Genomic DNA, 55,235 nt, shown 5'->3' with positions numbered 1-55,235 from the left:
GCCAGGCGACTGTTCGTCTTCATCGAAGGCGGCCAGGCCCGAACGCATGGTCAGCAAGTCGTCGAGGATGACCTTGCCTGCCGCGCTGCCGGCGACATCGGGCCAGTAGTCGCCCACCGTTTTTGTCGTGGCCAGCTGGCCGCGCGCCACGGCCGCGCCCACCAGCAGGGCGGTGATGCTCTTGCCGGCCGAGCGGATGTCGTGCAGGGTATCGACCGTCTCGCCGTTGTAATAGCGTTCGGCCACGACGGCGCCATCGCGCAACACGACGACGGCGCGCAAATCGCCATGGCTGTCGCGGTCCTGGGCTTGCAGGACTTGCTCCAGGGTGGCGGGGATATCTTGCGCATTGGCGGCGCAAGGCAGATACAGGGCGGTAGTCAGGATGAGGGGCAGGTGGCGCATGGGATAGGCTTCGCGGCGATGGTGGAAGTGCCAGTGTCCTCCATGTGCACCGCTTTGTCGCGCGCAAGCTGGCCGGTTCGATGAAGTTTGCATGAAGGCGCGCAGGAAGCCATGGCATTTGGCGCCGCGCCATGCAAAAAGGACAGCCGAAGCTGTCCCTGGTAATCGGCGTGGTCACGCAAGCGCAGACCCGGCGGACGCGCTTGCGTGACGTCGTTCGCGCTTACTTCGCTGGCGCTGCCGGCACTGCGGGAACGGCTTCCGCCGCTTTGGCCGCATCCGCTTTCACTTTGGCTTTGCTGGCCTTGTGATGGGCTTTGGCCTTGGTGGCTTTGGCGTCGGCCTTGGCGCTGGCCACATCGGCTTTCGCATCGGCGACGACGACCGCTTCCTTGGCATTGGCTTTCACGACGGCCTTGGTTTCCTTGGCTTCAGCCTTGGCCACGGCTTTCGTGTGGGCCGCTTCCGCCTTGGCTGGAACCGATGCTGCTGGAGCGGCAGGGGTTTGGGCGAAGGCTGCGGTAGCGAACAGGCCGGCGATGAGGGTAGCGATAACTTTTTTCATTTTATTTTCCTGGCGAATGGTGAGCGATGGTATGTCGATGATTACTTGGCTGCTGCTGGTGCGGCTTCCGCGGTGGCCGATGCCAGTTTCTCGTCAGCCTTGGCCTTGGTTTTCTTGGCCTTGTGATGCGCCTTGGCCTTGGTGGCCGTTGCTTCCGTTTTTGCGCTGGCGACTTCCGTTTTTGCGGCCACGACGGCTTTCGCTTCTTTTGCGTCCGCTTTCACGACGGCTTGCGCTTCCTTGGCATCGGCTTTCACGACGGCCTTGGTGTGAGCCGCTTCCACTTTGGCGGGCACTGCCGGGGCGGCAGGGGTTTGGGCGAAGGCTGCGGTAGCGAACAGGCCGGCGATCAGGGTAATAATTGCTTTTTTCATGGTGCAGTCCTCGGTGGTGGTTTGTCTGGTGTGCCGGGATGATTCCCGTATCACTGAGCAGAAAACGCGGCCCGGAAGGTAATGGTTGACCTGGTTTACACTTTCTTACAATCAGGTGATTTGAGCGACGTTAATTGAAGAAGAAGGTGTGAAAATGCAAAAAGACAGCCGAAGCTGTCTTTTTGCATGGTGCCTCCCGCCATGGCGGGATGGCGATCACTTCGCTGCTGCGGTCGCTTCAGCTTTGTCTTCGGCGGCTTTTGCCTTGGCCTTGGTGGCTTTGTGATGGGCTTTGGCCTTGGTGGCTTTGGCATCGGCCTTGGCGCTGGCCACATCGGCTTTCGCATCGGCGGCGACAACGGCTTCCTTGGCATCGGCTTTGACTACGGCCTTGGTTTCTTTGGCTTCTGCTTTTGCCACTTCCTTGGTGTGCTTGGCTTCGGCCTTGGCAGGCACGGCTGGCGTTTGAGCAAAGGCTGCGGTAGCGAACAAGCCGGCGATCAGAGTAGCGATTACTTTTTTCATGGTGCAGTTCCTCGAGAAGTGGGGTTGTAGTTCAGGAGATGCATTTCCCCTGTCACTGAGGCAAAAACGCGCCGTACGGCAATAGCGTTGACAGCGATTCGGGCTAATTACAAACACTTACATTTGCCGGGGCAGGTACTCTGTTAGCTGGCGTACGGCGCCAGGGACGGCAGCGGCCTAGACTCGATGCCATCGTCACCGCATGGGTCCGCCATGAAAGCCGCCTTGAAAACCTATCAAGCCAAGCGCAATTTCGCCGCCACGCCCGAGCCTGCGGATGGCGGCGAGGAAGCGGGCGAGGCGCTCACCTTCGTCATCCAGAAGCACTGGGCCAGCCGTTTGCACTATGACTTTCGCCTGGAACTGGACGGCACGATGAAAAGCTGGGCCGTGCCGAAAGGGCCCAGCTACGACCCGCGCGACAAGCGCATGGCGGTGCAGGTGGAAGACCATCCCATTGCGTATGCCGGTTTTGAAGGCACGATCCCCGAAAAGCAGTATGGCGCGGGCAAGGTCATCATCTGGGACAAGGGGACGTGGCAAGCCCAGCCGGCCACGCCTGATGCGCGCAAGGCGCTGGCGGCCGGCGAACTGAAATTGACCCTGCATGGCCACAAGATGCATGGCAACTGGGTGCTGGTGCGCATGAAAGGCAAGGGCGATAAACGCAGCGCAAAGCAGCCTGCCTGGCTGCTGATCAAGGAAAAGGACGCATTTGCCCGGCCGGCACTGGAATTTTCTGTCGTGGACGAGTTTCCCGATAGCGTCAAGAACAAGGCCATGCCCAAGCGCAAGAAGAGCGCGGACGGCTCCGCAGCGCCGGATGCCGATTTGCCCGCCATCCTGTCGCCGCAGCTGGCTACCCTCGTCGATGCGCCGCCGCCAGACGCGCAGCAGTGGCTTTTCGAAGTGAAATTCGACGGTTACCGCATCCTCGCGCGATGCGATGGCGAGCGGATCAATTTGATCACGCGCAATGGCAATGACTGGACGGAAAAACTGCCGAAGCTGCGGCAGGCGCTGGAACAGTTGAGTTTGCCGCCGGGCTGGTATGACGGTGAAATCGTCGTCAACGACGCCAGCGGCCACCCGGATTTTGGCGCATTGCAGCGCGCGTTCGATGCGGAAACGACCAGCGAGATCGTGTATTACCTGTTCGACGTGGCGTTTTTCGATGGCCACGATCTGCGGGGCCAGCCTGTCGAGGCGCGCAGGGCGTTGCTGGAACAGTTGCTGCAGAGCTTGCCAGCGTCGCCCCTGGTGCGCTTCAGCGCCGCGCTCGACGCGACGCCGCAGCAGATACTGGCCCACGCCTGCCGGCTGGGGCTGGAAGGCGTGATCGGCAAGCGGCGCGGTTCGCCCTACGTCACGCGGCGCTCGGGCGACTGGATCAAGCTCAAATGCGGGCTGCGCCAGGAATTCGTCATCGGCGGCTATACGGCGCCGCAGGGCGCGCGCGAAGGCATCGGTTCTTTGTTGCTGGGCGTGCATGATGACCAGGGCAGGCTGCTCTATGCGGGCAATGTGGGCAGCGGCTTCGACGATGCCAGCCTGCGCGAATTGCGGCGTCGGCTTGACGTCCTGGCAGCCGGGACGAGTCCGTTCGCGGGCAAGGCGGGTGGCGTGCGCCAGCCCATCTGGGTCAAGCCGCAACTGGTGGCCGAAGTGAGCTTTGCGCAATGGACCAGCGGTGGCGCCGTGCGCCATGCCGTGTTTCACGGCTTGCGCGAGGATAAACAGCCAGCCGCCATCGTGCGCGAGCGCGCGCAGCGAATCGACAGGGAGAAGACGATGCAGAGCAAATCCACGCCGGACGGCGTCTTGCCGGCCAGTTTCAAGGTCAGCCATGCGGACCGGGTGATCGACCGGGACAGTGGCGCGACGAAGATCGACCTGGTGCGCTACTACGCCCTGGTGGGCAAGCTGATGCTCGTGCACTTGCGCGGGCGGCCCGTGTCGCTGGTGCGCGCGCCGGCCGGCGTGGGTGGCGAGCTGTTTTTCCAGAAGCATGCGGACACGTCCAGCATGCCCGGCGTCAAACAGCTCGATCCCGGCCTCGATCCGGAGCATGCCGCCATGCTGGAAGTGGCCAGCACACAGGGCTTATTGTCTGCGGCGCAGTGGAATGTGGTGGAATTTCACACGCAAAACGCCCTGGCCAGCGCCTACGACACGCCGAATCGCCTGGTGTTCGACCTGGATCCGGGCAAGGGCGTGGCCTGGCCCGCCATCCGCGAGGCGGCCGTATTGCTGCGTGCCTTCCTGACGGAGCTGGGACTGCCCGCCTGGCTGAAAACCAGCGGCGGCAAGGGCTTGCATGTGGTCGTGCCGATCCGCCCGAAACACGATTGGGATACGGTCAAAGCGTTTTCGCAAGCCATCGTGGCGCACATGGCGCAGCTCATTCCGCAGCGCTTCGTCCTGAAAAGCGGCCCCGCCAACCGCGTCGGCAAGATTTTCATCGATTATTTGCGCAATGGCCGGGGCGCCACCACCGTATGCGCGTGGTCTGCCCGCACGCGGTCGGGGCTGGGCATTTCCGTGCCGCTGGCCTGGGATGAACTCGACAAACTGAAGGCGGGCGATCAGTGGAACGTGGGCAATGTCCACAGCCGTCTCGACGTGGGCAACGCGCCATGGGACGGCTACGCGCGCAGCGCGAAGGGCCTCGATGCGGCGATGAAAAAGCTGGCCTTTATTCCGCCGGCTTGAACGGCAGGACGGCGCGCGCCAGTTGCAGCGCTTCCTCGATGGCCGCGTTGAGCTGAGGAATTTCGACGGGCTTGGTCAGGTAGCGGAAAAAACCCGCGGCCAGGCCATGCCGGATATCGCCCTTCATGGCGTTGGCCGTCAAGGCGATGACGGGGATGTGCGCCGTGCGCGTATCGTTGCGCAGGATGCGCTGCGCCTGGTTACCATTCATGCCGGGCAAATTGATATCCATCAGGATGACATCGGGGCGGCGTTCCAGCGCCAGCGCGATACCCTGGCGGGCGTCGGTGGCCGAGATCATGCGCAGATGGGGCAGGAAGCTGACGATATCTTCCACCAGCCGCAGGCTGGCCGGATTGTCTTCCACGTACAGCAGCAGGGCCTGGCCGCCGGCATCGTCCCGGACGTCGCAGGCGGGCTCGGGCAGGTATTCCGGCTGCCGGTTGGCGGGCGGGGCGGTCATGGTGTCGAGTTCGATCCAGAACACGCTGCCCACGCCGACGCAGCTGTGCACGCCCATGCTGCCGCCCATCAGCTCAACCAGGCGCTTGGTGACGACCAGGCCGATGCCGGTGCCTTCCTCGCTGCCTGCCTCCTGTCCCAGGCGGTTGAACGGCTGGAACAGCTCGGCCATCTGTGCGTCGTCCAGTCCCTTGCCCGTGTCGCGGATGGCGATGCGCACGCGCTGCGCCCCGGGCTGCGACACTTCCAGCTCCACCTTGCCGGCCGGGCGGTTGTACTTGATGGCGTTTGACAGCAGGTTCAGCAGCACTTGCTTGAGGCGCGTATGGTCGGCCCTGAGCGTCAGCGCCTCGCAGGCTGGAAACACCAGGTGAATCTGGCGCTGCTGCGCCTGTTCTTCCACCATGACGCGCACTTCCTCGAGCAGCACGGGCAGCGCCACCGGCTCGATCGACAGGCTCAGGCTGCCTGATTCGATCTTCGCCAGGTCGAGGATTTCATTGATCAGGGTGAGCAGGTGGCGGCCCGAGGTGACGATGTTTTGCACGAAGGCGCGCTTTTGCAGCACGGTCGCGGGCAGGGTTTCATTGGCCAGCAGCTGGGCGAAGCCGAGGATGGCGTTCAGCGGCGTGCGCAATTCATGCGACATGCTGGTGAGAAAGCGGTCCTTCGCCTGGCTGGCCCGTTCCAGTTCGATTTTCTGTTCGTTCAGCGTGCGCTCGATGCGCTTGCGCTCCGTGATGTCGCGGATGGCTGACGAGACCAGCACGCCTTCCTCCGTTTCCAGCGGCGACAGGCTGATTTCGACGGGAAATTCGGTGCCATCGCGGCGCAAGCCGTACAGTTCCAGGCCCGCGCCCATGGAGCGGGCGCGCGGCGCCGCGGAAAAGGACTGGCGGTGATGCGGATGATCGTGTGCATAGCGGGCCGGGATCAGCACTTCCACATTGCGCCCGAGCAACTCCGCGCGCGAGTAACCGAACAGCCGTTCCGTTTGCGAGTTGACGAGCACGATCTCGCCATCGCCGTTGACGATGACGATGGCGTCCGGCGCCGATTCGAGCAGGCCTCGGAACTTCTGCTCGGCCCGGCGGCGGTCGCTGACGTCGCGGATGGCGCTGATGACGAAGGTGCCGATCTCCGTCTGGATCGGCGACAGGCTGATTTCGACGGGGAACTCGACGTTGTCCTTGCGCAAGCCCAGCAATTCCAGGTCGGCGCCCATGGTGCGCGTACGGGGCTGGTCGAAATAGCGCGCGCGGTGCCCCACGTGCGCATGGCGCAGGCGTTGCGGCAGCAGACTATCGATTTGCCTGCCGCTCAATTCGCCTTCCGCATAGCCGAACAGGCGCTGTGCCTGCTGGTTGGCCAGCACGATGGCGCCCGTGGCATTGACCATGATGACGCTGTCCGGCGTGGACTCGAACAGCACGCGGTAGCGCACGTCGACGAACTGGGCGTCGCGCGCGGCCTTCAGCAAGGTCGTGTCCTTCATGGTGGAAATCAGGTAGCAGTGGCCATCCGGCGCGCGCTGTGCGGCCTGGCATGCCACGTCGACGTAGATGAGTTCGCCATCTTTGCGCCGCCGCAGCGATTCGCGGTCGTAGCTGCCGTGTAGGATCAGTTGCTCGGCGATCAGCGGGCCAGCTTCGGCCTGTCCCGGCAAGGAGATCAGTTCCCACAGCGTGCGGCCCAGCGCTTCGTCGCTGGCATAGCCGAAAATGCGCTGCGCCCCCGCCGTCCAGCGCATGACGACATGCTCTTCGTTCGTGATGACAACGCCGCCAGGGGCGTTGCTGAGGATAAGCTGATCGAACTCGGCATCCATTTTTTCCGCACGCATGACAGGGCTTGCCGGGTGGCAGGCCTGTGCATAACGTAGCGAGAAGCCGGATCAAAGTCAATGCATTTATATGATGGCAGAGTCTCGCTAAGCAGGTAGGGTGGTTCAGGCCGCCTTGCGCCTGGCGGGCGGCGGCTTGCGGGCGGCGGACGAGGCCGCGCGCTTGCGGGCCTGCGCGGCGGACGCTTTCTTGCCCAGGCTTTGCTGCAGCAGGGCGACCAGGTCGATCACGTTGCTGCCGTGCTCTTCTGCTGGCTCGGGCGCGGGCGGCGTGATGGTCTTGGTCTGCTTGGCCTTGACTTTCTTCTTGACCAGCGCCAACACGTCTTCGCGGTAGCTGTCGTGGTATTGCCCGGGTTCCCACGCTTCGCTCATGCCTTCCACCAGCGACAGGGCCATCTTGAGTTCCTTGTCGGAAATGCCGGCCGATTTCAGGGTGCTGCCGGGCAAGTCCAGGTCGTCTGTGGGGCGGATTTCATCGGCGTAGCGCAGGGTGTTGAGCACGATGGCGTCGCCCACGCACACGAGTGCGCACAAATGCTGCTTGGTGCGCATGACCACGCTGGCGATGCCCACTTTGTTCGCCTTGCGCAAGGTTTCGCGCAGCAGCGCATAGACTTTTTCGCCGCCCTTGGCGGGCAGCAAATAATACGGGTGCTCGTAAAAGGTCAGCGGCACTTCAAGCGCATCGACAAAGGTCAGTATGTCGATGGTTTGCGTAGCCTTCACATTGGCTTGCCTTAAATCTTCCTCGGACAGCACCACGTACTCATCCGTCTTGTATTCATAGCCCTTGATGATGTCGTCCCACTCGACTTCCTTGCCCGTCTTCTTGTTGTAGCGCTTGTAGCCGATGGGTGAAAAGTCGCGCCGGTCCAGCATGGACAAGTCCAGTTCATGGTCGAGGCTGGCTGAAATCAGCTCGACGGGGATGTGCACAAGGCCGAAGCTGATGGCGCCTTTCCACAGTGCGCGCGCCATCGCCTAGTTCCCCACGCTGCCGGTGATGGGCAGGACGATGCCGCTGATATAGCTGGAACAGGCGGGCGAGGCCAGGAAGACGTAGGCGGGCGACAGCTCTTCCGGCTGGGCCGGGCGGCGCATGTCCGTGTCCTGGCCGAATTTCTGGATGTCCTCGGGGCTTTTGTCCGCCGGGTTGAGGGGCGTCCAGACCGGCCCGGGCGCGATGGCGTTCACGCGTATGCCCTTGTCCAGCAAGTTGCCGGCCAGCGCCATCGTAAACGCATGGATGGCACCCTTGGTGGTGGAATAGTCGAGCAAGTGCTTCGAGCCTTGCAAACCCGTCACGGAGCCCGTGTTGATGATGGACGCGCCGCGCTGCAAGTGGGGCAGGACGGCCTTGGCCATATGAAAGTAGCCGTAGACATTGGTTTTCATGGTGAGGTCGAAGCGTTCCTCGCTCAGATCCAGCAAGGATTCCGCATGTTCCTGGAAGGCTGCGTTGTTGACCAGCACGTCGATGTGCGTGAACTTGTCCAGCACCTGGCTGACGGCTTGCTGGCAAAATCCCTGGTCGCGCACGTCGCCGGCAATCAGGAGGCAGCTCTGTCCTTCCGCTTCCACGTAGCGCTTGGTTTCGTGGGCGTCCGCGTGTTCGTTCAGGTAAATGATGGCGACATCCGCCCCTTCGCGCGCGTACAGCACGGCCACGGCGCGGCCGATGCCCGAATCGCCGCCCGTGATGATGGCGACCATGCCGGCCAGCTTGCCGCTGCCGCAGTAGTCGGGCGCCAGGAAGCGGGGTTTCAATGCCATCTGTGCTTCAAGGCCGGGCTTGTCCAGGTGCTGGGCGGGCAGGGGAGGCGTCGGCTGGTTGCGGTGGCCCGTCTGCACAGGCGGCTTGCTTGCCTTGCCTTGCTTGGCGGCATCGCGCTGCTTGTCTTCCTGATCCTGCTCCTGCTGTATGCTGCGCTGCAAGTTACCGGCGGACTGGTCCTTGTTCTCGTTCATGCTGGCCTCCCTGGAAACGAAGATCCAGTATCGGCGCGGCAACCGCATCAAACGGTGCGCTTGCTAACAGAGTGGCGCAAACAGGCGTAAAGTTATATGATGATTGACATAAATGTGGGAGGGCAGCATGAAGGTAAGCAGGGAACAGGCGGCGCTGAACCGCGAGCGCATCGTGGAGGTGGCGGCCAAGTTGTTCCGCGAAAAGGGCTATGACGGCATCGGCGTGGCCGATTTGATGAAGAACGCGGGCCTGACGCATGGCGGTTTCTATGGCCATTTCGCGTCCAAGGAAGACTTGATGATCGAGGCGTGCCAGCATGCCCTGGAGAAATCGCTGGCAGGCTGGCAGGCAAAGGTCGCCAGCGACCCGCAGCGGGCGCTGCCGGCCATTATCGACAATTATCTGACCACCCGGCACCGCGACCAGCCCGGCGGTGGTTGCCCTGCGGCGGCCATGGGCGTCGACGTGGCGCGCATGTCGCCCGGCGCGCGTCCCGCGTTTACGGCGGCCACGCAGCAGCAGTTCGCCTTGCTGCAGGGATTGCTGCCCGACGGCGTCCCGGAAGAGCGGCGCCAGCAGGCGATAGCCACGTTTGCCGCCATGGTGGGGGCCATGGTGCTGGCCCGTTCCGTCGATGACGAAGCCCTGTCGGTGGAAATCCTCGATGCCGTGAAGGCGCAATTGCTGCAAGAGTGAACGCGTTCCCCCTGTCAGCCGGCCTCGTCGCATGATAGGCTTCGGTTTTCAGATTTCGGGATCATCCATGCTGCTCTGGCTCAGGCAATACCGGCGTCCTCTGTTGGCCGGAGACATCACTGCCGGTATCGTTGTCGCCATGATGATGGTGCCGCAAGGCATGGCTTATGCGCTGGTGGCCGGCTTGCCGCCCGTGGTGGGCATCTATGCCAGCATCTTGCCGCCCGTGCTGTACGCCCTGTTCGGCAGCAGCATGACGCAATCGGTGGGCCCCATGGCCATCGTATCCCTGATGACGGCCGCCGCCCTGGCGCCGCTGGCCGACCCCGGCTCCTCCTTGTATATCGTCCTGGCCGCCCAGCTGGCCTTCATCAGCGGCCTCGTCCTGTTGCTGTGCGGCGTGCTGCGCCTGGGCTTCATGGCCAGTTTCCTGTCGCGCCCCGTGATCAGCGGTTTCAGCAATGGCGCCGCGATCCTGATCATCTGGGGCCAGATCACGCCCTTGCTGGGTGCCACCTGGCCCCACTGGCATACGCCCAGCCTCGTGCTTGGACTGTCCGGCCTGTTGTTCCTGTGGCTGGCCAAGCGTTATCTGTCGCGCCTGCTGCAGCGTTGCGGCCTGAACCAGGTGGCGGCCGACGTGGGCGCGCGTCTGGCGCCGATGGCGCTGGTGCTGGCCGGCATCGCGCTGGTCGCCTATGGCGGCCTGGAAGCGATGGGCGTGCAGACGACGGGTCACGTGCCCAGCGGCTTGCCGGGCCTGAACCTGGCTACCTCGAGCGCCCATTGGCGCACCCTGCTGTCGCCTGCGCTCCTGATCGCCTTCATCATCTTTTTGATGAGCATGTCCGCCGCCCAGACCCTGGCGCAAAAACGCGGTGAAAAGCTGCAGACCAACCGCGAACTGCTGGGGCTGGGCGCGGCCAATGTGGCCAGCGCGCTGTCGGGCGGCTTCCCCGTCACGGGCTCGATTTCCCGCTCGGCCGTCAATTTCCAGGCGGGCGCCAACACGCCCCTGGCCAGCATCATCACGGCCGGCCTGCTGGCGCTGGCGCTGGTGGCGCCCACGGGCTGGCTGGCCCTGCTGCCGCTGCCCGTTCTGGCGGCCACCATCATCTTTGCCGTCAGCAGCCTGCTGGACTGGGACACCTTGAAACTGTCGTGGCGCTACGACCGCAGCGATGCGCTGGCCCTGCTGGCGACGACGGCCGGCGTGCTGGTGCTGGGCGTGGAAGCAGGCGTGGTGATCGGCGTGCTGTTGTCGATGGGCACCCTGATCTGGCGCGCCAGCCGCCCGCACATCGCCGTGCTGGGGCGCATCCCGAATAGCGAACACTTCCGCAACGTGGAGCGCTATGAAGCGCAAACCTTGCCGGACGTCTTGCTGTTGCGCATCGATGCGGGCCTGTTCTTCGGCAACGTCGAAGCCGTGACGGAGCGCGTGGAAGACGAGTTGCGCGGCCACCCGACGGCCCGCCACCTGGTGCTGGTGCTGTCGGCAGTCAACCAGATCGACAGCACGGCCTTGCTGGGCTTGATCGAACTCAACAGCGCGCTGATCAAGCGCGGCATCAGCCTGAACCTGGCCGAAGTGAAAGGGCCCGTGATGGACCGCCTGCGCCAGAGCAGTCTATTGAAAGACCTGAGCGGCAAGCTGTACCTGAGCACGGCCCTGGCGACGGCCGATCTAAGTGGGGAAAAAGCATGACGATGGAACTGAATCTGCACGGCGAGCCGCGCGTGGTGGATAGCATCCTTGCGCTGGAGCAAGCGCTGCATGAGGCGCGCGCGCTGGCGCAGTGCGAGCTGTGGCTGACCTTGGCCACGAACGCGGAGCAGGGCCCGGCCCTGTGCATGTTGCGCAATGGCGGCAATGCCTGGCTGATGTATCTGTCGGGGCAGGACGACCTGAGTTTTCACTCGCTGGGCGACGAGGAGGCAGACGGTGCCTGCAGCTATCTGCTGACCAATGGCCAGGTGGACGAGTATCCCGAGGCATGGTGCGTGGACGTGGAACAATGCCAGTGTGCCTATGCCGAGTTTTTCAGGACGGGCGGCGCGCGGCCGGCCGCCATCGCGTGGGAGGCGGATTGACATGCCGCAAACCATCATCGCCGATATCGACCGGGACTTGCTGGCCGCGCTGGACGCCAGGGCAGGTTTGCTCACGCTGCGCGCCATCCTGCTGCGTTACAAGGCCAGCGGCGTGACGGCCGCGCAAGTTGCCGCCTTGTTGCAGGAATTGCGTCCCGCCACGCAGGAAGGGCCGCTGGAAGACGTGATACTGGACGCCCTCGACATGGTGACTGGCTGGTGCACGCCGCAGCTGCGGGTATGGGACGGGGCAGGAGACGAGCATGCATCCTGACAAGTTCAAGCAGGTGGCTGGGTTGCCGTCCGCCGAGCGCCATGCCTACTTTGTGCGCAAGGCAGCCGATACGCAAGAAGTGTGGGGCTTGTACCGCGATGGCTGGGCCACGGCGCAAGTCGACGGCAAGGTTGCCATCCCGTTCTGGCCGGAAGTCGCGTTTGCGCAGGCGTGCGCCAGCGGCGACTGGGAATATTTTCAGCCGTGCGCCATCGCGCTCGGCGATTTCCTGGCCAAGTGGCTGCCCGGTATGAACCAGAATGGCCAGCTGGCTTTCGTTTTCCCTGTGCCGCAAGGCAGCGCCAGCATCGCGGCGTCGGCTGATTTACTGAGGGATTTGCAACATGAATCAGAGCAATATGAATGAGGGCAAGGAGCGCCTGGACGCCTGGTACGACGGCTCGGCCATCTGCCTGATCGCCGTCGGCGCACAAGGGGACCCGCTGGACCTGGGCGGCGACGAAGTGCGCGCCCTGATCGCGAAGCTGCAGCACTGCCTGGCCGAGTCCGAAGCTGCTGCGACGGAGGACTGACGGCTCAGGCGCCCGCCAACGCCTTTTCCATCGCCACGCTGGCCAGGCTGATGCCGCTCGGGTGCGCATACGCTTGCTCGCGCAAGGCTGTAAAGCCGGCAGCCGCGTAAAACGGCACGGCATTGAGCGACGCGGACAGATGCAGACGCGCAATGCCGCGCCCGCGCGCCAGTTGCTCCAGCGCCGCCAGCAGGCGCTTGCCGATGCCGAGTCCCGCATGCGCGGGATCGACAAAAACGGCGTCCACTTCCTGCTTGTCCGCATCGAGCATGGCGTAACCGGCAATGATCTCGCCCTGCATCGCCACGATGCCGCCACCCGCAGCCAGCATGGCGGCATAAGAGTCCGGCACGGGCGAGGCCGTCCACACAGTAATTTGCTCCGCTGCATAGTGCGTGGCGCAACTGATGCGCACAGCCACCGTGCGCAGGGCCCACAGGGCGTCGATGTCGTCGGGCAGGGCGGGGCGCAGGGGAATGGGCATGGGCATGGAAGCCTTCCGGGCAAAAGGACCATGCTAGCGCAATGGCTTGCATCACGCCAGCAAGAGTGCTTGCCACGTTTGTCCAGCCATCACTGCGCCGGCTTGTCCGGATCGATGTAGTACGAACCCGGCGGCGCACCCGGCACTTTCACCCGGAACTTCAGGCCGGACAGCAGCTTGTCCCACAAGGCGATGGCTTCGTCGTCGCTCAGCGATGCGGTGTCGGCAGCGCCGACCATATTGTGGGCGACTTTGGTGTACATCTTGACTTCCAGTACGGACGGATTTGCGATGTCTTTCGGTTTGCCTACCAATGCCCATTCAAAATCATGGACACCATCGGTACGCCGTATCAGCGACTCTTCGCCTTTCCAGTGTTGAACGGTACGTTTGCCTTCGCGTAGCAAGGTGCGCTTGGGATAGTTATTGCGTTGAATTTCTTTTGCATCTTGTATGCGACTGAGTAGTGATAGTTTTCCACGCAACCTTGATTCAAATTCTGTCGAAGGGTAGTCGCCATATGCATCTTTATTTGAACTGATGGAGATAGTAACATCTGGCAAGCTGGGTAAATAAATTCCTACGTCGTCTATTTCTTGATATTTATACTGATTTTCACTCAGGAATCCATGCTCTACGCAAAGTCCTGGTGTGACCGGAATTTCTTCCGTATCACGTAAACGCAGACTTTTTGCTTGAAGGAGTTGTCTTTCCGCTGTTGCTCTTTCGGTGTCGCCATTGCCGACAGCATCACCTATCGCAAATATGAAATCCCCTTTATTTATTAAGGTTCGATAAATTATAAAATTATCTTCTTTGGCTGAGCTGCTAGTGTAGTATCGAAGTTGCCAACTGTTTTCTATTGGACCATTGCCATTGTAAATAATTTCAGGGGAAATATTAAGGGATTTTATTTTTCTTAAATCAATTTCTGCTTAGTGCTTTAAATTATTCGGGCCTCCTTTAAATAAATCCACTGCCGAGTTCCCGATTATTAATTCTGCTTCGTTGGGTAGATTTAATAGATATCTGCCAAAGCATAGTTTTTTTGTGTTCTGGAACAGGGTTTCTATTTTTCTTTTTTGAATTGTGGTTCCGTTCATTTTTTTTGCCCCATGTATTTTTGGCAGGTGATTCTCATTTGCCGCTGTTTGGATTGATATTATTAAAATGATGAGTATAAGTATTTTTTTATAATTTTTCATAATTATTCCCATTTTGCTGTTTTTGCAATTTGCACAATTGAATAAAGCATAGACGCTAGGACATGTGGATGAGTATAGCTATTTTGATGTTCATATCCAGTTCCAGCTTTCTCCCCATGGAGAAATTTTTTTCCAGGTATGTGTTTCGCTGAGCGATCCGATGGGACGGTTTCATCGCCAGCAGAACTTGCTGGTTGTAATTTTAGCTTCAATACACGTGTTCCCGCTTGTATAGTGAGATTGCCTTTCGCATCATCACTCAGCAGCCTCCATTTATTTGGCGGGGGCGTCGCATTTTCTGGATGGTTTATTTTTTTTATTTCTAATCCTTCAATAACCTTGAGCGTAATTTCTCCATAACTTAGGAACTCTTTTGATGCGCAATAACTAGCGTATGTGTTTGGATGAAATATTTTATCTATTTCCCTTAATAATGCAGAGGCATCTTTCAATCGTTGCATGACATTGCTTATGCCTCCTCCTTTGTTAATCGGAATATTTGCCGGGTTCACCCACGAAGGATTTATGAGCCTCCACCAAGCATTCGCAGGTTGCAGGTAAATACCCTCCAGCGCGCTTTCCTTATCGCGTGGCCAACTCCAAAGTAATTTATCACTTACGTCAACAACTTTGAGCCATTCTTGACCATATGCCGTGCCGGGCATCATCTCTAGAGGTGCTTGCGTATTTGCGAGAATCGCGGTGGCGTGTTCGCCGTCGATGCCGAGAACTTGGGCTGCGAGTGTATTTAATGGGCCGCTCTTTTCCTGAAAACCGAAACGCATGCGTTTGTATGCACTGGCGGCTCCTAATGTAGGCATCACGTTATGATATATTCCAAGTATTTTTACAATTTTATCATTAAGCATATTTCCATATTTTGGATGCATTAAAGCCCTGGCGAGCAAACCTCCCATGCTGTGCGTGATGAGAATGACTTCACTGCATTTAAAGCCACATTTCTGATAACCTATTACTATGCCGCGTATGCGTTCGGCAATAACGGCGGCAGAAATGGCATTGCTCTGTAGGAAATTGTATCCCAACGCATGAACCGGATACCAGCATGGAGAAATCTTTAACATATCAGAATTGTTAATTGCTGTTCCGGAGGAGGCGCCAAATTCTTTTGGATCTTTTATTATAAGCTTCGCAATGGATGGGTGGGATTGTTGGCCATATGAATATCTGCCCGTTGTTTGATCGGAAGGATCAATTTTCCAATGAGGTAAAATTTGCCCATTTTTTACTATATTATTCATGAAGAATTCTGTCTTTTGAAGCATTTCTCCATATGCGCCGGCGAAAAGAACTTCGCTCCATCCTCGCCATCGTGCAATATGTGCTGGCGTTTCACGTATCTCACGGGGAATAAATCTTCCTGTTACTCCAGGTTTCTGAATGGAATCTACTTGTGCATTTTTTTTGGAGCTAACAGAAATCAATGGTGGAACTCCAGGAAAATCGTCAGGAACATTGTTGTGGCGTACGTCGGATCCTTTGGTGATATCTCCACCTGGAAAGAAACGTTCATTTTCAATTGAATATTGATAGTACTCAACTTCAGTTTCGTTCGGGTCAAAAGCCAATTGTCGATCTCTTGGGGATGCACTCCTGAACCAACCACCTAGACCGCTACCAGTTGCAACCGCCAAATTTCCGGATTTGTCTACCATGTCATCAGGCCTCCATGATCTGTTATCTGGTCGCTTCAGATCATATTGACGTTTTTTTGTTATTCTTAAGTTGCTACCCATAACACCCGGTAGAAATATGATAGGAATTATTTTCTTAGGTGGAATAATTACGTCATGACGAATCGTATCTTTTATTTCAGTCATATTGACGGTGTATTCAGCCCATCCGCCAACACTCTGCCTAAACTCGCCTTGGTGATTGCCGTGTTCATTCAGATCCATATCGTCACTCATGGAAGTTCTCCCTTGTAGCGTATTGTGTAGCTATCCATGCTGTCCCCTTTCTGTACTGGGGTGTGTCCACCACTGCTACTCTTTTCGCTGATTCTGTGACCATCTTCGCGTATTAACTCAAAGGCTATATCGGGGGCGGGTGTGCCGTCGACTTGCAGCAGTCGGACAGCCTGATCAAAACTGCTGTGCGGCCTCTCATTGAATTCCTGCGACACGCTCTTCGGCGCCAATGTTTCCAGATTGCCGTTAAAGAGCACGGGAGAAGAGGTGAAGAACTGCACCTTGTCGCTGATTTCCAGCATGTGGTTGGCGCCGTGCAGGCGTACGCCTTTTTTGCCCTTGATGTTGACCCAGTCCGCTTCGCTGATCAGAGACAAGACTTTCTGGGCGAGGATTTCCACCTCGTCGCTGTGGGCCTGGATGGACACCTTGCCGCTGGCGGCGATCAGTTTCATGCCGGCCTTGTGCACGAACAGGCTGAAGGTCCTGGCAATGCTGGCAAACATGCTGTCGCCGCTGGCGAGTGAAATATGCTTGCTGCTGGAGAGCGCCACATGCTCGCTGGCGGCGAGGTGGATGGACTGGGCCGTGCTCAACTCGATGCCGGCCGGGCTGGCCAGCAGCAAATGCGGTTCGGACAGTTCCGGGAAATCGCCGCCGGCGCCCTTGATTGCGGCGTTTTGCCGCTGGATGGACTCGGCGACGGCGCCTTGTTGTGCTGCGCTGTCTTGCGCGCCCGCGTCGACAGCCATGCCGGCCAAGCCTTGCTGCAGTTGACGTGCTTGCGCCAGACGGGCCTGTGTTTCGTCGAGTTGCTTGACGGAGCCGCCGCCTGCCGGTGTTTCGGTGGTGATCAGCATGCCTTTGGCCGCGCGCAGGGCGCCCCAGGCGCTGCTGGCCAGTTCAAAGCCCACGCCGCGCGCTTGCTTGCGGCCGGCATTGTCGTCGATGCGGGTGATATTGCCCAGTGAAAGCCGGCTGTCCTGGTGTTCGCTGCGCAGCTGCGCCTGGATCGCACCCTTGGTATCGTCGAGCACGAGATGGTTGGCGCTGCGGGCGCCCAGTTCACGGCTGCGCAAGCCGGACAGGGCACGCTGCTGCGGCAGTTGCCACGGCGGCGGATTGGCGCTGTTGTAGACCACGCCGATGACGATAGGGTGGTCGATATTGCCGTCCTGGAACTGCACAACGACTTCCTGGCCCACGCGCGGCAAGGCGATGTGTCCCATTTGCTGACCCGCCATCGGCATCATGACGCGTATCCATGGCGAGCTGCGCTCATCGAATTCACCCAGACGATCCCAGTGAAACTGCAGGCGGATGCGTCCCAGTGCATCGGTATGGATTTCCTCTCCGGCCGGTCCGACCACCAGCGCCGTCTGCACACCGGCAACCACGCACGGTGTGCTGTTGTAGCCAGGACCCGGCCGCCAGCGGATGTCCCGACGCACGCACACCAACTTGTTGACATAGTGGGAAGGTGTGCCAGGGCCAAGCTGATAATTATTGCTGGCGCTATGCACGACTGACAGGATCAGGTACTCGCGTTCGGCGATATTGTCCGGGCGCTCCTGGCCAGGCTGGCAGCGTTTTTCCTCGGCGCTGAAATGTCCATCGAGCCGGAAGCAAAGGCCAGGCTGTGCGCCACGGTGATTGCCGGCCGCCTCGAAATACTGGCGCAAATGGTCGCTTTCTTCCATGCGGCGTTGCGCCAGGGATTCTCCCTCGCCGATATTCTTATAGCCATATGCGCCCGTGTTTTCATATAGCTCGTGGGCAAATACATCACCCTGGCGATTCAGGGAGTAGCCGCTGGCAAGGCGCGGCTGGGGATTTTTATAGTCGAAACTGGCCAAGGTCAGCTGCCCGGAGCCGATCCGGCGCACGGCTTGCCACTGTTGCAGGCCATCGTCTTCCATGGCACCCGATTCGGCGTGAAAACGCATGGCTCCGTCTCCGGACGCCGTGGCGACCATGTCCGCCAGGGTGCTGTTGTCCGCGAGCCACAGCGTATGGCCATCGGCGCGGTGTTCGTACCAGTAATGCCAGCCCAGCGCCTCCCAGCGCCGGTGCAGGTGGTTATAGTCGGTCTCATTGTGCTGGTTGGCGCAGGTGATCTGCGGATCGTCCCCATGGATGCTGGTTTTCCAGTCGCGCTGCTCGTAGTGTGCGAACGTTGTTTCGGTCAGCTGCATCACGCTTTGGCCATGAAAGGACACATTGTCCTGGCGCAGCCGGGCGAAGGCCAGCCATGGTTGCAGCACCATGCGGTACCACGCAAAGCCGCCATCGGCGCGCAGCAGGCAAAACTCGCCCACATAACCATTGAAGTGGCGCAGCGTGCCATCGTCGCGCACCATGGAAATGCTCACCATGCGGCCCATCATGGCCTTGAGCGCAATATGCGCGTCATCGGACAGCAGTTCGGCCTCGAAACGGAAGTCGCGCGACACCTCCTCCCTGGCAGTCAGCGAATTGACCAGCAGGATGGCGCCGGCTGGCCCATCTTCATGGGGGAAATCGATCTTCAGCAGGCGCCGTTCTTGCGCGGCGAGGTCGAAGGCCGACAGTGCCGCCTGGATGCTTGCATGCATGGCCTGCCTCCGTTACAGGGATGTGATCAGGTGGGCGCCGCAGGCGGTGGCATCGCCGTCATAGGCGTACGGCTTGCCCATGTGTTTTGCGCCGGCGCCATCCGGCGTGATCGGAAAACTGCCCTTGCACTTGGGGCAGAACGTTGTGTCGTCAGCCAGCGCCGCAGTCTTCCCCATCACGGTGCTGCCGGACGATGCGCTGGTGACCTTGCCGCCGTGATCGGTTGCGTCTCCGAGCCGGATGACGCCGCGTCCCGCATGTTTCATGCTTGCCTCGCTTTCCATGAGTGAAGTACTCAAGCCAGTTGCAGCAAATAACGCACTTCGGCGTCACGTACCTTGCCTTGTGCTGACTGCAAGAACGTCGTCCAGCCCAAGCGCCGTCTTTCTGAAGGGTTGGAGCTCAGGAGCAGGGGAGTAATGCATGGCGGACTCAATATCAGCCGCACTTCATATTGCAAGTCTGGTACGACGAACAGCGCCAGCATCTTTGCCAAAGCCGCCGCGCCTGTGCTGCGCGGCAGAAAGCGTTGCAGGCCAGCAGCATCCAGCGGACCGATATGCAGGCACACGCGCATATCCTGGCGCCACAGCCGCAGGCCAAGCGTTGCGCCGCGCGCCAGGGTAAAGTTGACACTGCCCAGCAGGCTGCGCCTATCTTTTTCAAGATAATCCCAGCCGCCGACAAATTGTTGCAGGGTGACGGGTACGGCGCAGTACTCGGCCAGCACGGGGCCGATTGCTTGCGCGGAGACGGGGCGGCAGCGCAGCAGACCCGCGTACCAGGCCGCGACATCCTGCGTCACAGCATCAGTTTCTCCGTTCGACGGCAGTGCAGTGCGCTGCACGCCGGCCAGTGCCATCAGCAAAGGTAGTTGCGCATCCGTTGCCTGGGTCTGGAGCGTGGATTCCAGTCGATACTTTTCCCACGCCTGGTAATACAGAGTGAGCATGCGGTGCGAAAAGATATCGAGGAAGGCCGGGACGCCGGCGTCTTTGCTCGACAAGCGGTGGCCGGCGATACGTTCCGAATGGTGCAAAGGCAAGGTACCTCCGATGCCCAGAAAGCGCATGAACGTCGGTATCAAGGTCAGCTGTTCATTGTCGTCGAGTGAAAGCTGTTCGATTTCACTGGCGGGAAAACTCAATGACAAGCTGTTCTTGAAACGCAACACCTGGCCAAAGGCTTGCGCATGGGACACGTTCTGCTGACGTAGCCAGCACAGCAGAATACGTATTGCCTGCACGAATTGGTAGCGGTACGGCTCGGCCAGCAAGTGGTGCATTACACCAGATTCTGCAGTCCGCTTCTTGGTTTGCATCGGATCAGCTCCTCTCCGCTTTGCAGTGACAGCACCACCAGTTCGATGAAACTGTTGATTTGCACATATAGCCCAAGGAAGTGATCGATCACCTGCACAAACAGGTGCATGCTGCTGCCGACGAACGCCCCCTCGTCAAGCGTGATGCGCACCTCCACGCCATGTGCCAGCGAGGTGCCGCGCTTGTGCCGCAGCCAGGTCGTGGTCGGCAAGTGCGTCAGTGCGACGATGCCGTCGATCTGGCGTTGCGAGCTTGCCGATTGGGACAGGTCATACAGTGTCAGCATTTCGCGCAGCGCCGGCAAGCCCTCCTGGACCAGCGCGTGATGATTCAGCGTCAGGTGCGAAATCAGGCGCCAGTGCAGGCCCGCGCCCGGTGAAAAACGTCGCGGCTGGCTGGGGCGTCGCAGCATGTGCAATGCGGGTCCGCCGCCGCACGGTTGCAAGTCTCCTTGCGGCTGGCCATATTTGAGCGATAGCGGAAGATCGCGGTTACTGCATGTCAGCGACAGCGACAAGCTGGCCTTTTCATGGATCAAGGGATTGAAGTCGCCATCGACCAGCGTGATTTTCTTTTCATGGCCAGGACTTTTGATGGCCAAAGCCATGTCGTGGCGAACGATCCAGTAATGGCCTTGTTGCGCCGCGCTTTCGCCATGGCGCAGGCTGTACAGCGGGCGAAATTCGGTCAGCGTGCTTTCCCCTCCCCGCTGGCGCAACAAACGCACCGTATCGACAGTGACGACTTCGTAACCATGGGCATGGGTAGCATGGGCCAGCACGGCGTAGTCGGCTTTCTGCCGGGTGATGGCGATCGGCACGCCTTCCTGGCGGAAAAGATTGACCGCCGGACTGCAGCCCAGCCTTAAGTTTTCGCTGGAAATGCTGGACAACATGCGTGCCGCAGCGCAATCGGGTCGCAAACCTGCCATGCACAGATGCAGGGTAAAGCGCTGGCACCCAGGCGGCAGGGCCGTACTCAGCGTCGCGATATCGATGTCGAAGAAATTGAATTTTTCCGGATACGCAAAATACTCGCTCAGGATGCGGTAGGCCGGCTGGGAACGGGCACCGAAAGGTATCAAGGCATCCGCGTCGGCGAAGCCGACGGGCGTCAAGGGCACGGCGGGTAAAGCAAACCATTGCACTGCGTCGATGGACACAAAAGCGCAGACTGCATGCATGAACAAGGCATCGCGCAATGCGGCGGAAAAAGAAGCTTCGCCATCGATGAAAACGCGCAGTGATGCAGGCGCTGCGTCGAGATGCCGGATGCCGATGTTCAGCGAGGAACTGGCTTGTGCCGGCAGGCGTATGCCTGCCGGCGCCTTGATCATCGTATCGAAAAACGTGCTTTCCAGTACCGATGCTCCTGTCGTCATGCCGTAGGCAGTCTTGAAGCGGCAGCGCACGCCGCGCACGGGTGTTGCGTCCATTTCACTGCCCGCCGGCAAGTGCAATACGCCCGCTCCAGCGGCGGGGACTGACTGGTGAACGATGGTGCACGATGGAAAGGGGCGCAGATAATGGGGGAACAGGGCCTCGAACAAGGCTTCGGTAAATTGCGGATAGTCGTCATCGAGCCGTTTCGAGATGCGTGCCGCCAGCATGGCCACCGATTCGATCAAGTGTTCGACATGCGGATCTTCGCAAGACTCGCCGGACATGTGCAGTTTGCCGGCGATTCGCGGATAGCGTTCGGAGAACTCACGGCAATGTCGCCGCAGCATCACCAGCTCGCGTTCGAAATACGGCAGCAAGTCCTCCATCTCTCTTTTCCTGTGTCTTTGCGGCGGAATGGCCAGTATCCGAGCGTTTGCTCAAAGGTAAATTGCGTTTGCGCAAATAATTGAATAGGGTTACTGCGCAACATCAAAGACGTCAACGCTGGCAACATCAGACTGGCAAGGCAGCATGATTCCAACGGTCAACATGGAGAACGCGATGACATTGCCATCCAAATTACTTTGGTCCGAAGGACTGGCCATCGGTCCCCAGCAGTTCCAGCAACTGGACCGCTACCATGAAGCGCGCCTGCAACGTCTGGCCTCACTCATTAATCCACATTTATGGGGCGTGCACAGCGTCAGCTGGAATGCGGATGCACTGGCCAACAACACCCTGCGGGCGGACGCCATGTCGCTCGTCTTTCAGGATGGAGAGCTCTTTGACGCGCCGCTTGGCGATGTATTGCCCAGTGCGGTTGACCTGTCCAAGCTACCTTCCAGCGAACATAGTTTTACGTTCTATGCCGCGCTGCCCGCGCTGCAGGCACATGGCGGCAATTCGAGTTCTGCCGGCGCGCGCTATGTTCAGGTGGATATCGAAACCCCGGATCTGTATAGCGAAGCAGTCAGCATTGACGTGGCTTACCTGAAGAAACGCGTGTATCTTCTGTCGCAACTGGAGCCCCTGAACGATTACCTTGCCATTCCGCTGATCCGTTTGTACCGCGCTGGCAATGGCGGCTTTGAAGTCGATACGTCCTTCATTCCACCTGGCCTGACCATCAGCGCCGAGTCTTCTCTGCAAAAAATGCTCGAATCGCTGATCGACCGCATGGGCGCGAAAGTTGAGGCGCTGTACAGCCGCCACCGTCAGCCCGGTAAAAATACGGTTGAATTTCATGGCGGGGATGTTTCCTCATTCTGGATGCTCAATACATTGAGTACGGCCAGCGCCACGCTCAGCCATTGCGCCAGTTATCGGCGCCACCATCCCGTATATTTGTTTGAAAAATTGATGGCATTGGCCGGTGGCTTGATGACGTTTTCGAAAAAATACACACTGAGCGACTTGCCGGCGTATTGTCACGATGACGCGGCTCCCGGTTTCGGCAAGCTCGATGGCATCATTCGCGACCTGATCGATACTGTGCTGCTGTTGCGCTACTTCCCGATTGCACTGTCCAACGACATGCAACAAAACACCCACTATCACGGCTTGCTCGATGCCAAGCGGATTGACCGGCAGACTGAACTCTGTCTTGCGGTAAACGCCGATATGCCGGCGCTGGAACTGGTCGCCACGGTGCCATTGCAGTTCAAAGTTTCCTCTCCGGACACTATCGAACTATTACTGGGGCGGGCGCTTCCGGGTGCCGAGTTGCGTCATATGGCCCAGGTCCCTGCCGAAGTGCCAGTGCGGCCCAATACGTATTACTTTTCGATCGATAACAAGGGCAGTATTTATGACAGCATGATCAAGGCCCAGGCGATTGCGATTTATGTGCCGTCTGGCATAAAAGGGTTAAAGCTGGAATTGTTCGGTATCAGCGGCACCGCCGCGTAACGATGGTGGACGCTGCGAGCGGTTGTCTTGTCAAAAGATTGCCCTAAGGAATAGACTTGCCCCTGCAGTTGACGTTATCATGTTTTTGTAAGTGTCGGTGGCTGAGCAGTCAGCGCATAGTTGAAACATGGTGACAGGCGGGAGTGAGCATGGGCATGGCGAATGATGCGTGATGTGCCGGGCGGCTGGCGGCCTGGCGGCGGGATGGGCAGGGCAGCGGTGCGTCGCTGTGGCCGCGCATTGCTGCTGGCGTTCTGTGTCGCCGCAGCCCCGGCCGCCGTGCCGGCTGCGACGCCGGCCGCTGCGCCGCCGCACCAGGGCCAGCGCGTGCTGTTTCTCAACGCCTACGATTACGGCCGCGCCGGCGTGGAGTCGTACACGCGGACCTATGTGGCCGCCATGGCCGCTGCGGGCCTGGCCAGCGAAGACATCATGGTCGAGCACCTGAACCTGAATACCCAGGGCGACCCGGCGCTGCGCAACGAGATGCGTGATTTGTTGCTTTTAAGATACACCCAGATGATGGGCCGCAAGGCCGACCTGATCATCGCCATGCAGCAGCCGGCGCTCGATTTTTTATTGTCCGACCTGGCGCCGCTGGCGCGCGGCGTGCCCGTGCTGGCGATTAACACCTCGGGCAAGGCTTTGCCGGCCGGCAGCCCGGCATCCATCTGGCAGCAAAAGGCGAATGTCGATTTCCCCGGCACCCTGGCGCAAGCCATGGCGCTGTTCCCGGAGACCAAAACCATCGTCATGGCCGTCGGCGCCAGCGAGGCCGACCAGGCCTTGAAGCGCAACATGCAGCAGGCGGCGCAAGCGTGGCAGGGCAAGGTGGCCATGCGCTACCTCGATGACCTGACCCTGGAGCAGATGCGCGCGGCCGTGGCGCACCTGCCCGCCGATACCTTGCTGGTGGCGGGCAACGTCAACCGCGATGTGGACGGCGCCATCGCCACGCCCGTGCAGTTTGCAGGGGAACTGGCGCGGCTGGCGAACGTGCCCGCGTTCGGCATGTACAACACGAACGTGGGCAAGGGGATCCTCGGCGGCTCCATCCTGCACATCGAAGGGGCCGCGCAGCAGGTGGCGCAGATGTCGCTGGCCGTGTTGGCCGGCAAGGCGCCTGCCGCGCCGGGCGCCTTGCTGCCGCCGGTCCGCCCGGTGCCCATGTATGACTGGGAACAGCTGCAGCGCTGGGATGCGGACTTCAGCCGGCTGCCGCCGCACACCCTGTTCTTCAACCGCCCGCCACAGCTGTGGCACGAACACCGCGTCGCCGTGCTGTCGGCCGGCGCCGTGTTTCTCGCCATGGCATGCATGCTGAGCGCCTTGCTGCTGCAGCGCCGCCGCTTGCGCCGCGCCGAGAGCGATGCGCGCGAAAGCGAGCAGCGCTTCCGCATCCTCGTCGAGCATGCGCCCGAAGCCATCGTCGTGTATGACCTGGACCTGGACCGCTTCATCGACGCCAACAGCAGCGCGCAGCGCATGCTGGGGATGTCGCGCGAAGCGCTGCTGGCGCGCGGGCCGTTCGACCTGTATACCGGCGAGCAGCCCGATGGCCTGCCGCTGGGACTGATGATGGAAGAGCATCTGCGCCGCGCCATGCTCGGTGAGCCCATCCTGGTTGAACGCAATGTGCGGCGCGCCGACGGCAGCATCTTTCCCTGCGAAGTGCGGCTGGTGCGCTTGCCGATGGAAGGGCGGCGCCTGGTGCGCAGCGGCATCGTCGACATTTCCGAGCGCAAGCAAAGCGAGCAGGAGCTGCTCGGCTACCGCGACCATCTGGAAGAATTGGTGCAGCAGCGCACGGCGGCCCTGTCGGTGGCCGTCACGGAGGCCGAATCGGCGAACCGCGCGAAAAGCGTCTTCCTGGCCAACATGAGCCACGAATTGCGCACGCCCTTGAATTCCGTGATCGGCTTTTCGCAGATGATGGCCGATTCGAGCAGCATGTTCGAGGAAGAAAAGCATAACCTGGCCATCATCAACCGCGCCGGCCACCATTTGCTGACCTTGATCAACGATATCCTGGAATTGTCGAAGATCGAGGCGGGCCGCATGCAGCTGCAAGCGGGGCCCGTGGACTTGAATGGCTTGCTCGACGAGGTGCTCGAGATGGTGCGCATGCGCTCCGGCGACCAGGGCATCGCGCTGCGGCTCGAACGTGCCGGCGTGCCGCCGCTGGTGCGTCTCGATGGCGCCAAGCTGCGCCAGGTGCTGTTGAATTTGCTGTCGAACGCGCTCAAGTTCATCGAGCAGGGCAGCGTGACCCTGTCGCTGGCCTGCCAGGCGGACGGCGATGGACAGGTGGCGCTGGCGTTTGCCGTGCGCGATACGGGTAGCGGCATCGCGGAAGAGGATCTGGAGCGCATCTTTGAACCGTTCGTGCAGGCCGACAGCGCCGTGGCGCAGGCCGGCACGGGACTGGGGCTGACCATTTCGCGCGAATTCGTGCGTCTGATGGGCGGCGAGCTGCGCGTCGAATCGACCCTGGGGGCCGGGTCCCGCTTCAGTTTCGAGCTGCGCGCGCCGGTGCTGCAGCAGCCGGCCATCGCGTCGCTGGCGCCGGGCCGCGTGGCGCGCCTGCCGCCAGCCCAACGCGGGCGCATGGTGCTGCTGGTCGACGATGACGATAACTGCCGCAAGCTGCTGGCCGGCTTGCTGGCGCCGCTGGGCTTCCAGCTGCACGAGGCGGCGGGCGGCGTGCAGGCACAAGCCATGCTGGCGGCGCAGCGCTACGACATCGTGCTCAGCGACTGGCGCATGCCGGACATGGATGGCCTGGCGCTGACGCGCTGGCTGCGCGCGCAGCCGGCGCTGGTGCAGCCGCGCCTGGTGATCATGACCGCCTCCGCCTTCGAGGAGGAAAAACAGGAAGCGCTGGCGGCCGGCGCCGACGGTTTCCTGCGCAAGCCGATCGAGCAGGAGCACCTGTTCGCCATGCTGGAGCAGCAGCTGGGCGTGCGCTTCCAGCGTACTGCCGCCGCGGCGCCGCGCGTGCCGGTGGCTGTCTTTGACTTGCAGCAGGCGCTGGGCCAGCTGGGCGCTGCCGAGCGGCAGGCGCTGCTCGAATCCGTGCAGGCCCTCGATCTGCGCCGCAGCGCCATCGTGCTGGCCGGCGTGGCGACCAGCCTGCCGCAGCTGGCCGCGCATATCGCCGCCATGCTGGAACAGCATCAGTACCAGCCGCTGTGCGTCTTGCTGGCGCAGCTGGCGAGCGAGCCGCAGGGCGAGGACGCATGACTTTTCACTTGCCTAAAGACGCGCGCCTGGGCGGCGTCTCCATCGTGCTGGCCGTCAGCGTGGCGCTGACCTTTGTCGTCACCGCGCTGCTGCTGGTGTTTGCCGTGCTGTTTTACCAGTCCGAACGCGAGCAGCGCTGGCAGCAGCTGCATCGCAGCCTGGCCGTGAGCGCGGACCAGCTGGCCGTGGCCATCGAACTGCCATTGTGGAATCTCGATGAAAAGCAGATGCAGGCCATCATGCGCAGCATGCTGGGCAAGCGCGACCTGGTGGCCAGTTCCCTGACGCCGGGCATCGGCAAGGAGGCGCTGGTCTTGCGCCGCACGGCAAGCGGCGCCATCGACAGCTTTTCCTCGCTGTCCGCGGAGCCCGACTGGCTGGTGCAGCGGCGTCCCGTGACGATGGGCGGACAGGTCATCGGCAGCGTGGCCGTGTATGCGACGCCGGCGCTGCTGCACGCGCAGCTGCAGCAGCGCGCGCTGGGCATCGGCGCCATGATCGTGGCGCTCGACGTGATCCTGGTGGCCAGCGTCTGGCTGCTCATGTGGTGCCTGATGCTCAAGCCCCTGAAGGCGATCGGCCAGTATGCGGCCGGCATCAAGGCGGGGCAGGGCGAAGCATTCGGCACGCCGCCGAAAGCCTGGTTCCTGGGCGAACTGCGCACGCTGTACCGCTCCATCCGCGACATGGTGGCACTGCTCGACAGCCGCTACCGCGCCCTGCAGCGCAGCGAGGAGCGCGTGCAGATGGCCACCGGCGCGGCCAGCATCGGCATCTGGGACTGGAACGTCGTCAACGATGCCTTGCAGTGGGATGAACAGATGTACGCGCAGTTCAAGGCTGATGCGGACAGCAGGATGGCACCCGCGGCGATCTGGCGCGCGGCGCTGATGCCCGACGACGTGCCGGCCGCCAAGGAAGCCCTGCGCGCCGCGCTCGGAGCCGGCCAGGCGTTCACGCACGAGTACCGCATCCTGTGGCCCGATGGCGCCATCCGCTACATCAAGGCCGATGCCGTGATCTTCCGCGACGGGCAGGGCCAGCCCATGCGTCTGGTGGGCTCGAACTACGACATCACGGCGCACCGCGAGGCCGAACTGGAACTGCTGCGCCACCGCCATCACTTGGAAGAGCTGGTGGCCGAGCGCACGAGCGCCTTGTCGGTGGCCGTCAGCCAGGCGCAGGCGGCGAACCGCGCCAAGAGTACCTTCCTGGCGAACATGAGCCATGAATTGCGCACGCCCTTGAATTCCGTGATCGGCTTTTCGCGCCTGATGGCCGCCTCGCCCAACATGCAGGACGATGAAAAGCGCAACCTGGCCATCATCCACCGCTCCGGCAATCATCTGCTTACCCTGATCAATGAAATCCTCGAACTGTCGAAGGGCGAGGCGGGACGCCTGCACGCGCAGACGGCCGTGGCGGCGCTGGCGCCCCTGTTGCAGGAAGTGATGGACATGCTGGGCATGCGCGCCGAGCAGCAGGGCCTGGCCCTGCGCCTCGATTGCGCGGACCTGCCTGCGGCCGTGGTGCTTGACGCGACGCGCTTGCGCCAGGTGCTGCTGAACCTGATGTCGAACGCCGTCAAATTTGCCGGCGGCGGCGAAGTGACCTTGCGCGTGCGCGCTGCGCGGCGCGATGGCGATCAATGGATGCTGTCGTTTGCCGTCAGCGACACGGGCATCGGCATCGCCCCGGAGGACCAGCAGCGCATTTTTGAACCCTTCGTGCAGGCCGACAGCGCGGGACCGAAGGATGGCACGGGCCTGGGCCTGGCCATTTCGCGCGAATTCGTGCAATTGATGAAAGGCGAACTGACAGTGGAATCGATGCCGGGGCAGGGCGCCACCTTCCGTTTCAGCATTCCCGCGCAGGCGGCGGAAGCGCCTGTGCAGGTGCCCGTGCCGCTGCCGGCGGCGCTGGTGCCCGAGGCGCCGCCGGCGCTGCGGGCGCGAGACTTGCAGTTGCTGCCAGGTGAAGAGCGAGCGGCCTTGCTGGTGGCGCTGCGCGAATTGAACTTGGCCAGGGTGGCGCTGCTGCTGGGTGACTTGCCGCCGGCGGCTGCGCCCGTGCTGGCGCCGCTGCAAGCCATGCTCGACCAGCATCAGTACCGCCAGCTGTGCGACTTGCTGGAGAGTGAGGGCGCGCCGGCGCACGCTTGAAAAGTGTGGGCTGACAACATCGGATTCGATGAAAAGACGGGCTAAGTGCCACCGATGGATGGTGCTAAATTGCAATAAAGATTATGATGATGGTACGTAGTTCATCGCAAAGAAATGTCTTGTCCAGCGCGGCAACGGATCGCCGCGCCTCATCCAAAGCTGAGAGAACTGCTACATGCACCGCGATTTTTCGGAAGTGAACTCGAAGGGCGAAGTACTGATCGTTGAAGATACGCCGGCTTCGCTGAAGCTGTTGAGCGATTTGCTGGGCGGCGCCGGCTATGCGGTGCGCCAGGCGCCGAACGGTGAACTGGCCCTGTGGACGGCCCAGGCGCGCCCGCCGGAGTTGATCCTGCTCGACGTGCGCATGCCGGGCCTCGACGGCTTTGAAGTGTGCCGCCGCCTGAAGGAAATACCGTCCCTGCGCCAGGTGCCGGTGATCTTCCTGTCGGCCCAGTACGATACGGACGACAAGGTGCGCGGCTTCGCGCTGGGCGCCGTCGATTTCATCGCCAAGCCCTTCCAGGCCGAGGAAATCCTGGCCCGCACGGACGCCCACGTGCGCCTGGCGCGGGCGCAGCTGCAGCTGGCGCAGGAGCGCGCCAACCTGGAGCGGCGCGTGGCCGAACGCACGGCCGAACTGGAGCAGGTGGCCAGCACCCTGGCGCGCGAAGTGCAGATCCGCCGCGCCAATGAAGAATTGCTGCGCCTGTCGGGCCAGGTCTTTGAAGCGACCCAGGACGCCATCCTGATCACGGATCCTGCCGGCGTCATCGTCACGGCCAATCCCGCCTTTACGCGCATCACCGGCTACGCGGCGCAGGAAGTGGTGGGCACGGACATCCTGCGCCTGCATGCCGAATACACGGGCGAGGCGGTGCTGCTGGCCCTGCGCCAGGGCTTGCGCAGCAGTGGCTGCTGGTCGGGCGAGGTGCAGACGCGGCGCAGGAGCGGCGACACCTATCCCTGCCTGCTCAGCGTCTCCACCGTGCACGGGCCCGACGGCGCCGTCGTCAACTACATCGGCGTCTTCCTCGACATCAGCGAGCGCAAGGCCGAGCAGCATCTGATCGATTTCCTCTCCTACCACGACGCGCTGACGGGCCTGCCGAACCGCGTGCTGCTGCGCGAGCGCTTCGAACAGGCGCGCGCGAACGCCCTGCGCGACAGCCAGCAGGTGGTGCTGATGTGCCTGGACCTGGACCGCTTCAAGAACATCAACGATTCGCATGGCCAGGCCGTGGGCGACAAGGCGCTGCAAGTGGTGGCGCGTTTCCTGTCCGGCTGCGTGCGCGAGGGCGACACGGTGGTGCGCCAGGGCGGCGACGAATTCCAGATCCTGCTGCAGGACGATGCCCTGCTGGGGCGCACCCTGGGGCTGGCGCAAACCATCCTGGCCGGCTTGCGCGAAGAACTCAGCGTCGATGGCGAGCGCCTGGCGCTGACCACCAGCATCGGCATCGCCATGTGCCCGGCCGACGGCGACAGCCTCGACGACGTGCTGCGCCATGCCGATACGGCCCTGGTGCGCGCCAAGGAAATGGGACGCGACCATTACGCCTTCTTCACGGAGCGCATGGGCAGCGATATCCGCGCCCGCCTGGCGATGCAGCAGCAGCTGCGCGGCGCCATCGGCCGCGATGAATTCGAAGTGCACTACCAGCCGCAGATGTGTTTGCGCACGGGCGCCTTGCTGGGCGCGGAAGCCTTGCTGCGCTGGGATAATCCGGTGCTGGGCAAGGTGCCGCCCGGCCTGTTCATCGCGCTGGCAGAGGAATATGGCTCGATCACGGCCATCGGTGAATGGGTGCTCGAAAGCGTGTGCGCGCAGATCCGCGCCTGGCACGACGCGGGCCTGGGCAGTATCAAGGTGGCCGTCAACCTGTCCGGCAAGCAGTTCGCGCAAGACCGCACGGTGCCGTTCGTCGAGGCGGCCTTGCGCAAATACGGCATCGCGCCCGCCTGTCTGGGCATCGAGATCACGGAAAGCACCGTGATGGGCGATCCGGACAAGGCCGTGGCGGCCCTCACGCGCCTGAAGGATATCGGCGTGGGCATTTCGCTCGACGACTTCGGCACCGGCTATTCCAGCCTGGGCTACCTGAAGCGCTTTCCCATCGACGTGCTGAAGATCGACAAATCGTTCGTCGACGATGTCACCACCAGCAGCAGCGATGCGGCCATCGCCCGTTCCGTCATCTCGCTGGCGCACAACCTGGACATGCGCGTCATCGCCGAGGGCGTGGAAACGCGCGAACAGGTCGACTTCCTGACGGAACACGGCTGCGACGAAATGCAGGGCTATTACTTCAGCCGCCCCCTGGCCGCGGAAGCCTTCACGGCCTTGCTGCGCGAACGGCGCATCCTGGCCGTGGCGGTGGCCTAAGCGCTGCGGTGCGGCCGATGCACCATGCCGGTGCGTTCGCTGCAGCGCGGTGCACGATTCTCACTTTTATTTCCCCTGACGCTGGCACATATCCTGCTTAGGTAATCGCTTATTTACGCGATTGCCCCGCATGCCAGACAGTACCCCTCCAGCCATGCTTTTGCAGGCCAGCGCGCACGGCGCCTGGCAGGCGCATTTGCGCCTGGGCTTTGCGCTGCACGATGGCGTCAGCCGCCTCGTCGAGCGTACGCACAGCGGCCCCCTGCGCGTGCAAAAGCCCCTGTATCCGGAGGGCGATCGCGTCTGCCACGCCATCATCATCCATCCGCCCGGCGGCGTGGTGGGCGGCGACCAGCTGGCCGTCGACGCCACGGTGGGCGAGGGCGCGCACGCCTTGCTCACGTCCCCGGGCGCCGCCAAGTGGTACCGCGCCAACGGTCATGTCTCGGGCCAGCACATCATGCTGCGCGCCGCCAGCGGCGCGGCCATCGAATGGCTGCCGCAGGAGAGCATTTTCTTCGACCAGGCTTGCGTGCGCCTGCGCCATGAAGTGGAACTGGCGGCCGACGCCGGCTACATCGGCTGCGACATCGTCTGCCTGGGCCGCAGCGCCTCGGGCGAAATGTTCAACACGGGCAGCATCAGCCAGCAGGTGCGGATCCGCCGCGGCGGCAAGCTGCTGTGGTGGGAGCAGGGCGTGTTGGCCGCCGGCGGCGCGCTGATGGCCAGCCCACTGGGCCTGGGAGGCCACACCGTGTGCGCCACCCTGATCGCCATCGGCACGCCCGTTTCTCCCGCCGTGCTGGCGGCCGTGCGCGAGATCGCCGTGCCGGACGGCGCCGCGTTTGGCGCCACGCACATGAAATCGCTGGTGGCGGTGCGCCTGCTGTGCGGCGACAGCGAGGCGGCGCGCCGCATCATGCTGGCCGCCTGGCAGCTGCTGCGTCCCGCCATGCTGGGGCGCGACGCCGTCGTGCCCCGCATCTGGAACACTTAATCAGGAAAGAAGCGCAAGGAAAACCATGGACCTGACTCCCCGCGAAAAAGACAAGCTGCTCATTTTTACGGCCGCGCTGCTGGCCGAACGGCGCCTGGCGCGCGGCTTGAAGTTGAATTATCCGGAAGCGGTGGCCCTGATCAGCGCGGCCATCATGGAAGGGGCGCGCGATGGCAAGTCGGTGGCGCAGCTGATGTCGGACGGTACGAAGATACTCTCGCGCGCCGACGTCATGGACGGCATCGCCGAGATGATCCCCGATATCCAGGTGGAGGCGACCTTCCCTGACGGCAGCAAGCTGGTCACCGTGCACCACCCGATACCTTAACCATACAAGCGACATTACAGGAGCCGGTCATGACCCCAGGCGAATACAAATTGGAAGAAGGCGAAATCAGCTTGAATGTCGGACGCGCCACGGCCACCGTGGTAGTGGCCAACCGGGGCGACCGGCCGATCCAGGTGGGCTCGCATTTCCACTTTTTCGAAGTCAACCCGGCGTTGTCCTTCGAGCGCTGGCGCGCCTACGGCATGCGCCTCAATATCACGGCCGGTACGGCCGTGCGCTTCGAGCCGGGCCAGCAGCGCACGGTGGAACTGGTGGCGCTGGCGGGCGAGCGCAAGGTCTACGGCTTCAATGGCGCAGTGATGGGCGAACTGCAAGATACTCCACCGGGAAAGGATTGAGATGGCCAGCATTCCCCGCAGCGCGTATGCCGAAATGTTCGGCCCCACCAAGGGCGACCGCATCCGCCTGGCCGACACGGAACTGTTCATCGAGGTCGAGCATGACTATGCGATCTACGGCGAAGAGGTGAAATTCGGCGGCGGCAAGGTGATCCGCGACGGCATGGGCCAGTCGCAGCGCAGCGCGGACGAGGTGATGGATACCGTCATCACGAATGCCGTCATCCTCGACCACTGGGGCATCGTGAAGGCGGACATCGGCTTGAAAAACGGGCTGATCTTCGGCATCGGCAAGGCAGGCAATCCGGACATCCAGCCCGGCGTGACCCTGGCTATTGGCGGCGCCACGGAGATCATCGCTGGCGAAGGCATGATCGTCACGGCCGGCGGCGTCGATACCCACATCCACTTCATCTGCCCGCAGCAGATCGAGGAAGCGCTGATGAGCGGCGTGACCACCATGCTGGGCGGCGGCACGGGACCGGCCGTGGGCACGGCCGCCACCACTTGCACGCCGGGGCCGTGGCACTTGCACGCCATGCTGGCGGCGGCCGACGCCTTCCCGATGAACCTGGGCTTCATGGGTAAAGGGAACGTCAGCCTGCCGCTGCCGCTGGAAGAGCAGGTGCGCGCGGGCGCCATCGGCTTGAAACTGCACGAAGACTGGGGCAGCACGCCGGCCGCCATCGACAACTGCCTGTCCGTCGCGGACCGCATGGATATCCAGGTGGCGCTGCACAGCGACACCCTCAACGAAGGCGGTTTTCTCGAGCACACCTTGGCCGCCTTCAAGGACCGCACCATCCACACCTTCCACACGGAGGGGGCGGGCGGCGGCCATGCGCCCGACATCATCGCCGCCGTGGGCCAGGCCAACGTGCTGCCTTCGTCGACCAATCCCACGCGGCCCTTCACCGTCAACACGCTCGACGAGCACCTGGACATGCTGATGGTGTGCCACCACCTGGACCCGGCGATTGCCGAAGACGTGGCCTTTGCCGAGTCGCGCATCCGCCGCGAGACCATCGCCGCGGAAGACATCCTGCACGACATCGGCGCCATTTCCATGATGTCGTCCGACTCGCAAGCCATGGGGCGAGTCGGCGAAGTGATCATGCGCACCTGGCAGACGGCGCACAAGATGAAGGTGCAGCGGGGGCCGCTGGCGCCCGATACGGCGCGCAGCGACAATTTCCGCGCCAAGCGCTATATCGCCAAGTACACGATCAACCCGGCCATCACGCATGGGATATCGCACGTGGTGGGGTCCATCGAGGCGGGCAAGATCGCCGACATCGTGCTGTGGAAGCCGGCCTTCTTCGGCGTCAAGCCCTCGATGATTCTAAAAGGCGGCATGATCGCCGCCGCGCAGATGGGCGACCCGAACGCCTCGATCCCCACGCCGCAGCCCGTGCACTATCGCATGATGTTCGGCGCCTTCGGCGGCGGCCTGAAAAAGTCGTTTACCTTTGTCTCGCAGGCGGCCTACGACCTCGATATCGGGCACCAGCTGAAACTGAATAAATCCGTCATCGCCGTGAAGAACATGCGCGGCTTGCGCAAGCACGACATGATCCACAACAGCGCCACGCCGCACATGGAAGTGGACCCGGAAACCTACGCCGTGCGCGCCGACGGCCAGCTGCTCGTGTGCGAGGCGGCCGCCGTGCTGCCGATGGCGCAGCGCTATTTTCTATTTTAAGCAGGAGACGATCATGCTCACATTGCATACCAAACTGGCACCTGGCGATGAACGCGCGCCGTTTGCGCAACTGGTGCTGCCCTACGACCAGCGCGAAAAATGCCGGCTGCGCGCCGTGCTGTCGACTGGCGACGACGTGGCCGTGTTTACCGTGCGCGGCACGGTGCTGCGCGACGGCGAGCGCATGACGGGGCCGGATGGCCAGGTGGTGCAGATCGTCGCCGCGCGCGAGCCGACCTACCTGGTGCGCTGCGCGGATGCGCATACCCTGCTGCGCTGCGCTTTTCACCTGGGGAACCGCCACACGCAGGCGCAGGTGGGCGACGGCTTTTTGCGCATCCGCAAGGACGTGGTGCTCAAGGAGATGCTGGAAGGCTTGCAGGCGACTGTGACGGAAGAAAGCGCGCCGTTCGAGCCGGAAGCGGGCGCGTATGGCGGCGGCCATGGCCACCACGACGGCCATGGCCAGCATTTGCTGGCGCCCGTGCCGCTGCGGCAGAAAATCCACCGCCCCGGTGACACTGCATGATGCAGGCGTCGGCCCTGCTGCATTTGCTGCAGTTTGCCAGTCCGGCCTTGCCGATTGGCGCCTACAGCTACTCGCAGGGACTGGCGGCGGCGCTCGAATCCGGCCTGGTAGTGGATGCGGCCACGGCGCGCGAGTGGATCGCCCAGCATCTGACGCACGTGGTGGCGCGTTGGGAAGCCCCGCTGTGCTGGCGCTTGATGCAAGCGTTCGAAGCGCAGGATTTGTGCGCCGTGCAGCGCTGGAGCGAGCGTTTCATCGCTTCGCGCGACACGGCGGAATTTCGCGCCGAGACCATCCAGATGGGATATTCGCTGACCAAGTTGCTGGCCGAGCTGGGCGTGGCCGACGGCGTCTTGATCGACATGCTGCAGGGCCAGCCGGAGGTGGCCTTGCCCACGGCCTATGCCTGCGCCGTGGCGGCGCTGGCGATTCCGCGCGAGCAAGCGCTGCTGGCCATGCTGTTTGCGTGGGCGGAAAACCAGGTGCTCGTCTGCGTGAAATCCGTGCCGCTGGGGCAGGTGGCGGGCCAGCGATTGCTGCTGTCGCTGCGCCCGGAGCTGGAAGCGGCGGCCCTCACGGCGCAGACGTTAGCAGACGACGAGATGGGCAACTGGGCGCCCGGCCTGTCGTTGCTGTCGATGCGGCACGAAGTGCAGTACAGCCGGCTGTACCGTTCCTGAAAATTTTATGAGAGAGCAAAAAATGACATCGATCACCTCCAATCCCCTGCGCGTGGGCATCGGCGGCCCCGTCGGATCGGGCAAGACGGCCCTGTGCGAAATGCTGTGCAAGGGCATGCGCGAGCGCTACGACATGGCCGTCATCACGAATGACATCTATACCAAGGAAGACATGGAAATCCTGCTGCGCGCGGATGCCTTGCCGGCCGAGCGCCTGATGGGCGTGGAGACGGGCGGCTGCCCGCACACGGCCATCCGCGAAGACGCGTCCATCAACCTGGAAGCGATCGCGCGCATGCAGGCAGATTTTCCGAATCTCGATTTGATCCTGGTCGAATCGGGCGGGGACAATTTGGCCGCCACCTTCAGCCCGGAATTGTCGGACCTCACCATTTATGTGATCGACGTGGCCGGCGGCGAAAAAATTCCGCGCAAGGGCGGGCCCGGCATCACGCGTTCCGATTTGCTCATTATTAACAAGACGGACCTGGCGCCGTATGTGGGGGCCAATCTGGACATCATGGCGCAGGATGCCAAACGCATGCGCGGCGAGCGCCCCTTCGTGTTTACCAACCTGCGCAGCGGCGACGGCGTGCAGGTCGTCATTGATTTTATCCGCGAGCAAGGTTTGCTCGATCAACCAGGCAAGGAGCTGCAATGAGCGCAAGACTGATGAAGAATACGGCCGCTGTGGCGGCGCTGTGCCTGCTGGCCTTGCCCGCCATGGCCCACCCCGGCCATGGCGAGAGCGCCGGTTTCCTGGCCGGTTTCGCCCATCCGTTCACGGGCATCGACCATTTGCTGGCCATGCTGGGCGTGGGCATCTGGGGCGGCCAGCAGCGCCGCGGCTTGGCCCAGCCCGCCACTTTCCTCGGCATGATGCTGCTCGGCGCGCTGGCAGGCATGGCGGGCGTGGCGGTACCCGGGCTGGAAACGGGTATCGCCGCCACGGTGGCGCTGGTGGGACTGGCCATCGCGCTGGCGCTGGCCTTGCCGAACTGGCTGGGCATGGGATTGGTGGGCCTGTTTGCACTGGCGCATGGCAATGCGCATGGCCAGGAATTGCCGGCCGCCTCGGCCGCGTGCGGCTTCCTGCTGGCTTCGGCCATCTTGCTGGGGGCGGGACGTTTCATCGGCCAGGTACTGGCCGAGCGCATGCTGCGTGTGGCCGGCGTGGCCTTGACGGCTGCCGGCATGGTGTTGATGGGAATGAATTAAGCGCCGGGGCGCTTCTCGGACAGCACGATGGGCGCCGCCTTTTCTGGATGCAAGCCCTGATGGCCCGCATACACGGCGGCGATGGCGGCCATGTCGGCGTCCTTGTCGCCCGTCAGATAGATATGGTCGACGACGCCCAGCACCTTGTTCGGGTAGTCGATATACACCAGCAACAGCGGCACCTTGGCGGCCAGGGCCAGGTGATAAAAGCCGCTCTTCCAGTTCGGGCGGTAGCTGCGCGTCGCTTCCGGCGTGATGGCCAGCCAGTACCAGTCGGCGGCCAGCATGCGCTCGGCCTGGCGCTGGATCGTGCCGCTGGTGGTACTGCGGTCGACGGGTTCGCCGCCGAGGTAGCGCAACACCTTGCCCATCGGGCCGCGGAACAGGGAATCCTTGGCCAGCCAGCGAAATGGCAGGGACAGCGCCCATTTGCCGAACAGGCCCACCATGAAATCCCAGTTGGACGTGTGCGGGTAGACGACGGCGATGCCGCGCGGTCCCGGCAGGGGACGGAAGCGCATGCGCCAGCCAAACAGGTGCAGCACGCGCAGCGCGCAGCGCTGGTGCCAGGTCGGCAAGTCGCCCGCTTTTACAAATAAATCGTCCATTGATACCCTTCAGTGACACTGTTCTTAATGGGATGGCGCTGGTGGCCATTTTCCTTGAAGCAAAAATTCTGCGCAGGCATTCTATACGGGGCTGGCGATGGCGACAAGCAGCCGAGGCCGCTATTCATGCGGTGTCGAGGCGGTTGCTGCCGCTATTTTAACGATGCTTGGTCACTGTGTCGGGCACTAAATGCGCACAATGTGGTCAAAACTTGACGCAGCGTTGATCCACCCGACATGGAGCCATGGCATGAAAAACAACATCGACGATGTAAACGGGGAGCATGTGCGAACGGACAAAGCGATGGCCGAGCTCGTCGAGCGGGGCGTCGCTTTTCATCACACCCTGGGACGGACGGTGGCGACAGCCTATTTGCGCGAACACGCGGTACCGGTCGAGGTGATACGCCGGGTCTTCAGCAGCGTGCAGGCGCGTCGTCCGGCCCGGCCGGCACGGCGCCGATGGCGCTGACGATGGGGGAGGGGCGGCGTCATTAAAAAAGCGGCGAAAACGGCGGGCGCCACGATCGTCACGCAGTGAGTTGCGTTGGTATCGTTGCGTCCGCCGCCGGTGGGGGATGAGCGGGGATGAGCAGCGTAGTGCCGCTCAGGGAGCTCTCAGGGTATTCTCAGGGAGCCGTTCAGGCGTGTGCCGCCAGTGCCGGGTAGTCCGTGTAGCCGGCAGCGTCCGCTGCGTACAGGGTATCCGGATTCAGGGGATTCAATGGCGCGTCGCTGTGCAGGCGGATGGGCAGGTCGGGGTTGGCGATGAACCACAGGCCAAAGGCAACGGCATCGGCTTCACCGTTGGCCAGCAGGGCTTCGGCCGCCGCCTTGTCCATTTTCTCATTGGCAATGTACACGCCGCCAAATTCCTGCTTCAGGTACGGACCCAGGCTGTCGTCCCCCAGCGCTTCGCGGGCGCAGATGAAGGCGATGCCGCGCTTGCCCAGCTCGCGTGCCACATAGCCGAAAGTGGCGCGCGGGTCGGAATCGCCCATGTCGTGCGCATCGCGGCGCGGTGCCAGATGCATGCCGACCCGGTCGGCGCCCCACACGTCGATACAGGCGTCCGTCACTTCCAGCATCAAACGGGCGCGGTTTTCAACCGAGCCGCCATAGTTGTCGGTACGCAAGTTGGTGCTGTCTTGCAGGAACTGGTCGAGCAAATAACCATTCGCACCGTGGATTTCCACGCCGTCGAAACCGGCTTTTTTCGCATTCTCGGCGCCCATTCGGTAGGCTGCCACGATGCCGGGGATTTCTTCCGTGTCCAGCGCGCGCGGCGTGACGAATTCCTGTTTCGGGCGCAGCAGGCTGACGTGGCCGGCCGGCTTGACGGCGCTGGGCGCCACGGGCAAGTCGCCATCGAGGAAGACGGGGGCGGAAATGCGGCCCACATGCCACAGTTGTAATACGATCAAGCCGCCTGCGTCATGCACTGCCTGGGTGATGTGTTTCCAGCCTTCCACCTGTTCCTCGGACCAGATGCCCGGCGTGTCGGCATAGCCCACGCCTTGGGGCGTGACGGCCGTCGCTTCCGAGATGATCATGCCGGCCGAAGCGCGCTGTGTGTAGTACTCGGTCATCAGGGCGTTGGGCACGCGGCCCGGGTTGCCGGCGCGCGAACGCGTCAGCGGCGCCATGATGATGCGGTTTTTCAGTTGCAAACTGCCAATGGTGATGGGGTCGAATAAAGTTGCCATGATTGTCATTTCCTTGTTGGGGCCGCTCGGGCGGCGTTGAGACGGGGTTGTCAAGATGAACTATGTGCTTACAAACCTTGCTGCATGTGTTCGAGGAAGGCTTCGATGGTGGCTTCATTGCGGCTGAAGAAACTCCATTGGCCCACCTTGGTGGCCGAAATCAGGCCTGCCTTCTGCAAGCTGGCCAGGTGCGCCGAGACCGTCGATTGCGACAGGTTCAGGCGGCGGTCGATCAGGCCGGCACACACGCCCAGATGCAGCGGGTGATCCTGCTCCTGGAAATACAGCTGCGGCTCCTTGAGCCATTGCAAAATCTGCCGGCGCACCGGATTGGCCAGCGCCTTGTGGATGGCGTCGATATCCATATTGTTTCTCCTGAACATACAATTCGCTTTTCAGCGATGTATATATCGTAGTTGTTCAATTCTAATATCGCTGGTTTACGATATAGTCATCTTACGATATAAATGAAAAGCGTGCTGGCGGCGCGCGTTTTTGAACGGATTCAGGCGGGTAGGGGATTGCGCTGCAGCACGGCCGGGCCCGTCAGCACGATGCGCACCAGATCCACCTGGCGCTGGGCGCCGGCCTTGGCGGTGGCGCTCTTGATCTGCGTGCGCGCCGTGTGGATGGAAATGCGCTGGCGTTCGGCGTATTCCTGCAAGGAATAGCCGTTGACGAGCGCTTCCGTCAGGCGCGCTTCGGCCACCGTCATGCCATAGAAATTGCGCAGGGTGGCGGCCAGGGAGGTGATCAGGTCGCTGCTATCGCTGAGGAAAACGGCGATGGCGCTGGCCGAGCCGAACGGGCTGTGCCAGGAAGGCAGGGGCGTGACGCGCAGGCGCAGCTGCTCGCCCGTCAATCCATTCAGGTTGAGCACGCCGCCGGGACCGCCTGCCGCCGTCGTGCCCGTTTGGGCCGCCTCGTGCAGCATGCGCCGCAGCGCGCCGTTGTCCGCTTCGCGCGGGCAATACAGGGGTGCGCCTTCGCGCAGATGCAGCAGCCGCGTCGCGGCCGTCATGGCCAGTGCCCGCTCGTTGGCGTACAGCAGTTGCGAGGTGGCGTCGAGCAGCAGCACGCCAAACGGCAGCAATTCCAGCACCTGCGTGGAACTCTGGGACAGCACTTCCAGCCGGCGCAGCTTGCGCTGCAGGGCAAAGGCCGTTTGCAAATGCGGCATCAGGCTGCGGACCAGCGCCAGTTCGCCCGCGTCATAGGCGCCCGCCTGTTCGCGGCGCACCACGGTGACATTGGTGGAGCGCTCGGCGCGCAGTTCGACGATGGCCGCCGCCGTATAAAAGATGTCTTGCGGGCGCAGCCAGTCGTTCCAGTATTCGGTTTTCTTCAGGCAATGGTCGGGAAACAGCATGGAGCCCGTGACGACGGCGCCCTCGCGGTGCAGGGTGGCGTCTTCCAGCCAGACATTGCGCGCGCCGTAATAGCTGGCAAAGCTGGCCATGGCATCCGACTCGAAGCCATACGTGGCGGACAGGCCGCTGCCGGGCAGCTGGACGTCGACCGAGCGGTTGCTGAAATCATTGGCCCAGATCAAACCGGCGTGCGATTTCAGTTGTTGCGCAAAGGCGGCGAGGAATTGCGACCAGGCGCCATGCCGCGTGGCCGCTTCGTAGATCAGGGTAATCAGCGCCTGGCTGGCGAGGGCGAGCGATGGCGTCATTGGCGATCCTCATGGCGGCAAGCGGTGGACAAGACACATCTGGGGGCAGCCCTTGCTACGGCCGCCCGGCTTCCCTAGCGCGATTCCAGCCAGCTTTTGCCGCCGGATGTGCACGTGCTGAGGCTGGCATACTGGCTGACATAGTTATAGCCGCTGCCGCAGCCGCCTTCGCCCGATTTGACGGGGCCGTAGCAAGCGCCTTCATAGCTGAGCTTACCACTGACGGTGGTGCTCTTGACACAGAAATTGTAGTTGCTTGCCGTCGTGTTGTTGGGCAAGGTGGGGCCATTGTTTTGCCCGCAGCCGAGCTCCTTGCTCACGGAGCGCGCGTAGTCGACCATTTTCTGGTACGTGCCGCTGTAATAGGTATCGGCAACGGTTTTCTGCCCCTGTTTGCAGGCGGCGACCACGCTGTCGTATCCCGAGTCCGCCTGGGCGTAGTTGCCCGATACCTGGACGCCGCAGACGCTGGCCTGCTTGCGTTCCGTATCGCTGATCAGGTTGCTGTACTGGCAGTTTGCCGAGGTGCCGCTGGTGCCGCCGGCGCTGGTGGAACCGCTGCCGGAACCACTGCCGTCGCCGCCGCCGCCACCACCGCAGGCGGACAGCATGAGGCAGCCGAGCAATGTGACGGCAAAGGTGGTTGGATGTGCTTGCATGATTTCCCCTGTGGACTGTGACTTGCCACCATGTGTCTGGTGGTATTTTTGCTACAAGGAATTGTATCGGGCATGTTTTTTGGAAACATCACCCATTTGGGGTATGCGCAGGCAGTGCGGAGCGGGCCAGGGCGGCCGGCTGGCCGCCCTGGCAGGTATCAGGCGAAGTGGAACAGCAGCAGGGCGATGACGGCAGGCACGGTTTGCAGGTAGAGGATGCGCGTCATGACGGTCGCTGCGCCCCACACACCGGCCACGGCGATGCAGGCCAGGCCGAACACGGTAAACGCATGGGCGATGGCCGCGTCCGGGTGAAAAAAACCCAGCGCCAGCGCGGCGACGAGAAAGCCGTTGTAGCAACCCTGGTTCGACATGGCGGGACGCACGATCTCCGCCTTTTCCTTGGACAGGCCAAACACCTTGCGTCCGCGCGCATCGAACAGCACGGTTTCCAGCAACACGATGTAGACGTGCAGCAGCAGGATGAGGGCGGTAAGGATTTGGGCCAGAAGTAGCATCATTGTTCCCGAAAGTGAATGGATGCAGCAATTATGCTGCCATCAGCATGTTTTTTGGCAACTTTCGATTGGAGCGGACGTACTAGAAAAAATGTGCTGACGGCAAGAGTTTTCACCCAATGGTATACTTTTCCCTTTGCTCCAGTGGGGACGACCCTGCTCGATGACGGGGCTGTATGGCGGGGACGACCCTGCCGCCTCGGGAGAAAAGTATGGCGTGGATCATTCTGGTATTGGCGGGCTTGCTGGAAATTGGCTGGGCCATCGGCCTCAAATACAGTGCCGGCTTTACCCGCCTCGTGCCATCCGTATTGACCGCCATTTCCATGCTGGGCAGCGTAGTGATGCTGGGCCTGGCCTTGCGCACCTTGCCGCTGGGCACGGCCTACGCCATCTGGACGGGCATCGGTACCGTCGGCACGGCCATCTTCGGCATCATGGTGCTGGGCGAGCCGGCCAGCGCCGCGCGCATCGCCTGCATCGCCCTGATCGTGTCGGGCATCCTGGGCTTGAAACTGCTCAGCCCACAATAAAGGATGCCAGCATGAGTCTCGCCATGACGTATTTCTACCTGGCTATCGCCATCATCGCCGAGGTCATCGCCACCAGCGCCTTGAAGGCGTCCGAGGGCTTCAGCCGCTTGTGGCCCAGTGTCATCACCGTGATTGGCTACAGCATCGCCTTCTGGTGCTTGTCCCTGACCTTGAAGGTCATTCCTACCGGCATCGTGTACGCCATCTGGTCGGGCGTGGGTATCGTGCTCATTTCCGCCGTCGGCTGGTTCTGGTTCAAGCAAAGCCTCGACACGCCAGCCTTGATCGGCCTGGGGCTGATCATTGCCGGCGTGCTTGTCATTAACTTGTTTTCCAAGTCGGTCGGGCACTGATCAAAAGCTGGCGGCGACCCTTGCCAGGTAATACCACTCGGCATTCGCCGCCGCATTGACGTCCGGGAACAGGATGTAGGCGTCGAACTCGGCCGTCACGGGCGTGCCATCCGCGCGCACGCCGATCTGCTCGCCCTGTTTGACCTTGTCAAAGCTGGACCACGTCTTGATGAAGCGGTCGCCCGCATCGAGCTTGTCGTGCACGACGACCATGTTCAGCGCTTCCATGTCGGCGTCGGCTATCGCTTGCGGCTGCGGCGCGTCGATGAAACCCAAAAAAGCCAAGGTGTTCATGATGGCGCGGTAAGCGACATCCGGCGCGGCCGGGTCCGCATGCTGGCCGCATTCCAGGGTCAAGGCGTAGCCGCCCGTCGAGCGCATGTATTCCGTCGTGCCCACGCCGTAGCGCAAGACCAGGCCCACCTGGTCGCTATTGCCCAGGCGGCGCTGCACGCCCTGGCCGTACGCATGCAGCCAGCCGTCGACGAAGCGGCGCACGCCCAGGCGGCGCGCCAGCGCGCGTTCCTTTTCTTCATGTTTAAACGGTTGCAGCGGGCCATCGTTGTTGTGCGGCCCCACCATGACGAAGGGCTGGCTGTCGGCATTGAACGAGTGCAAGTCCAGCAGCACGTCGTGCTGGCCCAACAGCGGGCACAGCCAATTGGCGATGCGGTCTTCGAAATCCTGCGGATTGTCGTTCGGGAACAGATTACGGTTCAGGTTGCGGTCGCCGCTGCGCACGCCCTTGGCATAGGCCAGCGGATTGGTGATGGGCACGAAGGTGACGCTGCCGGCCACGATGGAGAGGGCGCCGCTGTCGAGTTCAGCCATCACGCGGTGAATGCCCTTGGTGCCGCAGGTTTCATTGCCGTGCACGGCGCCCGTGACGATCAGGCGCGGGCCGCTGCCCTGGCCCGTGTAGTTGATGGATTTGAAGTGGAGTGCGCTGCTCATGCTGGACATATCCTATGCTGTTGCGGGAAGGGAAAGCGGGGTCGGCATATTTTAGCGGGATTCGCCGTGGACGCCTGTAAAAAGTTGGCCATGGCGGCGTGCGGCGTGGCATGATCGGCGCCACCGTTGTTTTCCCTTGCCGATTCCATGTCCAGTACGTCCCATCCTTCCCGCCTGTACGGCCTCGATACCTTGCGCGCGCTGGCCATCGTGCTTGTCTTCATGAACCATTATTTGCTGTTCGTCAGCGAGGGTGGGGCGTTTGGTTTCTGGGGCGAAATCGGCTGGGTGGGCGTGGACCTGTTCTTTGCCCTCAGCGGTTATCTGATCGGCAACCAGATTTTTGCGGCCTTGCGCAGCGAACATGGCTTTTCCTTGCCGCGTTTCTATGCGCGGCGCTTCCTGCGCACCTTGCCCAGTTTCTATGCCGTGCTGGCGCTGTATTATTTGTGGCCCGCGTTCCGCGGCGATAGCGCGCTGCTGCCCCTGTGGAAATTCCTGACCTTTACGCAAAACATCAATCTGACGCCGGGTACGGCGTTTTCGCATGCGTGGTCCTTGTGCGTGGAGGAGCAGTTCTATGTGCTGCTGCCGGCCGTGGCCCTGGTGATCGCCGCCTGCCGCAAGTCGCTGCTGTGGGCCTGGCTGGCCGTGGCCGCCAGCTTTATCGTCGGCATGCTGGTGCGCGCCTATTTGTGGGATGAATACGTGCAAGTGCCGCGCGGCGGCCTCGGGTATTACAAATATATTTATTACGCGTCGTGGTGCCGCTTCGACGAGCTGGTGGCGGGCGTGGCGCTGGCGCTGCTGAAGAACTACCACCCTGGCGCCTGGTCGCGCCTGACCTCTTACGGCAACCGTAGCTTGCTGGCGGGAATCGCGGGCACGGCGCTGATGTTTTATGTGTTTCTCACCGATCACTATGGCTATTGGGTGACGGTGTTCGGCTATCCGGCCCTGGCGGCCAGTTTTACCCTGCTGCTGATCGCGGCGCTCAGTCCCGCCAGCGCACTCTATACACTGCGCGTGCCGGGCGCCGCCAGCCTGGCCTTGTGGTCGTATGCGATCTATCTGCTGCACAAGCAGCTGTGCATTTTGCTGCGACCCTTGTTGCAAGACTTTGGCTACGGGCCGGATGGCCTCACAGCGATACTGGTCAGTATCGCTGTGAGCATCGTCACGGGCTGGCTCTTATATAGATTGGTGGAAACGCCGTTCATGCGCTTGCGGGCGCGCTACGTTCCCGCGAATCATGCGTGACGACTACATGTCGATGACATCGAGTCCCCGTGGCGTGCCCACCAGCAATTCCAGGATGGCATGCACGCGCAGATTCGTGTCTTCGTGCTCCGTGTTGTAGATCAGGGCGCGCAGGCCGGGCACGGCTTCCGTGATGTGGTCGCTGGCGTAGGCATTGATCAATAACAAGACCAGGTCCGTGGCGCCCGCGCCGGGCTGGCGCCGCAGCCGGTCGTGGATCACGTTCAGCAGCGCGCGCTGCATGCGCGGCGTGGGATTGGTGATGTAGGCGAAGACGCTCGGCGTGTTGGCGATGGCCGCGCAGATGCGTCGTTCGATCTCGTCCGGCTTCACGTCGGAGGCGATATCGAAATACGCGGCTTCCCAGCGCGTGCGCGCATATGGGTGGCCGGGCGGGAAGGAGTCGGCCGTTTCAAAACCGCAGATGCGGCTCAGGGTTTTCAGCCAGGCTAATATGGTGGAGTTCATGCCGCGATTCTAGCGGCATTCCGCGTGTGCCGGGCCATCTGCATATAAAGGGGACTGACGCCCCGGGAAATGATTAAAGTTTCCTGTAAAACAGCCCTTGTCATTCTGGGAAAGCCTCTCTATAATGCTGGTCTTCGGGGCGGTTAGTTCAGCTGGTTAGAATACTTGGTCGACATCCAAGGGGTCGGGGATTCGAATTCCTCACCGCCCACCAGAATTTTGCAGTAGATGGTTTTTAAGCTGGCGCAAGCCGCAAGCCGCAAGCGGTCATTTGAAATACAATGATCAACAAAAGTTTTACGGGCGGTTAGTTCAGCTGGTTAGAATACTTGGTCGACATCCAAGGGGTCGGGGATTCGAATTCCTCACCGCCCACCAGAATGCAGTTAGAGAGAAAGGTAAAACCGGTTATGACACCGCGAACTACTACCAAGCTTTGGGAGTGACGCTAGTCGAACGGGTTTCCTTTGTCTCAAGAAAGTGAAAAACGCGGCTAGTCCGCGTTTTTTTGCGTCTGCGTTTTCCTTTCAGTATTTTACCCATCACATTGCAGTTTTACCTGGCGCCAGCGCCGATATGGAGATCAATATGCTTACAATCCGACTTCCCGATGGTTCCGCCCGTCAATTCGACGGCCCGGTCACCGTGGCCCAGGTTGCGGCCAATATTGGTACCGGTCTGGCCAAGGCTGCGCTGGCCGGCAAGGTCGACGGCAAACTGGTCGATACTTCCTATCTGATCGAGCAAGACGCGGAATTGGCGATTGTCACGGACAAGGACGCGGACGGCCTGGAAGTGATCCGCCACTCGACGGCCCACTTGCTGGCGTATGCCGTCAAGGAATTGTTCCCTGACGCGCAAGTGACCATCGGTCCTGTGATCGACAACGGCTTTTACTATGATTTCGCCTACAAGCGTCCGTTCACGCCCGAAGATTTGACGGCGATCGAAAAGAAAATGGCGGAACTGGCCAAGAAGGATGAGCAAGTCACGCGCAAGGTTGTCGCGCGCGACGAAGCCATCGACTACTTCAAGGGTATCGGCGAGGCGTACAAGGCGGAGCTGATCGGCTCGATTCCCGCCGACCAGGAAGTGTCGCTGTATTCCGAAGGCAAGTTCACGGACTTGTGCCGCGGCCCCCACGTGCCATCGACGGGCAAGCTGAAAGTCTTCAAGCTGATGAAGCTGGCCGGCGCCTACTGGCGCGGCGACTCGAAAAACGAGATGCTGCAGCGTATCTATGGCACGGCCTGGGCCAAGAAGGAAGACCAGGAGCTGTACCTGCACAACCTGGAAGAGGCGGAAAAGCGCGATCACCGCAAATTGGGCAAGCAGCTCGATTTCTTCCATTTTCAGGAAGAAGCGCCAGGCCTGATCTTCTGGCATCCGAAAGGCTGGTCGATCTGGCAGCAAGTCGAGCAATACATGCGCAATGTGTACCAGGTCAACGGCTACCAGGAAGTCAAGGCGCCGCAAATTCTGGACCGTGGCCTGTGGGAAAAAACCGGTCACTGGGACAATTACCGTGAAAACATGTTCATCACGGAATCGGAAAACCGCGCCTATGCGCTGAAGCCGATGAATTGCCCTGGCCATATTCAGATTTTCAACAATGGCATGCGCAGCTACCGCGACTTGCCATTGCGCTACGGCGAATTCGGTCAATGCCACCGCAATGAGCCGTCGGGCGCCTTGCACGGCATGATGCGCGTGCGCGGCTTTACGCAGGACGATGGTCACATCTTCTGCCTGGAAGAGCAGATCGCCGGCGAAGTGACGGCGTTCCACCAGCAGGCGATGGATGTGTACACGGCTTTCGGCTTCACGAATATCGACGTGAAACTGGCCTTGCGCCCGGATAACCGCATCGGCACGGAAGAGTCGTGGGATTTCGCCGAGGAATCCCTGCGTTCGGCCTTGCGCGCCTGCGGCGTGGAATGGACGGAATTGCCGGGCGAAGGCGCGTTCTATGGTCCGAAGATCGAATACCACCTGAAAGACAGCCTGGGCCGCGCATGGCAAGTTGGTACCGTGCAGATCGATCCATCCATGCCGGGCCGCCTGGGGGCGGAATACGTGGCCGTGGACAATACGCGCCAGGTGCCCATCATGCTGCACCGCGCGATCGTCGGTTCGCTGGAACGTTTCATCGGCATCCTGATCGAACACTATGCGGGCGCCATGCCGCTGTGGTTGTCGCCAGTGCAAGTGTCGGTGTTGAATATTTCCGACGCTCAAGCCGACTATGTACAGGAAGTTACAACAAAACTGCGCAAAGCGGGGCTGCGCGTACAGGCTGATTTGCGTAACGAGAAGATTACCTATAAAATACGTGAACATTCCGTACAAAAATTGCCTTACATCTTAGTGATTGGCGACAAAGAGCGGGATGCGAATACAGTGGCCGTGCGGGCGCGGGGCAATGTCGATCTGGGCGTCATGTCCGTCGATGCCCTGATTGAGCGACTCAAACATGAAGTCGACACCAAGGCCTGACGAGGAAACTCGCTGCACGACCGTCTTACAAGATTTTTAAAGGAAATTACAATAGCTACTGACAAGTCACATCGCATCAATGGCGAAATCACTGCCCCTGAAATGCGTTTAAGCGGGGTCGATAACGAGCCACTCGGTATCGTAAGTTTGGCTGAAGCCTTCCGTCTGGCGGAAGAGGCAAACGTCGACCTGGTGGAAATTGCGCCTACCGCGCAGCCACCGGTGTGCCGTTTGATGGACTACGGCAAATTTAAGTATTCGGAGCAGAAGAAAGCTCACGAAGCCAAATTGAAGCAAAAGATCATCCTCGTGAAGGAAGTTAAATTCCGTCCGGGGACTGATGATGGTGACTACAATATCAAGTTGCGTAATCTCATCAAGTTCCTCGAAGATGGCGATAAAACCAAGATCACCTTGCGTTTCCGCGGTCGTGAGATGGCGCATCAGGATATTGGCTTCCGCATGCTGGAACGTCTGAAAGCCGACCTGGAGCCGTACGGCCAGGTCGAGCAGTTCCCGAAGATGGAAGGCCGCCAAATGATCATGGTTCTTTCGCCTAAGAAGAAGAAGTAAGCTACAATAGCGTTTTACTGTGGATCGACGTGGTTTGTGCCTGCATGGGCGCGACACCAGATTCCAGGCAGAATTTGCGCGGCCCGGTCAGCAATGCCCGGGCCGCGTGAACTGTAGTGGACTCGCATCCGCTGCACAACATGTGAAAGCAGGCATCTAAGCGCAGCGTCGTGTTGCCACCTGCAATCCTGTTATAAATGGAGCTGTCCGTAAGAGGACAGATTGCTATGCCTAAAATGAAGACCAAAAGCTCCGCGAAAAAACGTTTTCGCGTGCGTCCAGGTGGAACAGTCAAGTCGGGTCACGCGTTCAAACGCCACATCCTGACCAAGAAAACCACCAAAAACAAACGTCAGTTGCGCGGTACCCGTAACATCAACGCATCGGATGTCACATCCGTCATGCGCATGATGCCGACTGCTTAATCTCACACTCAATTTAAGGAGTTACTATGCCTAGAGTAAAACGTGGGGTTACAGCTCGTGCCCGTCATAAAAAGATTCTTGTTCAAGCTAAAGGCTACCGTGGTCGCCGCAGCCGTGTATACCGTGTTGCCAAGCAAGCAGTTATGCGCGCTGGCCAATACGCTTACCGCGATCGCCGCAACAAGAAACGCGTTTTCCGCCGCCTGTGGATCGCCCGTATCAACGCCGCTTCCCGTGAGCATGGCGTAACGTACAGCGTATTCATGAACGGCTTGAAAAAAGCAAATATCGAACTGGACCGTAAAGTCCTGGCCGATATGGCTGTGATGGACAAGCCAGCATTCGCTGCGATTGTCAACGCAGTTAAAGCAAAAATCGCTGCGTAAGCATCGGTCATTGCACAACGTCATCCGTAGGGTGACGTTAGAACGGCGACCGACAAAATCGTCGCGAGCGGAAGGGAGTTGCGGTCGAGAAGCGCAACCGTACGAAAGTACGGTGAGCATCGCAAACCGTAGATCACGACGCGCAGCAGATTAGGTCGGTTGTCATAAAGAGCGGGGCAGGGGTGTGAACCTTATGCCCCGTTTCCGTTTTTGATTGTTGGACTTTAGATAAGCGAGTCCAGAATTGATGTCCAAAACAGGAAATGCCGCATGAACTCCCTAGAAGAACTCGTCGTCTCGGCCCAGGCTGACTTTATCGCCGCCGCAGACGCTGCCGCACTTGAAAACGCCAAAGCCCGCTACCTGGGCAAGACTGGCCAGATTACTGAAATGATGAAGGGCCTGGGCAAGCTGGACCCGGACGCGCGCAAGGCGCAAGGCGCCCTGATCAACGCCGTCAAAGTGCAGATCGAGGACGCGCTGACGGCGCGCCGTGATGCGCTGGCCGATGCCCAGATGCAAGGTCGTCTGAACGCCGAAGCGATCGACGTGACCCTGCCAGGCCGTGGCCGCATGCCCGGTGGCATCCATCCCGTGATGCGCACGTGGGAACGGGTCGAGGAAATCTTCCGCTCGATCGGCTTTGACGTGGCCGACGGCCCCGAAATCGAGAACGACTGGACCAACTTCACGGCGCTGAACAGCCCGGAAAACCACCCGGCCCGTTCCATGCAAGACACGTTCTACATCGACGGCAACGATACCGATGGCAAGCCCTTGCTGCTGCGCACGCACACGAGCCCGATGCAGGTGCGCTACGCGCGCACGCACACGCCGCCGATCAAGGTCATTGCGCCAGGCCGCACCTACCGCGTCGACAGCGACGCCACCCATTCGCCGATGTTCCACCAGGTCGAAGGCCTGTGGATAGCCGAAGACATCAGCTTTGCCGACCTGAAGGGCGTGTACCTGAATTTCGTCAAGGCGTTCTTCGAGACGGACGATTTGCAAGTGCGCTTCCGTCCATCGTATTTCCCGTTCACGGAACCGTCGGCCGAGATCGACATCGCCTTTGGCTCCGGTCCATTGAAAGGCCGTTGGCTGGAAGTGTCGGGCGCCGGCCAGGTGCATCCGACCGTGGTGAAGAACTTTGGCCTCGATCCCGAGAAATTCATCGGTTTTGCTTTCGGCTCCGGCCTGGAACGCTTGACGATGCTGCGTTACGGCATCAACGACCTGCGCCTGTTCTATGAAGGCGATTTAAGGTTCCTGAAGCAATTCAACTAAGCGTTGTTCCGTTTGATTCATGGCGCTTGAGCGCCTGTGCGCTCGCGCTGTGAGCTTTGACCCTTTGAAGGCTTGATTATGCAATTTTCCGAAAACTGGCTCCGTACCATGGTCGATCCGAAGATGACTTCGGACGAACTGGCCCATCTGCTGACCATGTCCGGTCTCGAAGTCGAGGACGTCGATCCTGTCGCCCCGCCGTTCTCGAACGTGGTGGTGGGCCTGGTCCTGGAGATGGAAAAACATCCGAATGCGGACCGCCTGAATGTGTGCCAGGTCGATGTCGGCACGGGCACCATGCTCAACATCGTCTGTGGCGCGCCGAACGTGCGCCCGGGCTTGAAAGTCGTGTGCGCGATGGCGGGCGCCGTGCTGCCGCCTGGCGCCGATGGCAAGCCGTTTGAAATCAAGGTGGGCCAGCTGCGCGGCGTCGAGTCGCAAGGCATGCTGTGCTCCGCGCGCGAATTGAAATTGTCGGAAGAAAACGCCGGCTTGATGGAATTGCCGGACGACGCGCCGATCGGCCAGAATTTCCGCGATTACTTTGCGCTCAACGACTTGAAATTCACCATCAAGTTGACGCCGAACAAGGCGGACTGCCTGTCCGTGCTGGGCGTGGCGCGCGAAGTGTCGGCATTGACGGGCGTGCCCCTGAATGCGCCGCAGTTCCGCACCGTGCCGGTTTCCAGCGACGAAATCCTGCCCGTGAAAGTCAGCGCGCCGGACCTGTGCGGCCGTTTCACGGGCCGCGTCATCCGCGGCTTGAACGCCAAGGCAGCCACGCCGGACTGGATGAAGCAGCGCCTCGAGCGCAGCGGCCAGCGTCCGCTGTCGGCCCTGGTCGACATTTCCAACTATGTCATGCTGGAACTGGGCCGTCCCAGCCACGTGTTTGACCTGGCAAAGATCCACGGCAGCCTCGATGTGCGTTGGGGCAAGGCGGGCGAATCCGTCAAGCTGTTGAATGGCAACACCATTGCCGTCGACGAGTGGATCGGCGTCATTGCCGATGAGCAGGAAATCGAATCGCTGGCCGGCATCATGGGCGGCGACGCCAGCTCGGTTTCGGACGATACGGACAGCATCTACCTGGAAGCGGCATTCTGGTGGCCGAACGCCATTCAAGGCCGCGCGCGCCGCTTGAATTTCTCGACCGATGCGGCACACCGCTTCGAGCGCGGCGTCGATTTCGCCACCACCGTCGAGCACATCGAGCGCATCACGGCTCTGATCGTGGAAATCTGCGGCACGCCGGCCACGACCGTCGGTCCTGTCGACGACCACGTGGTGAATTTGCCGCAGCGCCAGCCCGTGTCGATGCGCACGGCGCGCGCGCAAAAAGTCATCGGCGTGCCGCTCAACGATGAGCTGATCGCCGATATCTTCACGCGCCTGGCCCTGCCATACACCCTGGCGGACGGTGTGTTTTCCGTGACGTCGCCCAGCTACCGTTTCGACATCGAGATCGAGGAAGACCTGATCGAGGAAGTGGCGCGCGTGTACGGCTTTGAAAACATCCCGACCTTGCCGCCCGTGGCCGCGAACGTGATGCAGATTGCACCGGAAAATACCCGCTCGCTGTTTGCGGTACGTCATGAGCTGGCCGACCTGGGCTTCCAGGAAGTGGTTAACATGAGCTTTGTCGATACGGTATGGGAGCGCGATTTCTCGGGCAATACGAACCCGATCAAATTGCAGAACCCGATCGCCAGCCAGATGAGCGTGATGCGTTCCTCGCTGATCGGCAGCCTGATCGCCAATGTGCGCTACAACCTGAACCGCAAGACGAACCGCGTGCGCATCTTCGAAGTGGGCGCCATCTACCAGCGCGACGACAGCGTGGAAAACGGCCCCTTGTCGGTGGCTGGCTACGCCCAGCCGAAGCGCGTGGCGGCCATGGCCTACGGCGCGGTTGCCGACGAGCAGTGGGGCCAGGCTGCGCGCACGGTCGACTTCTTCGACGTGAAGGCGGACCTGGAAGCGCTGTTTGCACCGCTGGTCTTGCGTTTCACCAAGGCGGAACATCCGGCCCTGCATCCGGGCCGTTCGGCCAATGTGGAGCTCGATGGCAAGGTCATCGGTTTTATCGGCGAACTGCACCCGCGCTGGATGCAAAAGTACGACTTGCCGCTGGCGCCTGTGCTGTTCGAAGTCGACGCCGCTGCCTTGACGCAACGAGTCGTGCCGGCGTACCAGGAAATCTCGAAATTCCCTGGCGCCAGCCGCGACTTGGCCGTGGTCGTCAAGCAATCGGTGGCCGTGCAGGATCTGCTCGACAGCTTCCATGCCGCCGCCAAGTCGAGCCCGGCAGCGCGTATCGTGCAAGCCATTGTTTTATTTGATGAATATCGTGGAAAAGGGCTGGAAGTGGATGAAAAAAGCCTTGCTTTCCGGATTAGCTTGCAAGATACTCAAAACACCCTGCAAGACGATGTCGTCGACGGCCTGATGGCTGTCCTGATCGATGCGGCCAAGCAGGGCCACGACGCGAAACTGCGTTCGTAATTACCGGACGGCCGTCACCTTGCGTGACGGCCTTTCCGTCGTCAACCGTAGACGAGCTTGCCATGTGGCAGGCTCGGGCGCACAGAAAAGGCAGGGCAGGAAAATTAATAACAGCGACGTTGATTCCGCCGTACTGCAATCCGCACTGGCCGCCGATTTGCATCGGGCCATGCTGGTTGCCAAAGTGCGCCAGGAAGCGGAAAAAGATTTACCCACCTTGACCAAGGCGGAACTGGCCGAACTGTTGTTCGAGCAAGTGGGCCTGAACAAGCGCGAAGCGAAGGATATGGTCGAGACCTTTTTCGACGAGATCCGCAATGCGCTCGAGCGTGGCGAGGCCGTCAAGCTGTCCGGTTTCGGCAATTTCCAGTTGCGCGACAAGCCGCAGCGGCCAGGCCGCAATCCGAAGACGGGCGAAGAGATTCCCATCACGGCGCGCCGTGTCGTGACCTTTCATGCGAGCCAGAAGCTGAAAAGCATGGTCGAAGAGACCAGTCCGCTGGCACGTGCTGCCTGAGTGAGTGGCGATGAACGAGCGCATCAGTAAAACCGAGTTGATCGCCTTGCCGCCCATTCCGGCGAAACGCTATTTCACGATCGGCGAAGTGAGCGAATTGTGCGGCGTCAAACCGCACGTGTTGCGCTACTGGGAGCAGGAGTTTTCCCAGCTCAAGCCGGTCAAACGACGTGGCAACCGCCGTTATTATCAGCACCATGAGGTGCTGCTGATACGCCGTATCCGCGAATTGCTGTACGAGCAAGGCTTTACCATCAGCGGCGCGCGAAACAAGCTCGACAGCCGTGGCGCATCGCATGCCATCCTTGACGAGTTGCCAGTGCTGCCGGCCATGCCCGTTGTGCCGCAGGAAGCGCCGCTGGACCGCGTGTGGATACGCAATGAATTAATTGCGATTTTAAACTTGCTAAAATAAGATTTGTACCAATATAGGTGGGGTTGTCCGGTAGCAGTTGACTAAGTTGACTATACTGCATGGGCGCTCCGTCTTGGCGTTGACGCTACCGTACGGCGCGCCATATTTTGAATATAATGTTAATGTTGCGTTTTTGTTAGTGACGCTAAGCCGGAGCAGCGTTCAGGTTCCGGTAGTCTTTCCCAGGCCAGGAAAATTTAAGGGGAAACAATGATACGCGTTGCCATTTGTGATGATCACCAAATAGTACGAGCTGGATTCAAACAGATTTTTTCGTCGTCAAGCGATTTCAGTGTGGTGGCGGAAGCCGGTACGGGGCGTGAAGCCCTCGATATCGCCCGCCGCGAAATTTGCGATGTATTGTTGCTCGATATAGCCATGCCCGATCAGAGCGGCATCGATACCTTGCGCACGATCCGCCAGGGCCAGCCGGAATTGCCCGTGCTGATCCTCAGCGGCTATCCCGCGCAGCAATACGCGCTGAACCTGTTCAAGATGGGCGCGAATGGCTATCTGAACAAGGAATGCGAAGCCGACGAGCTGATGACGGCCGTGCGCACCGTTTTCCAGGGACGCCGCTACGTCAGCTCCACCGTCGGTGAATTGCTGGCGCAGTCGTTCGACCGCGACACGAATGCCGCCCTGCATACGGAATTGTCGGACCGCGAGTTCCAGGTCTTCCTGCGCCTGGCGCGCGGCGCCACCGTGTCCGATATCGGTGTTGCCTTGTCGCTGAGCATCAAGACGGTGAGTACTTACCGTACCCGCATCATGGAAAAAATGGGCTTGCAATCCAACAGCGACTTGACCTATTACGCAATGAAAAACAATTTGCTTGACTAGCGCTGCGGTGCGATCATGGAAACATGATCGCTCAGCCAGCTGGCCAGCACGACTTGTGCAGTGCAGCAGTTTGTGGCGAGGACTATAATTGGCCGGCGCCGGCGCTCTCTCCCGCGCCGAACCTTGCTAAGGATGCACATCAGGATGTATTTCACCGCTGAACCG

The 55,235-nt window shown here is 61.2% G+C and carries 56 protein-coding genes and 2 tRNA genes (2 of these 58 running past the window's edge); 35 read left to right on the top strand and 23 right to left on the bottom strand.

Annotation, left to right across the window (positions count from 1 at the left end; translation table 11 throughout):
- The 4 genes from O3297_RS11400 to O3297_RS11385 form a co-directional block, all read right to left on the bottom strand.
- Positions 1–405, bottom strand: the 5' end (the start) of a protein-coding gene (locus O3297_RS11400) for a serine hydrolase (RefSeq protein ID WP_305048730.1). Its footprint begins 615 nt before the window's first position; only the first 405 of its 1,020 coding nucleotides appear in the window; the start codon lies at positions 403–405; its stop codon lies beyond the left edge, outside the window.
- A 223-nt stretch (positions 406–628) separates the two neighbouring features.
- Positions 629–970: a hypothetical protein gene (locus O3297_RS11395; RefSeq protein ID WP_305048729.1), complete on the bottom strand. Its 342-nt coding sequence runs from the start codon at positions 968–970 to the stop codon at positions 629–631.
- A 41-nt stretch (positions 971–1,011) separates the two neighbouring features.
- Positions 1,012–1,344, bottom strand: a complete 333-nt coding sequence (locus tag O3297_RS11390) for a hypothetical protein (protein ID WP_305048728.1) — start codon at positions 1,342–1,344, stop codon at positions 1,012–1,014.
- Positions 1,345–1,560: 216 nt separating this feature from the next.
- Positions 1,561–1,869: a hypothetical protein gene (locus O3297_RS11385; protein WP_305048727.1), complete on the bottom strand. Its 309-nt coding sequence runs from the start codon at positions 1,867–1,869 to the stop codon at positions 1,561–1,563.
- Between the two features lie 213 nt (positions 1,870–2,082).
- Between O3297_RS11385 and ligD the strand changes: the two genes are divergently transcribed.
- The gene (ligD, locus tag O3297_RS11380; protein ID WP_305048726.1) at positions 2,083–4,581 is read left to right on the top strand and encodes a DNA ligase D; all 2,499 of its coding nucleotides are present in this window, start codon (positions 2,083–2,085) and stop codon (positions 4,579–4,581) included.
- Here ligD and O3297_RS11375 read toward each other — a convergent pair.
- From O3297_RS11375 to O3297_RS11365, 3 genes are all read right to left on the bottom strand, one after another.
- Complete coding sequence (locus O3297_RS11375; protein WP_305048725.1) at positions 4,565–6,886, bottom strand: PAS domain S-box protein; 2,322 nt, start codon at positions 6,884–6,886, stop codon at positions 4,565–4,567. The two genes, ligD and O3297_RS11375, sit on opposite strands and share 17 nt — an antisense overlap.
- A 105-nt stretch (positions 6,887–6,991) precedes the next feature.
- On the bottom strand, positions 6,992–7,867 hold the full coding sequence (locus O3297_RS11370) for a Ku protein (protein WP_305048724.1): 876 nt from the start codon (positions 7,865–7,867) through the stop codon (positions 6,992–6,994).
- 3 nt (positions 7,868–7,870) lie between these two features.
- Complete coding sequence (locus O3297_RS11365) at positions 7,871–8,857, bottom strand: SDR family oxidoreductase (RefSeq protein WP_305048723.1); 987 nt, start codon at positions 8,855–8,857, stop codon at positions 7,871–7,873.
- Between the two features lie 127 nt (positions 8,858–8,984).
- Here O3297_RS11365 and O3297_RS11360 point away from each other — a divergent pair, with 127 nt between their 5' ends.
- From O3297_RS11360 to O3297_RS11335, 6 genes are all read left to right on the top strand, one after another.
- Positions 8,985–9,554 carry a TetR/AcrR family transcriptional regulator gene (locus O3297_RS11360; protein WP_151096355.1) on the top strand — a complete coding sequence of 190 codons (570 nt, stop codon included), beginning with the start codon at positions 8,985–8,987 and terminating at the stop codon, positions 9,552–9,554.
- Between the two features lie 67 nt (positions 9,555–9,621).
- Positions 9,622–11,262, top strand: coding sequence for a SulP family inorganic anion transporter (locus O3297_RS11355; RefSeq protein ID WP_305048722.1), 1,641 nt, complete (start codon positions 9,622–9,624; stop codon positions 11,260–11,262).
- Complete coding sequence (locus O3297_RS11350) at positions 11,259–11,648, top strand: Imm1 family immunity protein (RefSeq protein ID WP_305048721.1); 390 nt, start codon at positions 11,259–11,261, stop codon at positions 11,646–11,648. Before O3297_RS11355 ends, O3297_RS11350 begins: the two co-directional genes overlap by 4 nt.
- Before the next feature lies 1 nt (position 11,649).
- Positions 11,650–11,922 carry a hypothetical protein gene (locus tag O3297_RS11345; RefSeq protein ID WP_092605765.1) on the top strand — a complete coding sequence of 91 codons (273 nt, stop codon included), beginning with the start codon at positions 11,650–11,652 and terminating at the stop codon, positions 11,920–11,922.
- Positions 11,912–12,289, top strand: a complete 378-nt coding sequence (locus O3297_RS11340) for a DUF2750 domain-containing protein (RefSeq protein WP_305048720.1) — start codon at positions 11,912–11,914, stop codon at positions 12,287–12,289. Before O3297_RS11345 ends, O3297_RS11340 begins: the two co-directional genes overlap by 11 nt.
- On the top strand, positions 12,267–12,455 hold the full coding sequence (locus O3297_RS11335) for a hypothetical protein (RefSeq protein WP_305048719.1): 189 nt from the start codon (positions 12,267–12,269) through the stop codon (positions 12,453–12,455). Before O3297_RS11340 ends, O3297_RS11335 begins: the two co-directional genes overlap by 23 nt.
- Positions 12,456–12,459: 4 nt before the next feature.
- Here the strand turns inward: O3297_RS11335 and O3297_RS11330 are convergent, their stop codons facing one another.
- The 8 genes from O3297_RS11330 to tssF all read right to left on the bottom strand — a co-directional run bounded on the left by O3297_RS11330 (position 12,460) and on the right by tssF (position 21,760).
- The gene (locus tag O3297_RS11330) at positions 12,460–12,945 is read right to left on the bottom strand and encodes a GNAT family N-acetyltransferase (RefSeq protein WP_305048718.1); all 486 of its coding nucleotides are present in this window, start codon (positions 12,943–12,945) and stop codon (positions 12,460–12,462) included.
- An 83-nt stretch (positions 12,946–13,028) separates the two neighbouring features.
- Positions 13,029–13,601, bottom strand: a complete 573-nt coding sequence (locus O3297_RS11325) for a T6SS immunity protein Tli4 family protein (protein ID WP_305049658.1) — start codon at positions 13,599–13,601, stop codon at positions 13,029–13,031.
- A gap of 273 nt (positions 13,602–13,874) precedes the next feature.
- Entirely contained in the window at positions 13,875–14,144 is a 270-nt protein-coding gene (locus O3297_RS11320; RefSeq protein WP_305048717.1) for a hypothetical protein, read from the bottom strand.
- Between the two features lie 2 nt (positions 14,145–14,146).
- Entirely contained in the window at positions 14,147–16,075 is a 1,929-nt protein-coding gene (locus tag O3297_RS11315; protein ID WP_305048716.1) for a hypothetical protein, read from the bottom strand.
- The gene (locus tag O3297_RS11310) at positions 16,072–18,669 is read right to left on the bottom strand and encodes a type VI secretion system Vgr family protein (protein WP_305048715.1); all 2,598 of its coding nucleotides are present in this window, start codon (positions 18,667–18,669) and stop codon (positions 16,072–16,074) included. The genes O3297_RS11315 and O3297_RS11310 overlap by 4 nt, the downstream gene beginning before the upstream one ends.
- 12 nt (positions 18,670–18,681) lie before the next feature.
- Positions 18,682–18,969 (bottom strand): PAAR domain-containing protein, encoded by a 288-nt coding sequence (locus tag O3297_RS11305; protein WP_370385398.1) that lies wholly within the window; start codon positions 18,967–18,969, stop codon positions 18,682–18,684.
- A complete protein-coding gene (tssG, locus tag O3297_RS11300) occupies positions 18,966–19,991 on the bottom strand; it encodes a type VI secretion system baseplate subunit TssG (RefSeq protein ID WP_305048714.1) in 1,026 nt (341 codons plus the stop codon). The genes O3297_RS11305 and tssG overlap by 4 nt, the downstream gene beginning before the upstream one ends.
- Positions 19,955–21,760, bottom strand: a complete 1,806-nt coding sequence (gene tssF, locus O3297_RS11295; protein WP_305048713.1) for a type VI secretion system baseplate subunit TssF — start codon at positions 21,758–21,760, stop codon at positions 19,955–19,957. Before tssF ends, tssG begins: the two co-directional genes overlap by 37 nt.
- Before the next feature lie 145 nt (positions 21,761–21,905).
- On the opposite strand from tssF, the gene tssK reads away from it, so the two are divergent.
- The 12 genes from tssK to O3297_RS11235 all read left to right on the top strand — a co-directional run bounded on the left by tssK (position 21,906) and on the right by O3297_RS11235 (position 36,886).
- Entirely contained in the window at positions 21,906–23,282 is a 1,377-nt protein-coding gene (tssK, locus tag O3297_RS11290) for a type VI secretion system baseplate subunit TssK (RefSeq protein WP_370385397.1), read from the top strand.
- A gap of 162 nt (positions 23,283–23,444) precedes the next feature.
- Positions 23,445–26,525 (top strand): PAS domain-containing hybrid sensor histidine kinase/response regulator, encoded by a 3,081-nt coding sequence (locus O3297_RS11285; protein WP_305048712.1) that lies wholly within the window; start codon positions 23,445–23,447, stop codon positions 26,523–26,525.
- Complete coding sequence (locus O3297_RS11280; RefSeq protein ID WP_305048711.1) at positions 26,522–28,687, top strand: HAMP domain-containing sensor histidine kinase; 2,166 nt, start codon at positions 26,522–26,524, stop codon at positions 28,685–28,687. The genes O3297_RS11285 and O3297_RS11280 overlap by 4 nt, the downstream gene beginning before the upstream one ends.
- 175 nt (positions 28,688–28,862) lie before the next feature.
- Positions 28,863–31,073: an EAL domain-containing protein gene (locus O3297_RS11275; RefSeq protein ID WP_305048710.1), complete on the top strand. Its 2,211-nt coding sequence runs from the start codon at positions 28,863–28,865 to the stop codon at positions 31,071–31,073.
- A 130-nt stretch (positions 31,074–31,203) separates the two neighbouring features.
- Positions 31,204–32,070 (top strand): urease accessory protein UreD, encoded by an 867-nt coding sequence (locus O3297_RS11270; protein ID WP_305048709.1) that lies wholly within the window; start codon positions 31,204–31,206, stop codon positions 32,068–32,070.
- A gap of 25 nt (positions 32,071–32,095) precedes the next feature.
- A complete protein-coding gene (locus tag O3297_RS11265; RefSeq protein ID WP_034751936.1) occupies positions 32,096–32,398 on the top strand; it encodes an urease subunit gamma in 303 nt (100 codons plus the stop codon).
- 29 nt (positions 32,399–32,427) lie between these two features.
- Complete coding sequence (locus O3297_RS11260; protein WP_151096340.1) at positions 32,428–32,757, top strand: urease subunit beta; 330 nt, start codon at positions 32,428–32,430, stop codon at positions 32,755–32,757.
- A 1-nt stretch (position 32,758) separates the two neighbouring features.
- On the top strand, positions 32,759–34,459 hold the full coding sequence (ureC, locus tag O3297_RS11255; protein WP_305048708.1) for an urease subunit alpha: 1,701 nt from the start codon (positions 32,759–32,761) through the stop codon (positions 34,457–34,459).
- 13 nt (positions 34,460–34,472) lie between these two features.
- On the top strand, positions 34,473–34,988 hold the full coding sequence (gene ureE / locus O3297_RS11250) for an urease accessory protein UreE (protein WP_305048707.1): 516 nt from the start codon (positions 34,473–34,475) through the stop codon (positions 34,986–34,988).
- On the top strand, positions 34,988–35,668 hold the full coding sequence (locus O3297_RS11245; RefSeq protein ID WP_305049654.1) for an urease accessory protein UreF: 681 nt from the start codon (positions 34,988–34,990) through the stop codon (positions 35,666–35,668). The genes ureE and O3297_RS11245 overlap by 1 nt, the downstream gene beginning before the upstream one ends.
- 22 nt (positions 35,669–35,690) lie before the next feature.
- Positions 35,691–36,329 (top strand): urease accessory protein UreG, encoded by a 639-nt coding sequence (gene ureG / locus O3297_RS11240; protein WP_034783159.1) that lies wholly within the window; start codon positions 35,691–35,693, stop codon positions 36,327–36,329.
- Complete coding sequence (locus tag O3297_RS11235) at positions 36,326–36,886, top strand: HupE/UreJ family protein (RefSeq protein WP_305048706.1); 561 nt, start codon at positions 36,326–36,328, stop codon at positions 36,884–36,886. Before ureG ends, O3297_RS11235 begins: the two co-directional genes overlap by 4 nt.
- Here the strand turns inward: O3297_RS11235 and O3297_RS11230 are convergent.
- A complete protein-coding gene (locus tag O3297_RS11230) occupies positions 36,883–37,494 on the bottom strand; it encodes a 1-acyl-sn-glycerol-3-phosphate acyltransferase (RefSeq protein ID WP_099394087.1) in 612 nt (203 codons plus the stop codon). The two genes, O3297_RS11235 and O3297_RS11230, sit on opposite strands and share 4 nt — an antisense overlap.
- 250 nt (positions 37,495–37,744) lie before the next feature.
- Between O3297_RS11230 and O3297_RS11225 the strand changes: the two genes are divergently transcribed.
- Positions 37,745–37,966, top strand: a complete 222-nt coding sequence (locus tag O3297_RS11225) for a hypothetical protein (protein ID WP_034783165.1) — start codon at positions 37,745–37,747, stop codon at positions 37,964–37,966.
- 169 nt (positions 37,967–38,135) lie between these two features.
- Here the strand turns inward: O3297_RS11225 and O3297_RS11220 are convergent, their stop codons facing one another.
- From O3297_RS11220 to O3297_RS11200, 5 genes are all read right to left on the bottom strand, one after another.
- The gene (locus O3297_RS11220) at positions 38,136–39,200 is read right to left on the bottom strand and encodes an alkene reductase (RefSeq protein ID WP_305048705.1); all 1,065 of its coding nucleotides are present in this window, start codon (positions 39,198–39,200) and stop codon (positions 38,136–38,138) included.
- Positions 39,201–39,268: 68 nt separating this feature from the next.
- Positions 39,269–39,565, bottom strand: coding sequence for a helix-turn-helix transcriptional regulator (locus tag O3297_RS11215; RefSeq protein WP_070280336.1), 297 nt, complete (start codon positions 39,563–39,565; stop codon positions 39,269–39,271).
- A gap of 140 nt (positions 39,566–39,705) precedes the next feature.
- A complete protein-coding gene (locus tag O3297_RS11210; protein ID WP_305048704.1) occupies positions 39,706–40,878 on the bottom strand; it encodes a helix-turn-helix transcriptional regulator in 1,173 nt (390 codons plus the stop codon).
- Positions 40,879–40,952: 74 nt separating this feature from the next.
- Positions 40,953–41,537 carry a hypothetical protein gene (locus tag O3297_RS11205; RefSeq protein WP_305048703.1) on the bottom strand — a complete coding sequence of 195 codons (585 nt, stop codon included), beginning with the start codon at positions 41,535–41,537 and terminating at the stop codon, positions 40,953–40,955.
- A 158-nt stretch (positions 41,538–41,695) separates the two neighbouring features.
- On the bottom strand, positions 41,696–42,058 hold the full coding sequence (locus O3297_RS11200) for a DUF1304 domain-containing protein (protein WP_035819959.1): 363 nt from the start codon (positions 42,056–42,058) through the stop codon (positions 41,696–41,698).
- A 209-nt stretch (positions 42,059–42,267) separates the two neighbouring features.
- Between O3297_RS11200 and sugE the strand changes: the two genes are divergently transcribed.
- Positions 42,268–42,588: a quaternary ammonium compound efflux SMR transporter SugE gene (sugE, locus tag O3297_RS11195; protein ID WP_034783172.1), complete on the top strand. Its 321-nt coding sequence runs from the start codon at positions 42,268–42,270 to the stop codon at positions 42,586–42,588.
- 23 nt (positions 42,589–42,611) lie between these two features.
- Positions 42,612–42,941, top strand: coding sequence for an SMR family transporter (locus tag O3297_RS11190; RefSeq protein WP_070280339.1), 330 nt, complete (start codon positions 42,612–42,614; stop codon positions 42,939–42,941).
- Here the strand turns inward: O3297_RS11190 and O3297_RS11185 are convergent, their stop codons facing one another.
- Entirely contained in the window at positions 42,942–43,904 is a 963-nt protein-coding gene (locus O3297_RS11185) for a succinylglutamate desuccinylase/aspartoacylase family protein (RefSeq protein WP_370385396.1), read from the bottom strand.
- Between the two features lie 138 nt (positions 43,905–44,042).
- On the opposite strand from O3297_RS11185, the gene O3297_RS11180 reads away from it, so the two are divergent.
- Positions 44,043–45,155, top strand: coding sequence for an acyltransferase (locus O3297_RS11180; RefSeq protein WP_305048701.1), 1,113 nt, complete (start codon positions 44,043–44,045; stop codon positions 45,153–45,155).
- A 3-nt stretch (positions 45,156–45,158) separates the two neighbouring features.
- Here O3297_RS11180 and O3297_RS11175 read toward each other — a convergent pair whose 3' ends face one another.
- Entirely contained in the window at positions 45,159–45,623 is a 465-nt protein-coding gene (locus O3297_RS11175; RefSeq protein WP_034783177.1) for a hypothetical protein, read from the bottom strand.
- 137 nt (positions 45,624–45,760) lie between these two features.
- Between O3297_RS11175 and O3297_RS11170 the strand changes: the two genes are divergently transcribed.
- The 12 genes from O3297_RS11170 to O3297_RS11115 form a co-directional block, all read left to right on the top strand.
- A tRNA-Val gene (locus tag O3297_RS11170) sits at positions 45,761–45,837 on the top strand.
- An 87-nt stretch (positions 45,838–45,924) separates the two neighbouring features.
- Positions 45,925–46,001 (top strand) — tRNA-Val (locus tag O3297_RS11165).
- A gap of 210 nt (positions 46,002–46,211) precedes the next feature.
- Entirely contained in the window at positions 46,212–48,119 is a 1,908-nt protein-coding gene (gene thrS / locus O3297_RS11160) for a threonine--tRNA ligase (protein ID WP_034783228.1), read from the top strand.
- A gap of 12 nt (positions 48,120–48,131) precedes the next feature.
- The gene (infC, locus tag O3297_RS11155) at positions 48,132–48,692 is read left to right on the top strand and encodes a translation initiation factor IF-3 (protein ID WP_205711303.1); all 561 of its coding nucleotides are present in this window, start codon (positions 48,132–48,134) and stop codon (positions 48,690–48,692) included.
- A gap of 227 nt (positions 48,693–48,919) precedes the next feature.
- Positions 48,920–49,117, top strand: coding sequence for a 50S ribosomal protein L35 (rpmI, locus tag O3297_RS11150; protein ID WP_038493025.1), 198 nt, complete (start codon positions 48,920–48,922; stop codon positions 49,115–49,117).
- A 26-nt stretch (positions 49,118–49,143) separates the two neighbouring features.
- On the top strand, positions 49,144–49,503 hold the full coding sequence (rplT, locus tag O3297_RS11145) for a 50S ribosomal protein L20 (RefSeq protein WP_010399214.1): 360 nt from the start codon (positions 49,144–49,146) through the stop codon (positions 49,501–49,503).
- Positions 49,504–49,773: 270 nt separating this feature from the next.
- Positions 49,774–50,790: a phenylalanine--tRNA ligase subunit alpha gene (pheS, locus tag O3297_RS11140; protein WP_034751917.1), complete on the top strand. Its 1,017-nt coding sequence runs from the start codon at positions 49,774–49,776 to the stop codon at positions 50,788–50,790.
- Between the two features lie 78 nt (positions 50,791–50,868).
- A complete protein-coding gene (pheT, locus tag O3297_RS11135; protein WP_305048700.1) occupies positions 50,869–53,295 on the top strand; it encodes a phenylalanine--tRNA ligase subunit beta in 2,427 nt (808 codons plus the stop codon).
- A 169-nt stretch (positions 53,296–53,464) separates the two neighbouring features.
- Positions 53,465–53,812: an integration host factor subunit alpha gene (locus O3297_RS11130; RefSeq protein ID WP_010399205.1), complete on the top strand. Its 348-nt coding sequence runs from the start codon at positions 53,465–53,467 to the stop codon at positions 53,810–53,812.
- 10 nt (positions 53,813–53,822) lie between these two features.
- Positions 53,823–54,227 carry a MerR family transcriptional regulator gene (locus O3297_RS11125; RefSeq protein WP_034783182.1) on the top strand — a complete coding sequence of 135 codons (405 nt, stop codon included), beginning with the start codon at positions 53,823–53,825 and terminating at the stop codon, positions 54,225–54,227.
- A 210-nt stretch (positions 54,228–54,437) separates the two neighbouring features.
- Entirely contained in the window at positions 54,438–55,070 is a 633-nt protein-coding gene (locus O3297_RS11120; protein WP_034783185.1) for a response regulator transcription factor, read from the top strand.
- Positions 55,071–55,214: 144 nt separating this feature from the next.
- Positions 55,215–55,235: the 5' end (the start) of a CHASE3 domain-containing protein gene (locus O3297_RS11115; RefSeq protein ID WP_034783186.1), read on the top strand. It continues 1,395 nt past the right edge of the window; 21 of the gene's 1,416 nt are visible here — the first part of the coding sequence; it begins with the start codon at positions 55,215–55,217; the stop codon falls past the right edge of the window.

The sequence above is a fragment of the Janthinobacterium sp. SUN128 genome (assembly GCF_030587275.1).
Classification (GTDB): Bacteria; Pseudomonadota; Gammaproteobacteria; order Burkholderiales; family Burkholderiaceae_D; genus Janthinobacterium; species Janthinobacterium lividum.
Note: the sequence above shows the minus strand (reverse complement) of the source record. Positions and strands in the feature narration are given on the sequence as shown.

What these genes read in the sequence shown, in the direction of transcription:
- O3297_RS11120 (WP_034783185.1), top strand. Translation starts at nt 54,438, where the DNA reads ATGATACGCGTTGCCATTTGTGATGATCACCAAATAGTACGAGCTGGA.
- ureE (WP_305048707.1), top strand. Translation starts at nt 34,473, where the DNA reads ATGCTCACATTGCATACCAAACTGGCACCTGGCGATGAACGCGCGCCG.
- O3297_RS11125 (WP_034783182.1), top strand. Translation starts at nt 53,823, where the DNA reads ATGAACGAGCGCATCAGTAAAACCGAGTTGATCGCCTTGCCGCCCATT.
- O3297_RS11355 (WP_305048722.1), top strand. Translation starts at nt 9,622, where the DNA reads ATGCTGCTCTGGCTCAGGCAATACCGGCGTCCTCTGTTGGCCGGAGAC.
- O3297_RS11385 (WP_305048727.1), bottom strand. Translation starts at nt 1,869, where the DNA reads ATGAAAAAAGTAATCGCTACTCTGATCGCCGGCTTGTTCGCTACCGCA.
- O3297_RS11395 (WP_305048729.1), bottom strand. Translation starts at nt 970, where the DNA reads ATGAAAAAAGTTATCGCTACCCTCATCGCCGGCCTGTTCGCTACCGCA.
- rplT (WP_010399214.1), top strand. Translation starts at nt 49,144, where the DNA reads ATGCCTAGAGTAAAACGTGGGGTTACAGCTCGTGCCCGTCATAAAAAG.
- O3297_RS11320 (WP_305048717.1), bottom strand. Translation starts at nt 14,144, where the DNA reads ATGAAAAATTATAAAAAAATACTTATACTCATCATTTTAATAATATCA.
- sugE (WP_034783172.1), top strand. Translation starts at nt 42,268, where the DNA reads ATGGCGTGGATCATTCTGGTATTGGCGGGCTTGCTGGAAATTGGCTGG.
- O3297_RS11185 (WP_370385396.1), bottom strand. Translation starts at nt 43,904, where the DNA reads ATGTCCAGCATGAGCAGCGCACTCCACTTCAAATCCATCAACTACACG.
- O3297_RS11275 (WP_305048710.1), top strand. Translation starts at nt 28,863, where the DNA reads ATGCACCGCGATTTTTCGGAAGTGAACTCGAAGGGCGAAGTACTGATC.
- O3297_RS11130 (WP_010399205.1), top strand. Translation starts at nt 53,465, where the DNA reads ATGCTGGTTGCCAAAGTGCGCCAGGAAGCGGAAAAAGATTTACCCACC.
- O3297_RS11340 (WP_305048720.1), top strand. Translation starts at nt 11,912, where the DNA reads ATGCATCCTGACAAGTTCAAGCAGGTGGCTGGGTTGCCGTCCGCCGAG.
- O3297_RS11205 (WP_305048703.1), bottom strand. Translation starts at nt 41,537, where the DNA reads ATGCAAGCACATCCAACCACCTTTGCCGTCACATTGCTCGGCTGCCTC.
- ureG (WP_034783159.1), top strand. Translation starts at nt 35,691, where the DNA reads ATGACATCGATCACCTCCAATCCCCTGCGCGTGGGCATCGGCGGCCCC.
- O3297_RS11210 (WP_305048704.1), bottom strand. Translation starts at nt 40,878, where the DNA reads ATGACGCCATCGCTCGCCCTCGCCAGCCAGGCGCTGATTACCCTGATC.
- O3297_RS11330 (WP_305048718.1), bottom strand. Translation starts at nt 12,945, where the DNA reads ATGCCCATGCCCATTCCCCTGCGCCCCGCCCTGCCCGACGACATCGAC.
- O3297_RS11230 (WP_099394087.1), bottom strand. Translation starts at nt 37,494, where the DNA reads ATGGACGATTTATTTGTAAAAGCGGGCGACTTGCCGACCTGGCACCAG.
- thrS (WP_034783228.1), top strand. Translation starts at nt 46,212, where the DNA reads ATGCTTACAATCCGACTTCCCGATGGTTCCGCCCGTCAATTCGACGGC.
- O3297_RS11345 (WP_092605765.1), top strand. Translation starts at nt 11,650, where the DNA reads ATGCCGCAAACCATCATCGCCGATATCGACCGGGACTTGCTGGCCGCG.
- O3297_RS11310 (WP_305048715.1), bottom strand. Translation starts at nt 18,669, where the DNA reads ATGCATGCAAGCATCCAGGCGGCACTGTCGGCCTTCGACCTCGCCGCG.
- O3297_RS11200 (WP_035819959.1), bottom strand. Translation starts at nt 42,058, where the DNA reads ATGATGCTACTTCTGGCCCAAATCCTTACCGCCCTCATCCTGCTGCTG.
- O3297_RS11245 (WP_305049654.1), top strand. Translation starts at nt 34,988, where the DNA reads ATGCAGGCGTCGGCCCTGCTGCATTTGCTGCAGTTTGCCAGTCCGGCC.
- O3297_RS11270 (WP_305048709.1), top strand. Translation starts at nt 31,204, where the DNA reads ATGCCAGACAGTACCCCTCCAGCCATGCTTTTGCAGGCCAGCGCGCAC.
- tssG (WP_305048714.1), bottom strand. Translation starts at nt 19,991, where the DNA reads ATGCAAACCAAGAAGCGGACTGCAGAATCTGGTGTAATGCACCACTTG.
- O3297_RS11360 (WP_151096355.1), top strand. Translation starts at nt 8,985, where the DNA reads ATGAAGGTAAGCAGGGAACAGGCGGCGCTGAACCGCGAGCGCATCGTG.
- O3297_RS11280 (WP_305048711.1), top strand. Translation starts at nt 26,522, where the DNA reads ATGACTTTTCACTTGCCTAAAGACGCGCGCCTGGGCGGCGTCTCCATC.
- O3297_RS11335 (WP_305048719.1), top strand. Translation starts at nt 12,267, where the DNA reads ATGAATCAGAGCAATATGAATGAGGGCAAGGAGCGCCTGGACGCCTGG.
- tssF (WP_305048713.1), bottom strand. Translation starts at nt 21,760, where the DNA reads ATGGAGGACTTGCTGCCGTATTTCGAACGCGAGCTGGTGATGCTGCGG.
- O3297_RS11265 (WP_034751936.1), top strand. Translation starts at nt 32,096, where the DNA reads ATGGACCTGACTCCCCGCGAAAAAGACAAGCTGCTCATTTTTACGGCC.
- ureC (WP_305048708.1), top strand. Translation starts at nt 32,759, where the DNA reads ATGGCCAGCATTCCCCGCAGCGCGTATGCCGAAATGTTCGGCCCCACC.
- O3297_RS11365 (WP_305048723.1), bottom strand. Translation starts at nt 8,857, where the DNA reads ATGAACGAGAACAAGGACCAGTCCGCCGGTAACTTGCAGCGCAGCATA.
- tssK (WP_370385397.1), top strand. Translation starts at nt 21,906, where the DNA reads ATGATTCCAACGGTCAACATGGAGAACGCGATGACATTGCCATCCAAA.
- rpmI (WP_038493025.1), top strand. Translation starts at nt 48,920, where the DNA reads ATGCCTAAAATGAAGACCAAAAGCTCCGCGAAAAAACGTTTTCGCGTG.
- O3297_RS11225 (WP_034783165.1), top strand. Translation starts at nt 37,745, where the DNA reads ATGAAAAACAACATCGACGATGTAAACGGGGAGCATGTGCGAACGGAC.
- O3297_RS11390 (WP_305048728.1), bottom strand. Translation starts at nt 1,344, where the DNA reads ATGAAAAAAGCAATTATTACCCTGATCGCCGGCCTGTTCGCTACCGCA.
- O3297_RS11235 (WP_305048706.1), top strand. Translation starts at nt 36,326, where the DNA reads ATGAGCGCAAGACTGATGAAGAATACGGCCGCTGTGGCGGCGCTGTGC.
- O3297_RS11190 (WP_070280339.1), top strand. Translation starts at nt 42,612, where the DNA reads ATGACGTATTTCTACCTGGCTATCGCCATCATCGCCGAGGTCATCGCC.
- O3297_RS11350 (WP_305048721.1), top strand. Translation starts at nt 11,259, where the DNA reads ATGACGATGGAACTGAATCTGCACGGCGAGCCGCGCGTGGTGGATAGC.
- O3297_RS11215 (WP_070280336.1), bottom strand. Translation starts at nt 39,565, where the DNA reads ATGGATATCGACGCCATCCACAAGGCGCTGGCCAATCCGGTGCGCCGG.
- O3297_RS11220 (WP_305048705.1), bottom strand. Translation starts at nt 39,200, where the DNA reads ATGGCAACTTTATTCGACCCCATCACCATTGGCAGTTTGCAACTGAAA.
- O3297_RS11315 (WP_305048716.1), bottom strand. Translation starts at nt 16,075, where the DNA reads ATGAGTGACGATATGGATCTGAATGAACACGGCAATCACCAAGGCGAG.
- pheS (WP_034751917.1), top strand. Translation starts at nt 49,774, where the DNA reads ATGAACTCCCTAGAAGAACTCGTCGTCTCGGCCCAGGCTGACTTTATC.
- O3297_RS11175 (WP_034783177.1), bottom strand. Translation starts at nt 45,623, where the DNA reads ATGAACTCCACCATATTAGCCTGGCTGAAAACCCTGAGCCGCATCTGC.
- O3297_RS11260 (WP_151096340.1), top strand. Translation starts at nt 32,428, where the DNA reads ATGACCCCAGGCGAATACAAATTGGAAGAAGGCGAAATCAGCTTGAAT.
- ligD (WP_305048726.1), top strand. Translation starts at nt 2,083, where the DNA reads ATGAAAGCCGCCTTGAAAACCTATCAAGCCAAGCGCAATTTCGCCGCC.
- O3297_RS11285 (WP_305048712.1), top strand. Translation starts at nt 23,445, where the DNA reads ATGATGCGTGATGTGCCGGGCGGCTGGCGGCCTGGCGGCGGGATGGGC.
- O3297_RS11375 (WP_305048725.1), bottom strand. Translation starts at nt 6,886, where the DNA reads ATGCGTGCGGAAAAAATGGATGCCGAGTTCGATCAGCTTATCCTCAGC.
- O3297_RS11370 (WP_305048724.1), bottom strand. Translation starts at nt 7,867, where the DNA reads ATGGCGCGCGCACTGTGGAAAGGCGCCATCAGCTTCGGCCTTGTGCAC.
- pheT (WP_305048700.1), top strand. Translation starts at nt 50,869, where the DNA reads ATGCAATTTTCCGAAAACTGGCTCCGTACCATGGTCGATCCGAAGATG.
- O3297_RS11180 (WP_305048701.1), top strand. Translation starts at nt 44,043, where the DNA reads ATGTCCAGTACGTCCCATCCTTCCCGCCTGTACGGCCTCGATACCTTG.